Source organism: Pseudomonas sp. JBR1, assembly GCF_028198185.1.
GTDB lineage: Bacteria > Pseudomonadota > Gammaproteobacteria > Pseudomonadales > Pseudomonadaceae > Chryseomonas > Chryseomonas oryzihabitans_E.
Map to the genome: position 1 here is coordinate 4689966 of NZ_CP116340.1, position 56387 is coordinate 4746352.

47 protein-coding genes and 1 pseudogene (2 of these 48 cut by a window edge) are annotated in these 56387 nt (G+C 66.4%); 19 read left to right on the forward strand and 29 right to left on the reverse strand.

Translation table 11 applies throughout. The features are described 5' to 3' along the window. Window positions 1–382, forward strand: partial view of a BCCT family transporter gene (locus PJ259_RS21675; protein ID WP_271654136.1) — the final stretch only. 1592 nt of this gene lie to the left of the window's left edge; 382 of the gene's 1974 nt are visible here — the last part of the coding sequence; the start codon falls outside the window, past its left edge; the stop codon is at window positions 380–382. 70 nt (window positions 383–452) lie between these two features. On the opposite strand, the gene PJ259_RS23045 is transcribed toward PJ259_RS21675, so the two are convergent. From PJ259_RS23045 to PJ259_RS21685, 3 genes and pseudogenes are all read right to left on the reverse strand, one after another. Then, entirely contained in the window at window positions 453–1160 is a 708-nt protein-coding gene (locus PJ259_RS23045) for a methyl-accepting chemotaxis protein (protein WP_420480506.1), read from the reverse strand. A 153-nt stretch (window positions 1161–1313) separates the two neighbouring features. Next, a pseudogene (locus tag PJ259_RS23050) lies at window positions 1314–2453 on the reverse strand (cache domain-containing protein); the annotation flags it as partial. Between the two features lie 184 nt (window positions 2454–2637). Then, entirely contained in the window at window positions 2638–3390 is a 753-nt protein-coding gene (locus PJ259_RS21685; RefSeq protein WP_271654137.1) for a carbon-nitrogen hydrolase family protein, read from the reverse strand. Between the two features lie 201 nt (window positions 3391–3591). On the opposite strand from PJ259_RS21685, the gene PJ259_RS21690 reads away from it, so the two are divergent. The 3 genes from PJ259_RS21690 (at window position 3592) to dld (ending at window position 8086) form a co-directional block, all read left to right on the forward strand. Next, on the forward strand, window positions 3592–4728 hold the full coding sequence (locus tag PJ259_RS21690; protein WP_271654138.1) for an iron-containing alcohol dehydrogenase: 1137 nt from the start codon (window positions 3592–3594) through the stop codon (window positions 4726–4728). Window positions 4729–4891: 163 nt separating this feature from the next. Then, window positions 4892–6235, forward strand: coding sequence for an MFS transporter (locus PJ259_RS21695; protein WP_271654139.1), 1344 nt, complete (start codon window positions 4892–4894; stop codon window positions 6233–6235). An 81-nt stretch (window positions 6236–6316) separates the two neighbouring features. After that, window positions 6317–8086, forward strand: coding sequence for a D-lactate dehydrogenase (gene dld, locus PJ259_RS21700; protein WP_271654140.1), 1770 nt, complete (start codon window positions 6317–6319; stop codon window positions 8084–8086). Window positions 8087–8105: 19 nt separating this feature from the next. Here the strand turns inward: dld and PJ259_RS21705 are convergent, their stop codons facing one another. The 3 genes from PJ259_RS21705 to PJ259_RS21715 all read right to left on the reverse strand — a co-directional run bounded on the left by PJ259_RS21705 (window position 8106) and on the right by PJ259_RS21715 (window position 13128). Further along, on the reverse strand, window positions 8106–9044 hold the full coding sequence (locus PJ259_RS21705; RefSeq protein ID WP_059313941.1) for a LysR family transcriptional regulator: 939 nt from the start codon (window positions 9042–9044) through the stop codon (window positions 8106–8108). Window positions 9045–9423: 379 nt separating this feature from the next. Then, the gene (gene bglX / locus PJ259_RS21710; protein ID WP_271654141.1) at window positions 9424–11703 is read right to left on the reverse strand and encodes a beta-glucosidase BglX; all 2280 of its coding nucleotides are present in this window, start codon (window positions 11701–11703) and stop codon (window positions 9424–9426) included. Between the two features lie 147 nt (window positions 11704–11850). After that, window positions 11851–13128, reverse strand: a complete 1278-nt coding sequence (locus PJ259_RS21715; protein ID WP_271654142.1) for a glucarate dehydratase family protein — start codon at window positions 13126–13128, stop codon at window positions 11851–11853. Window positions 13129–13313: 185 nt separating this feature from the next. On the opposite strand from PJ259_RS21715, the gene PJ259_RS21720 reads away from it, so the two are divergent. Continuing rightward, the gene (locus tag PJ259_RS21720) at window positions 13314–14975 is read left to right on the forward strand and encodes a VRR-NUC domain-containing protein (RefSeq protein ID WP_271654143.1); all 1662 of its coding nucleotides are present in this window, start codon (window positions 13314–13316) and stop codon (window positions 14973–14975) included. Next, window positions 14972–17245, forward strand: coding sequence for an ATP-dependent DNA helicase (locus PJ259_RS21725; protein WP_271654144.1), 2274 nt, complete (start codon window positions 14972–14974; stop codon window positions 17243–17245). The genes PJ259_RS21720 and PJ259_RS21725 overlap by 4 nt, the downstream gene beginning before the upstream one ends. A gap of 293 nt (window positions 17246–17538) precedes the next feature. On the opposite strand, the gene PJ259_RS21730 is transcribed toward PJ259_RS21725, so the two are convergent. Continuing rightward, the gene (locus tag PJ259_RS21730) at window positions 17539–17922 is read right to left on the reverse strand and encodes a glyoxalase superfamily protein (protein WP_271654145.1); all 384 of its coding nucleotides are present in this window, start codon (window positions 17920–17922) and stop codon (window positions 17539–17541) included. A 241-nt stretch (window positions 17923–18163) separates the two neighbouring features. Between PJ259_RS21730 and PJ259_RS21735 the strand changes: the two genes are divergently transcribed. After that, entirely contained in the window at window positions 18164–19798 is a 1635-nt protein-coding gene (locus PJ259_RS21735) for a glucan biosynthesis protein D (RefSeq protein WP_271654146.1), read from the forward strand. 101 nt (window positions 19799–19899) lie between these two features. On the opposite strand, the gene PJ259_RS21740 is transcribed toward PJ259_RS21735, so the two are convergent. The 5 genes from PJ259_RS21740 to PJ259_RS21760 form a co-directional block, all read right to left on the reverse strand. Continuing rightward, window positions 19900–20634, reverse strand: a complete 735-nt coding sequence (locus PJ259_RS21740; RefSeq protein ID WP_271654147.1) for a GGDEF domain-containing protein — start codon at window positions 20632–20634, stop codon at window positions 19900–19902. Next, the gene (locus PJ259_RS21745; RefSeq protein WP_059313949.1) at window positions 20631–21020 is read right to left on the reverse strand and encodes a DUF1987 domain-containing protein; all 390 of its coding nucleotides are present in this window, start codon (window positions 21018–21020) and stop codon (window positions 20631–20633) included. The genes PJ259_RS21740 and PJ259_RS21745 overlap by 4 nt, the downstream gene beginning before the upstream one ends. Window positions 21021–21037: 17 nt before the next feature. Next, window positions 21038–21601, reverse strand: a complete 564-nt coding sequence (locus PJ259_RS21750) for a SiaB family protein kinase (RefSeq protein WP_059313950.1) — start codon at window positions 21599–21601, stop codon at window positions 21038–21040. Window positions 21602–21605: 4 nt separating this feature from the next. Further along, complete coding sequence (locus tag PJ259_RS21755; RefSeq protein WP_271654148.1) at window positions 21606–22832, reverse strand: SpoIIE family protein phosphatase; 1227 nt, start codon at window positions 22830–22832, stop codon at window positions 21606–21608. Between the two features lie 117 nt (window positions 22833–22949). Next, window positions 22950–25094, reverse strand: coding sequence for a polysaccharide biosynthesis tyrosine autokinase (locus tag PJ259_RS21760; RefSeq protein WP_271654149.1), 2145 nt, complete (start codon window positions 25092–25094; stop codon window positions 22950–22952). Between the two features lie 557 nt (window positions 25095–25651). Between PJ259_RS21760 and PJ259_RS21765 the strand changes: the two genes are divergently transcribed. Both PJ259_RS21765 and PJ259_RS21770 read left to right on the forward strand, forming a co-directional pair. Then, on the forward strand, window positions 25652–27229 hold the full coding sequence (locus tag PJ259_RS21765; RefSeq protein WP_271654150.1) for a hypothetical protein: 1578 nt from the start codon (window positions 25652–25654) through the stop codon (window positions 27227–27229). Between the two features lie 37 nt (window positions 27230–27266). After that, on the forward strand, window positions 27267–28538 hold the full coding sequence (locus tag PJ259_RS21770) for a hypothetical protein (RefSeq protein ID WP_271654151.1): 1272 nt from the start codon (window positions 27267–27269) through the stop codon (window positions 28536–28538). Window positions 28539–28547: 9 nt separating this feature from the next. Here the strand turns inward: PJ259_RS21770 and PJ259_RS21775 are convergent, their stop codons facing one another. Further along, window positions 28548–29759: a YeeE/YedE family protein gene (locus tag PJ259_RS21775; RefSeq protein ID WP_442964905.1), complete on the reverse strand. Its 1212-nt coding sequence runs from the start codon at window positions 29757–29759 to the stop codon at window positions 28548–28550. Between the two features lie 188 nt (window positions 29760–29947). On the opposite strand from PJ259_RS21775, the gene PJ259_RS21780 reads away from it, so the two are divergent. Continuing rightward, window positions 29948–31084, forward strand: a complete 1137-nt coding sequence (locus PJ259_RS21780) for a DUF1615 domain-containing protein (protein WP_442964864.1) — start codon at window positions 29948–29950, stop codon at window positions 31082–31084. Between the two features lie 139 nt (window positions 31085–31223). After that, window positions 31224–31577: a hypothetical protein gene (locus PJ259_RS21785; RefSeq protein WP_059313956.1), complete on the forward strand. Its 354-nt coding sequence runs from the start codon at window positions 31224–31226 to the stop codon at window positions 31575–31577. Window positions 31578–31580: 3 nt separating this feature from the next. Here PJ259_RS21785 and PJ259_RS21790 read toward each other — a convergent pair whose 3' ends face one another. The 4 genes from PJ259_RS21790 to PJ259_RS21805 all read right to left on the reverse strand — a co-directional run bounded on the left by PJ259_RS21790 (window position 31581) and on the right by PJ259_RS21805 (window position 37238). Continuing rightward, window positions 31581–32660 (reverse strand): SMP-30/gluconolactonase/LRE family protein, encoded by a 1080-nt coding sequence (locus PJ259_RS21790; protein ID WP_271654152.1) that lies wholly within the window; start codon window positions 32658–32660, stop codon window positions 31581–31583. Between the two features lie 116 nt (window positions 32661–32776). Continuing rightward, a complete protein-coding gene (locus PJ259_RS21795) occupies window positions 32777–34024 on the reverse strand; it encodes a GGDEF domain-containing response regulator (RefSeq protein ID WP_271654153.1) in 1248 nt (415 codons plus the stop codon). A gap of 119 nt (window positions 34025–34143) precedes the next feature. After that, entirely contained in the window at window positions 34144–35397 is a 1254-nt protein-coding gene (locus tag PJ259_RS21800) for a sensor domain-containing phosphodiesterase (RefSeq protein ID WP_271654154.1), read from the reverse strand. 83 nt (window positions 35398–35480) lie between these two features. Beyond that, window positions 35481–37238: a putative bifunctional diguanylate cyclase/phosphodiesterase gene (locus PJ259_RS21805; RefSeq protein ID WP_271654155.1), complete on the reverse strand. Its 1758-nt coding sequence runs from the start codon at window positions 37236–37238 to the stop codon at window positions 35481–35483. A 234-nt stretch (window positions 37239–37472) separates the two neighbouring features. On the opposite strand from PJ259_RS21805, the gene PJ259_RS21810 reads away from it, so the two are divergent. Further along, window positions 37473–38150 carry a haloacid dehalogenase type II gene (locus tag PJ259_RS21810; protein WP_271654156.1) on the forward strand — a complete coding sequence of 226 codons (678 nt, stop codon included), beginning with the start codon at window positions 37473–37475 and terminating at the stop codon, window positions 38148–38150. 73 nt (window positions 38151–38223) lie between these two features. Beyond that, window positions 38224–39540 carry a leucine-rich repeat-containing protein kinase family protein gene (locus PJ259_RS21815; RefSeq protein WP_271654157.1) on the forward strand — a complete coding sequence of 439 codons (1317 nt, stop codon included), beginning with the start codon at window positions 38224–38226 and terminating at the stop codon, window positions 39538–39540. On the opposite strand, the gene PJ259_RS21820 is transcribed toward PJ259_RS21815, so the two are convergent. After that, window positions 39537–40229, reverse strand: a complete 693-nt coding sequence (locus tag PJ259_RS21820; protein WP_271654158.1) for an aspartate/glutamate racemase family protein — start codon at window positions 40227–40229, stop codon at window positions 39537–39539. The two genes, PJ259_RS21815 and PJ259_RS21820, sit on opposite strands and share 4 nt — an antisense overlap. Before the next feature lie 193 nt (window positions 40230–40422). Between PJ259_RS21820 and PJ259_RS21825 the strand changes: the two genes are divergently transcribed. Continuing rightward, window positions 40423–40614, forward strand: coding sequence for a hypothetical protein (locus tag PJ259_RS21825; RefSeq protein ID WP_271654159.1), 192 nt, complete (start codon window positions 40423–40425; stop codon window positions 40612–40614). A gap of 41 nt (window positions 40615–40655) precedes the next feature. Here the strand turns inward: PJ259_RS21825 and PJ259_RS21830 are convergent, their stop codons facing one another. Together PJ259_RS21830 and PJ259_RS21835 are read right to left on the reverse strand one after the other, a co-directional pair. Beyond that, entirely contained in the window at window positions 40656–42284 is a 1629-nt protein-coding gene (locus PJ259_RS21830) for a methyl-accepting chemotaxis protein (protein WP_082696291.1), read from the reverse strand. 537 nt (window positions 42285–42821) lie between these two features. After that, on the reverse strand, window positions 42822–43631 hold the full coding sequence (locus tag PJ259_RS21835; protein ID WP_059313965.1) for an SDR family NAD(P)-dependent oxidoreductase: 810 nt from the start codon (window positions 43629–43631) through the stop codon (window positions 42822–42824). Window positions 43632–43753: 122 nt separating this feature from the next. Between PJ259_RS21835 and PJ259_RS21840 the strand changes: the two genes are divergently transcribed. After that, window positions 43754–43966 (forward strand): DUF3820 family protein, encoded by a 213-nt coding sequence (locus PJ259_RS21840; RefSeq protein WP_042136137.1) that lies wholly within the window; start codon window positions 43754–43756, stop codon window positions 43964–43966. Here the strand turns inward: PJ259_RS21840 and PJ259_RS21845 are convergent. Both PJ259_RS21845 and PJ259_RS21850 read right to left on the reverse strand, forming a co-directional pair. Continuing rightward, window positions 43963–44415 carry a GNAT family N-acetyltransferase gene (locus tag PJ259_RS21845; protein ID WP_271654160.1) on the reverse strand — a complete coding sequence of 151 codons (453 nt, stop codon included), beginning with the start codon at window positions 44413–44415 and terminating at the stop codon, window positions 43963–43965. The two genes, PJ259_RS21840 and PJ259_RS21845, sit on opposite strands and share 4 nt — an antisense overlap. A gap of 2 nt (window positions 44416–44417) precedes the next feature. Next, window positions 44418–44642: a hypothetical protein gene (locus tag PJ259_RS21850; RefSeq protein WP_059316831.1), complete on the reverse strand. Its 225-nt coding sequence runs from the start codon at window positions 44640–44642 to the stop codon at window positions 44418–44420. A gap of 125 nt (window positions 44643–44767) precedes the next feature. On the opposite strand from PJ259_RS21850, the gene PJ259_RS21855 reads away from it, so the two are divergent. Further along, entirely contained in the window at window positions 44768–45181 is a 414-nt protein-coding gene (locus tag PJ259_RS21855) for a VOC family protein (protein WP_271654161.1), read from the forward strand. A gap of 29 nt (window positions 45182–45210) precedes the next feature. Here PJ259_RS21855 and PJ259_RS21860 read toward each other — a convergent pair whose 3' ends face one another. Then, complete coding sequence (locus PJ259_RS21860) at window positions 45211–45561, reverse strand: 4a-hydroxytetrahydrobiopterin dehydratase (RefSeq protein WP_271654162.1); 351 nt, start codon at window positions 45559–45561, stop codon at window positions 45211–45213. A 163-nt stretch (window positions 45562–45724) separates the two neighbouring features. On the opposite strand from PJ259_RS21860, the gene acs reads away from it, so the two are divergent. Both acs and PJ259_RS21870 read left to right on the forward strand, forming a co-directional pair. Beyond that, complete coding sequence (gene acs / locus PJ259_RS21865; RefSeq protein ID WP_059313969.1) at window positions 45725–47683, forward strand: acetate--CoA ligase; 1959 nt, start codon at window positions 45725–45727, stop codon at window positions 47681–47683. A gap of 284 nt (window positions 47684–47967) precedes the next feature. Further along, entirely contained in the window at window positions 47968–48930 is a 963-nt protein-coding gene (locus tag PJ259_RS21870; protein ID WP_271654163.1) for a GlxA family transcriptional regulator, read from the forward strand. A 28-nt stretch (window positions 48931–48958) separates the two neighbouring features. Here PJ259_RS21870 and PJ259_RS21875 read toward each other — a convergent pair whose 3' ends face one another. The 3 genes from PJ259_RS21875 to PJ259_RS21885 form a co-directional block, all read right to left on the reverse strand. Then, a complete protein-coding gene (locus PJ259_RS21875) occupies window positions 48959–51523 on the reverse strand; it encodes a bifunctional diguanylate cyclase/phosphodiesterase (protein ID WP_271654164.1) in 2565 nt (854 codons plus the stop codon). Between the two features lie 175 nt (window positions 51524–51698). After that, the gene (locus PJ259_RS21880) at window positions 51699–52379 is read right to left on the reverse strand and encodes a COG3650 family protein (RefSeq protein WP_271654165.1); all 681 of its coding nucleotides are present in this window, start codon (window positions 52377–52379) and stop codon (window positions 51699–51701) included. Window positions 52380–52439: 60 nt separating this feature from the next. Continuing rightward, window positions 52440–53039: a short chain dehydrogenase gene (locus PJ259_RS21885; RefSeq protein ID WP_271654166.1), complete on the reverse strand. Its 600-nt coding sequence runs from the start codon at window positions 53037–53039 to the stop codon at window positions 52440–52442. A 96-nt stretch (window positions 53040–53135) separates the two neighbouring features. Here PJ259_RS21885 and PJ259_RS21890 point away from each other — a divergent pair, with 96 nt between their 5' ends. Beyond that, the gene (locus PJ259_RS21890; protein ID WP_271654167.1) at window positions 53136–54047 is read left to right on the forward strand and encodes a LysR family transcriptional regulator; all 912 of its coding nucleotides are present in this window, start codon (window positions 53136–53138) and stop codon (window positions 54045–54047) included. Window positions 54048–54355: 308 nt separating this feature from the next. On the opposite strand, the gene PJ259_RS21895 is transcribed toward PJ259_RS21890, so the two are convergent. The 3 genes in view from PJ259_RS21895 to PJ259_RS21905 are tightly spaced (at most 11 nt apart) and all read right to left on the reverse strand, a layout consistent with a single transcriptional unit that may run on beyond the window. Next, a complete protein-coding gene (locus PJ259_RS21895; protein ID WP_059313975.1) occupies window positions 54356–55057 on the reverse strand; it encodes an ABC transporter ATP-binding protein in 702 nt (233 codons plus the stop codon). A gap of 11 nt (window positions 55058–55068) precedes the next feature. Next, window positions 55069–55836, reverse strand: a complete 768-nt coding sequence (livG, locus tag PJ259_RS21900; protein WP_007159573.1) for a high-affinity branched-chain amino acid ABC transporter ATP-binding protein LivG — start codon at window positions 55834–55836, stop codon at window positions 55069–55071. After that, window positions 55833–56387, reverse strand: the 3' portion of a protein-coding gene (locus PJ259_RS21905; protein ID WP_059313977.1) for a high-affinity branched-chain amino acid ABC transporter permease LivM. 702 nt of this gene lie beyond the right edge of the window; 555 of the gene's 1257 nt are visible here — the last part of the coding sequence; its start codon lies beyond the right edge, outside the window; it ends in the stop codon at window positions 55833–55835. The genes livG and PJ259_RS21905 overlap by 4 nt, the downstream gene beginning before the upstream one ends.

Here is a 56387-nt window from a genome sequence, read left to right on the forward strand (position 1 = left end):
GGCGATGTTCCCGCGGCGCAGCCACGTGGTGCGCTTCATCAGTGAGGTCGCCAAACCGGCGTGCCTGGCCGTGGCCGAGGAATGGCGCAAGCAGGGTTATATCTGCAACGTCGAGGACCGTGACGATGGCGGTGTACGCCTGAGAGTCGGCCCGGCCGATCAGCCGGAGTTCGTCTACCAGGTAAGGCCCCATGCCTATGCCATGCCCAGTTTCGTCATGGGCAGCGAGCCGAACGACGAGCGCAAGTACTTCCGCGCCCAGGTCTATCTGCGCGAGGGCGGCCAGGACCATGACGTCATGGGCTGGTCGCGCGAGGACGTCATCGGCGACATCCTCGACCAGTACGAACGCCACATGCACTTCCTGCATCTGGTGGGCTGAAACGAGGACCGGGCCTTGCGCCCGGTCCGCTGATACCAAGGACCGCTGCCGAACTGGCAGCGGTCTTTTTTTATTTCACCCGGAACCGCCGGACCACGGCGATCAACTGCTCGTTGGACGATTGCACCGCCGCGGTGCTCTCGGCGGTGCGCTGACCGCTGGTGACCAGGTCGTCGACCATGTGGCGCACGGCGACCATGTTCTGGTTGATCTCGCCGGCCACCACGCTCTGCTCTTCGGCCGCCGCGGCGATCTGGGTCGACAGGTCGCTGATGCGCACCACCGAACCGTTCATCTCGTCCAGGCCAGAGGTGACCTCGCGGGTCTTCTCGGCGGTACTCTGGCAGCTGGTCTTGGTCACTTCCATGGCCGCTACCGCGGAGCTCACCCCCTGCTGCAGTCGGCCGAGCATCTCGTTGATCTCGGCGGTGCTCTGCTGGGTACGACCGGCCAGGGCACGGACCTCATCGGCCACCACCGCGAAGCCACGACCCTGCTCGCCGGCACGGGCCGCCTCGATGGCCGCGTTGAGCGCCAGCAGGTTGGTCTGGCCGGCGATCTCGCCGATCACCCCGAGCACGTCATTGATGCGCTGGGCATCGCCCTGCATGGCCTGCACCTTGAGGGTGGCGTCTTCCACCTGATCCACCAGGGCCAGGACGCTGGCCGAGGCCTGCTGGACCACCGCACGGGAACGCTCGGCCTGGCCATTGGCGGCCTGGGTGAGGGTGGCGGTGTCGCTGGCGCTGCGCGCCACGGAGTCGGAGGTGGCGCTCATCTCGGTGATGGCGGTCACCGCCTGGTCGGTTTCGCTGGCATGCCGGGCGAGGATGGCGCCGTTCTGCTGGGCCTGGCCATGGAGCTGCTTGAGTCCGGTGTCGATGCGGTCGGTGGCGTCGCCCACCTCGCCGATCAGCCGCTGCAGATAACCGATGAAGCCATTGACCGCGCCCGCCACCGCATCCACTTCATCCTTGCCGTGCACCGGGATGCGCCGGGTCAGGTCGGCATCGCCAGCGGAGAGCGATTCGATGTTGCGTTGCAGCAGGCCGAGGCGACCCATCAGCTTGCCGAGCGCCAGCACCATGACCGCCACCAGCAGCAGGACCAGCGGCAACTGGATCGCCGCCAGGGTCTTGAGGATGCCGGTGTTGGTCGCGGCGATGAGCGAGGTGGGCAGCGCCGTGGCGAGCAGCCACGGCGTGCCGGCCAGGGGACGCAGGAAGAAGGTGTGGGGCGTGCCGTGTTCGTCGACGTAGTTGTCACGCACCACGGCCTCGCCCTTGAGCTTGCCGAGATTCTGCTGGATCGCCGCGACGAAGGGCGAGCGCGCGGCATAGGCCGAGACGTTGTTCAGGATCTGCGAATCCCCGAGTTCGCTGAGGTTGCTGAGGATCTTGCCATCGGCCTCGACGATCATCATGTCGGTGTCGTCGAGATCCTTGCGCAGCTGCTCCACCAGCGGGTTGAAAAAGCCCAGGGTCAGGTCGACGGTCGACACGCCAAAGGCCTTGCCGTCGCGCTGGATGGCCATGGCGCAGTTGGTGCGCGGCTCGGCGCTGGCGGCGTCCTTGTAGGCGGCGGCCCAGACGCACTGGCCCGCGGGACCCTTGAGGCCGGCCTGGAACCAGGACTGCTCCCAGTAGTTGAGCGCCTCGGGCGAGTTCCAGTGGGTATTGACGATCAGTTTGCCGCTGGCATCGCGGTGATAGAAGGTGCTGAACTTGTCGCGGCCCTGCTCGCGCTGGTTGGGCAGCGGCCAGATCCCACCGCCGAACACCTTGGTGTCACCGTACTGGTCCACCAGGCCGGGCAGCACGCGGTCGATGGCGGCGCTGTCCAGCAGCGGCACGGCCTGGGTGATGGAGCGCTGTTGCGCCTGGATCTGGTTGAGTTCGCGATAGATGCGGGTGCCGACCTCGTTGACCCGGGTAAGCACGGTGGACTCACCGGCGGCGACCAGGTCCGGGGTCACCCAGAGACGGATGCCGATGACGGTGGCAGCGAGGGTGGCGCCGATGAAGCCTAGAAAGATCAGGGTGTAGCGGGTCCGAACGGTATTCAAGGCCATGATGTCGCTCCTGCGGTTACAGCGTCGTTCACGCTGCGAAAGGCATCCTTGGCGCCGTTCTGAAAAAAGGATGTCAGAGCCTTATCGGCGTCTGATGTGTGACCTTTAGTCGCAGGGTGAATGGGATACCGAGCGCTGTGACAGGTCGTGAAGTGACCCTATGGCCGGTTTTTGGTCGATGGTTCTACCAGATCGACAGCGGCAGGCTTTCACCTTGCCAGTCGTCTCCTTGCTGGCGGACCACCACGAGGCAGGGGCCATCCCCGGGGGCCGCTACCAGGCAGTACCCGTCGGCCTGCCAGAAGGCGCTGCGGCCCACGCAGGCATAGCCACCGGTGGGAGCGCCATGATTGGCCATGAGCACGGCCATGCCCAGGCGCCGGGCATGGTCCGCCAACTGGGCACTGTCGGCGGGATAGCCGGTCGCCCCGATCACCGCCGAGACCAGGTAGAGGTCGGCGCCTCGGGCGCGGGCGGCAGCGGCGTGGGCGGGTTGGTTGCTGTCGGCGCAGATGGCCAGGGCGCCCTTCAACCCTGGCAGCTCCAGCAGCTCGCCACCGCTGCCCGGCACGAAGGGCGGCGCTTCGCCCGGATGCAGGTATTGCTTGGTATGGACGCGGCAGCTGCCGTCCGCCCCCAGGATCAAGGCGCCGATCTGCAGCCCCGTCGGACCCTGGACCGGCGCTCCGACCACGGCCGTGAGCCCAGCTGCGCGACAAGCTTCGCGCAGCGGCAGCAGACGGATATCGGCGGGCTCCAGTGCCAGCGCCGCCGCCAGGGTCGGCTCGTAGCCAGTCAGGGACAACTCGGGAAACAGCAGCAACGTCACCCCGGCCTCGGCCGCCGCAGTGACGACGTCCAGATGGCTACGCAGGTTGGCAGTGAGATCACCGGGGATCGAGATTGACTGGGCAGCGGCGAGGGTAGGGCTGGGCATCGGAACTCCAGGGGAAGTCGAGGCGACCGGGAAGGGCTGGCAGAAGCTAGCGCTGGGCGCCCAAGCGGGATTTCCCCATTGCCCTGGCCAAGGCCGGGTTGCCTCCAGGTTATACCGCTATCGCTACCTCTCAGTATTTAGGCCAAGAGCGCGCCGCTATAGTCGGGCCGTCTATCAATTTCAAGAATAACAGGACGGGTCATGGCGATAATCAACTATGTAACGGAGATCCGCTTCGGCGCCGGCTGTGCCGCGGAGCTGGCCGAAGTCAGCGCGCGCCTGGGCTTCCAGCGACCGCTGATCGTCACCGATCGTGGCGTGGTGGCGGCCGGTCTCATCGAGCAGCTGCTGGACATGAATTCCCTGGCCGCCTACCGGGTCTTCGACGCTACCCCAGCCAACCCCACCGAAGCCGCTACTCGCGAGGGGGTGGCCTGTTTTCTGGAAGCGGAGTGCGACGGCATCATCGCCGTTGGCGGCGGTTCGCCCATCGATCTGGCCAAGGCCATCGCCGTGTCCGCGCGCCATCCGGGGCCGTTGAAAAACTTCGCGGTCATCGAAGGCGGGCTGGCGCGGATCACCGCGGCGACGGTGCCCATCGTGGCGATTCCGACCACCGCCGGCACCGGCAGCGAAGTAGGGCGAGGCGCCATCATCATTCTCGATGATGGCCGCAAGGTCGGCATCCTTTCACCCCATGTCATCCCCCGCGTGGCGATCTGCGATCCGCTGCTGACGCTCAGCCTGCCGCCGCACCTGACGGCAGCCACGGGCATGGACGCGGTGGCCCATTGCATCGAGACCTTTCTCGCTCCCGGCTTCAATCCGCCGGCCGAGGGCATCGCGCTGGATGGCCTGCGCCGTGCGTGGCGCCATCTGGAGCTGGCCTTCAATGAGCCGAGCAACCTGGAAGCCCGCACCCAGATGCTCAGCGCCTCGCTGCAGGGCGCCCTGGCCTTTCAGAAGGGGCTGGGCTGCGTGCACAGCCTGAGCCATTCGCTGGGGGGCATCGATCCGCGCCTGCACCATGGCACCCTCAACGCGGTGCTGCTGCCGGCGGTGGTCGCCTTCAACCGGGGAGCGGAGTCGGTGGTCCGCGAGGAAAAACTCGAACGGCTCGCCCAGGCCATGCAGCTGCCCGCGCAGTTGTCGGTGGAACAGGCGCTGGCGCACAAGGCCGAGGCCCTGCGCCTGCCGACGGGCCTGGCGCAGATGGGCGTCGATAAGGCGCTCATCCCGCGCATCGTCACTGGCGCCCTGGCCGATCACAGCCACAAGACCAATCCCCGGGAAGCCACGGCGGATGATTACGCCCAGCTGATCCAGGCCTCGTTCTGAGGCCTGGACATCCGTAGCGGAAAGCCTTTCCGCTGCCGTGTCGTCCGCAGGCCTGCCGCCCGTCCTCGAATCCGTTCGGGGCGGCAACAGGATGCGGATGACAGACGACCGTTATGCAAGACCCTCGCGCGGCAATCACAACAACTAAAGGACGCGAAACCTCATGGCCAATCCTGATACCGCCGTACCCACGGTGCAGTTCGATCCGCTCTATTGCAAGGTCGCCTGGCGGGTGCTGCCCCTTCTGCTGCTCGGCTACATCATCGCCTATCTCGACCGGGTCAACGTCGGCTTCGCCAAGCTCGCCATGCTCGGCGATCTCGGCATGTCCGATGCGGCCTATGGCCTGGGCGCCGGCATCTTCTTCATCGGTTACTTCATCTTCGAGGTTCCCAGCAACCTGATGCTGCATCGGGTCGGCGCCAAGCTGTGGATCGCGCGCATCATGATCACCTGGGGCCTGGTCTCGTCGCTGATGGCCTTCACCGGCCCCATCGCCCAGCTGCTGGGCATCAGCAACGAGATGACCTTCTATGGCCTGCGTTTTCTGCTCGGCGTCTGCGAGGCCGGCTTCTTTCCCGGGGTCATCCTCTACCTGACCTACTGGTTTCCCTCGGCGCTGCACAGCCGCATGATGGCCATCGTCATCCTCGGCAATCCGGTGTCCTTCATCTTTGGCGGTCCGCTCAGCGGCGCCATCATGCACTACATGGGCGGCAGCGGCTTGCTGGCGGGCTGGCAGTGGATGTTCGTCATCGAGGCCATACCGGCCGTGGTGATCGGGGTGGTGGTGCTCTGCCTGCTGGACAACGGCATCCAGGATGCCAAGTGGCTGAACGTGCAGGAAAAGGCTGAACTGACCCGGCGCCTCGCCGTGGATGCCTCGGACAAGGTCAGCGTGCCCTTCAAGCGGCTCTTTGCCCTGCCTATCATCTGGCTGCTAACCGCCATCTACGTGCTATTGATGCTCGGCAACTACGGCATCAACTTTTGGGTGCCGACCATCATCAAGAACGCCGGGGTGGCCTCGGTCCTGGATATCGGCCTCATCACCGCCATCCCCTATGTGTTCGGGGCGGTGACCATGGTCTGGGTGACCCGCCAGGCCCAGCGCACGGGTAACCAGCGCGTCTATGGTGCCTTGATGTCGATACTGGCCGGCATCGGCCTGATCCTCTGCGCGGCCTTCCCCCAGCAGCTGCTGCTGATGATCCTGGGCGTCGCCTTCGCGGTAGGTGGCAGCCTGAGCGCCATCGCACTGTTCTGGGGACTGCCCGGGGCCTTCCTGCAGGGCGCTGCCGCCGCAGCCGGCATTGCCCTCATCAACTCCTTCGGCAATCTCGGCGGCTTCGCCGGGCCCTATCTGCTGGGCCTGCTGACGACCCTGTTCGGCTCGGCGCAGGTCGGCCTGATGCTGCTTGGGGGTTGCCTGCTGGTGTGTGCGGCGCTGATGCTGTGGGTGACCCGGCGGCCCGTGCCATCGAATGCCGGGATGCTGGCCGAGTAATCGCGCCGGCGCTACCCGCGCGTTTCCGAACGGGAGCGGCCTTTGCTCGCTCCCGGTTCCTTTGCCAGCGAAGAGGGCGTCATGGATCTGGTCAGTGAGTTGCAAGCCATCGTCGGGCGTCGCCACGTCTTGCAGGGGGACGCCGCGACCCGCCGCTTCCGCCTGGGGATCCGCTATGGCGGCGGGGCGGTACTCGCCGTAGTGCAGCCCGGCAGCCTGCTGGAGATGTGGCGGGTGCTGCAGCGTTGTCACCAAGCCGGGACCATCATCATCTGCCAGGCGGCCAACACGGGCCTGACCGGGGGCTCCACCCCGGTGGCCGAGGGCTACGACCGCCCGGTGGTGCTGATCAACACCCTGCGCCTGACCCGCCTGGCCCTGCTGCGCCAGGGCGAGCAGGTGGTGTCCCAGCCGGGCGTGACCCTGAGCCAGTTGGAAACGACCCTGAAACCCCTGGGGCGCGAGCCGCATTCGGTGATCGGCTCGACTTGCATTGGCGCCTCCATCACCGGTGGCGTCTGCAACAACTCCGGCGGCTCGCTGATCCGCCGCGGCCCGGCCTTCACCCAGCTGTCGCTGTTCGCCCGCATCGACGAAGCCGGGCAGCTGCAACTGGTCAATCATCTGGGCCTGAAATTGGGCGACACCCCTGAGGAGATCCTGAGCCGGCTCGACGAGGGGCGTTTCGACGACAGCGCCGTGCAGGACCCGGCCGGGGCCATGGCCTCCGATCGCGAGTACGCCCGCCACGTTCGCGACGTGACATCCGCCACGCCGGCCCGCTACAACGCCGACCCGCGGCGGCTGTACGAGGCGTCGGGCTCGGCGGGCAAGCTCGCCGTGTTCGCCCTGCGCCTGGATACCTTTCCAGCCGATCGCAACACCCGGGTGTTCTACATAGGCTCCAACCGAGCCGCCGATCTCGAAGCCATTCGCCGGCACATCCTGGTCAATTTCACCTCTCTGCCAATCGCCGGCGAGTACATGCACCGCACGGCCTATGAGCTGAGTCGCACCTACGGCAAGGATCTGTTTCTCTTCATCCAGCGTTGCGGTGCGCAGCGGGTGCCCCAGGCCTTTGCCTGGAAGACCCGCTTCGATGCCCTGAGCGAACGCCTGGGCCTGAGCGCCCAGCTCGGCGACCGACTCCTGCAACGCCTCGCCGCGCCGCTACCCGAGCATCTGCCGGCGCGGCTTAATGCGTTCGCCGAGCGCTTCGAGCATCATCTGCTGCTGAAGATGGGCGAAGAGGGCATCGACGAGGCGCGTGCCTATCTGCAGGCCTGGCTGCCCAGCGCGGACGCGGATTTCATCGAGTGCAGCGTGGAGGAGGGCAACGCCGCCTTCCTCAATCGCTTCGCGGTCGGCAACGCCATGAATCGCTACCGGGCGGTGCACCGGGATACCGTGGAAGACATCCTCGCCCTGGACATCGCCTTGCCGCGCAACACCCAGGACTGGTTCGAGACCCTGCCGCCAGAGCTGGCGGAACAGATCGAGGTGACCATGTACTGCGGGCACTTCTTCTGCCACGTGCTGCACCAGGAGTACCTGGTGAAGAAGGGGCACGACTGCGCGGCGCTCAAGCGGCGCCTGCTGGACCTGCTGGATGCCCGCGGCGCCCGCTATCCGGCCGAGCACAATGTCGGCCACCTCTACGAGGCGGCGCCCGAACTGGAGCGGCACTATCGCCAGCTCGATCCGACCAATGCCTTCAATCCCGGCATCGGTCGCCTGACGCGCCGCTATCGTTGGCAGGACGACTGTTGCGCCGAGCATGCCGGTGAGGCCATCGCCGCGGCGGCTGCCGTTGCCAGAGCGGAGCCTGCGGAGACCAGCGACACGCCCTGACCGCTGTCCTTGAGCGTGCTCAGGTCTCCTGCTGGATCGCGTAGAGCGACTCCACGAGCAGCTCGAACGCCGGATTCTGCTGGGCGCTGCGCCGCGAGACCAGCTCATAGGGCTCGCTGTGGGACCTCAGCTGCAGCGGCAGGCGACTGACCAGGCCATGCTGGCAGACATAGTCCGCCACCTCGACCGAGACCAGGGCCACCAGCCGAGGATTGCGGCTCAGCAGCGACAGGGTGGTCAGCGCCGAGGTGGTCTCGATCAGGTGCAGCGGAAACGGCAGCTGGGCTTCGAAGAACTCGTGCTCCAAGGTGCGGCGCATGGGCATGTTGGCCCGATAGACCACCCAGCGACTGTCCGACAGATCCTGCAGCTCGACTCGCTCGCGCTGAGCCGCCGGATGGGAGGCATGGGCGATGACCGCGAGGGACTCGTCCTTGATGACCAGGGCGTCGTAGGCAGCGGGCTTGTCGCTCACCGATAGCCGGCAGATGGCGGCATCCAGCCGCCCCTGATCGACCAGGCCGAGCAGACTCTCGCTGGTGTCCTCCACCACCTCGATCGACAGCCGCGGCTGCAGCTCCAGCAGCCGGGAAATGGCATGGGTGAGCAGGGGGACGGCGCCCATGATGGTGCCGATGGCCAACTTGCCGCCCGAGCCACTGGCGATGGCGTGCAGCTCATGGCGCAGGTTGTCCAGGTCGGCCTGGATCAGCCGGGCGAAGCGGATCGCACAGGTGCCGGCCGGCGTCGGCAGCAGACCGCGGTTGGTGCGCAGGAACAACTCCACCCCCAGCGTGGATTCCAGCTCCTTGAGCGCCTTGCTGGCGCCCGGCTGCGTGAGCCCCAGGCCGTCCGCCGCATTGAGCAGCGAGCCCTTTTCCGCCAGGGCGATGAGCAGGCGCAGCTGCTTGGCGTGCAGGCGGGACATGATGGAGTTGAGACTGGCGAGATTCTTCATTGATCGAAGGTTATACCGCAGTGGCTGCGATCAGATCCTTAACAATAAGCAGCAGGTACGCGGCTTGGCTCGGTTTGCTGGGCTGTGGCGATAGAACGCCCGCAACTCAATCTACGGAACCTGTGTAGGTTGGGTTGAGCGCAGCAAAGCCCGGCGGGCCGGATTCAAGGTGCGTACCCTTTCCCTCACCCCAACCCTCTCCCAGAGGGAGAGGGGGCGGCAAAGGCGCGAAGGGAGGCGGCGGCATCGAGAGGTACGCTTTTATCCCCTCTCACCCTGGGAGAGGGGGCGGTAAAAGCGTGAAGGGAGGTGGGGCGGTATCAAGATGCACGCTTTACCCCCTCTCCCTTTGGGAGAGGGTTGGGGTGAGGGCAGCCCCCTAGAGCAACGTGAAACTCCCTTCCCGCACCCGCTCCGAATCCAGGCCGACCATCACCTTGAATTCGCCCGGTTCCGAGACCAGCTTGAGGTCGTTGTTGTAGAAGCGCAGGTCCGCCTCGGTGATGGGAAAGTCCAGCTCGCGACTCTCGCCCGGTTGCAGCATCACCTTCTGGAAGCCCTTGAGCTCCTTGACCGGTCGCGCCAGGGAGGCGGTCACGTCGTGCAGGTAGAGCTGCACGACGGTGGCGCCGGCGCGGGTGCCGGTGTTCTTGACCGTGACCTTGGCAGTCAGGGTGCCGCCCTTCTTCAGGGTGGCGCTGGATAGTTGCGGCGCCGAGACGTCGAAAGTGGTGTAGCTCAGGCCATAGCCGAAGGGGTAGAGCGGGCCGTTGACGATGTCGAAGTAGCGCGAGGTGTACTTGTTCGGCTTGGCCGCGTCGAAGGGCCGGCCGCTGCTCAGGTGGTTGTAGTACAGCGGCACCTGGCCCACTTCGCGGGGAAAGGTCATGGTCAGCTTGCCGGACGGGTTGTGGTCGCCGAACAGCACATCGGCCACGGCGTTGCCGCCCTCGGTGCCGGGGAACCAGGCTTCCAGCAGCGCGTTGGCCTGCTCCTGTTCCCATTCCAGGGCCAGCGGGCGGCCATTCATCAGCACCAGCACCAGCGGCTTGCCGGTGGCCTTGAGCGCCTTGATCAGCTCACGCTGGGTGTCGGGCACGCTGATGCGGGCGCGGCTGGAGGCCTCGTGGGCCATGCCCTGCGACTCGCCGACCACGGCCACCACCACGTCGGCCTGGCGCGCGGTGGCCACGGCTTCGGCGATCAATTCGCTGGCGCTGCGCGGGTCCACCGCGACCGCGGGTTCATAGGAGTTGAGGTAGGCCAGCACATCGCGGTCGTCCAGCAGGTTGGCGCCCTTGGCATAGAGCACCTTGCCCTGGCCGGCCACGGCGTTTTCCAGCCCATGGCGGATGGAGACCGCCTGGGCGGCCACGCCAGCGGCGGACCAGTTGCCCATGACGTCGCGCGGGCTGTCGGCCAGCGGACCGACCACGGCCAGGGTGGCGCCCTTGCGCAGCGGCAGGACGGCCTTCTCGTTCTTCAGCAGCACCAGGCTCTCGCGGGCCACCTGGCGCGCCTCGGCGCGGTGCAGGCGCGATTCGGCGTTGGTGTCGACCGGGTCCTGGCCCTGCAGGCGACGGTAGGGGTCGTCGAACAGGCCCAGGCGGTACTTGGTCAGCAGCATGTCGCGCACGGCCTGGTCGATCTCGGCCTGGGTCACCTTGCCGGCCGCCAGCAGGGCGGGCAGCTGCTTGCCATAGACGTCGTCGTGCATGTTCAGCTCGACACCGGCCTTGAGCGCCTGCTCGGCGGCGTCGCGGGTGTCCTTGGCCACGCCGTGCAAGACCAGTTCGTTGATGGCGCCGTGATCGCTGATCAACAGGCCCTGGTAGTTCCAGTCCTTGCGCAAGAGGTCCTGCAGCAGCCAGCGATTGGCCGTGGCCGGAACGCCGTTGATGCTGTTCAGGGCCACCATCACCGCGCCGGCTCCGGCCTCGGCGGCGGCGCGATAGGGTGGCAGGTAGTCCTGCATCAGCCGCTGCGGACTCATGTCGACGTTGCTGTAGTCACGCCCAGCTTCCACCGCGCCGTAACCGCCGAAGTGCTTGATGCTGGCCATGAGGCTGTCGGGCGCGCGCAGGTCGTTGCCCTGGTAGGCGCGTACCAGGGTGGCGCCGATGCGCGAGGTCAGCCAGGTGTCCTCGCCGAAGGTCTCGGAGGCACGGCCCCAGCGCGGTTCGCGGGTGACGTCAACGGTGGGGGAGAAGGTCAGGTCGAGGCCGTCGGCGGCCGCCTCGATGGCGGAGATGTGCGCGCTGGTGGCGATGGCGTCGAGATTCCAGGTGCTGGCCAGGCCCAGGTTGATGGGGAAGATGGTGCGCATGCCGTGGATGACGTCATAGGCATAGAACAGCGGGATCTTCAGCCGGCTGTGCACGACCTGGTCCTGCATCTGGCGGATGTCGGGGCGGGTCACGGTGTTGAACATGGCGCCCACCTTGCCGGCGCGGATGTCCGCCATGATGGCTTCTTTGGGATAGTCCGGCCCGACGCTCACCAGATTGAGCTGGCCGATCTTTTCCTCCAGGGTCATCTTCGCCAGCAGGGCGTCGACGTAGGCGCGCGCCGGATCGGCGTCTTGCGCCGAGGCGAGGGTGGCACCGATGGCCAGTCCCAGGCCGAGCATGAGTGCGGTGAGGCGTGGTGCGTTCAACATCTTCCCCCGATTCCCTGTGCGTATTTTTTCGTTGTTCTTGGGCACTGTCGTGCGCCGCCGATTGTACACAGCGAAGGGGCGGGAGGCGGAGCCGTCGACGGCCGGCGCGGGGCCGGTCGTCCGGGCTCGGGTGGGCTGCTGGAGGCGTCAGAAGCGCGGCTTGCGCGTCTCCCAGTCCGGCTGGTACTTGCGCATCTGGCGCACGTCGTCGCGGCTGCGGATGTCGATGGCGAGGAACTGCTCATGCAGCTTGGCCAGTTGCTCCTGATCCAGCTCCACACCCAGGCCGGGGGCGTCGGTGATCGCCACGCAGCCGTTGCGGATCGGCAGCTTGCCGCCCTGGATGACTTCCTCGTCCTCTTCCTGCCACGGGTAGTGGGTGTCGCAGGCATAGGCGAGATTGGGCACGGCGGCGGCCACATGGGTCATGGCCATGAGGCTGATGCCCAGGTGCGAGTTGGAGTGCATGGAGACGCCCAGGCCAAAGGTGTCGCACATCCGCGCGAGGATCTGGGTATCCCGCAGGCCGCCCCAGTAGTGGTGGTCGGCGAGCACGATCTGCACGCTGTTCTGCGCCACGCTGCGGCGGAATTCGTCGAAGTCGGTGACCACCATGTTGGTGGCCAGGGGAATGCCGGTGCGCCGATGCAGTTCGGCCATGCCGTCGAGGCCGGGGGTCGGGTCCTCGTAGTACTGGAGGTCGCCCGCCAGGACCTCGGCGATGCGCAGGGACGTTTCCAGCGACCAGTTGCCGTTGGGGTCGATCCGCAGCGGTGCCTGGGGAAAGGCCTGGCGCAGTGCCTTGATGCAGGCCGCTTCGTGATCCGGGCCAAGCAGGGTGCCGGCCTTGAGCTTGATGCTCTGGAAGCCGTTCTCCTCGATCATCCGCGCGGCCTGGGCCACCACCTGCTCGGGGCTGATGGCCTCGCCCCAGCGATCGGGCGGGTAGGGAGCGTCGATGTGCTCGGCGTACTTGAGGAACAGGTAGGCGCTGAAGGGGACTTCGCGGCGCACCGCGCCACCGAGCAGCTCCACCAGCGGAATGCCCAGGGAGCGTGCCTGCAGATCGAGGAAGGCCACCTCGAAGGCGGAATAGGCATTGGCCACCTGCTTGCTCGGATGGGAGCCGGGCGCCAGCTCCGCACCGGCCACCACGCCGCCGGCGAGACTGGCGACGGTCTCCACCACCCGCGCGCGCAGGCCATTGAGATCCCAGGCGGAGAGGCCGACCAGGCTGCTTTCCATGGCCTTGAGCACTGCCAGCACCGGGGCGTCGCCGTAGCTTTCGCCGAGGCCGATGTAGCCGTTGTCGCCTTCCACCTCGATGATGGATCTCAGCGCATAGGGTTCGTGGATGCCGCTGGCATTGAGCAGCGGCGCATCGCGAAAGGCGATGGGGGTGACTTTGATGCGTTTGATCTTCACGCTCAGACTCCTGGACTTGTAATTATGACGGCGGTCTTTGTCAGTCATCGTATGACTACTGGTCGGCTTCTTCAACCTGGAAATCGCACGACCGCCTGGGCGAACGACCGCGCATCGCTTCAGGGTTGCCCGCTCCGGTCGGGGCTGGATAAATAGCCAGCCGCTCGCCTATTGCCCGTGTCGTCATGAACGCTCCGCTCGAAGATCCCCTCTATTATCTGCACAACTTCCAGCGGGTACTGGACTGGGTTGCCCTGCGCTATCCCGATCTGCTCGATGACCACGAGCAGGGTTTCATCGCGGCCTTCGCCGACTTGCCACAGCCCTCGCGGGCATTGCTGGTGCGCTTGGTAATGCGCAAGGGCGAGGTGTTCCGCGCCAGCAAGCTGGTCTACAGCGAGATCGGCTGCCCGCGTGCCGCCGCCTTGCCGCTGGTGGACCTTGGCTGGCTGCTTTCCGATCCCGAATTGCACCTGATCGAACTCTTCGCCCTGCTGCGCAAGGAAGAACTGCTCGGCTGTTTCGGCGCCCGCCTGCCCAAGGCCGGCCGCAAGGAAGACTGGCTGGCCCGCCTGGAAGCCGAACAGGCCACGCCCCTGGCCTTCAGCGGCTGGGCCGGCACGGTGCCGGAGCTGGTGGAAGAGGGCGTCTGGCGCCTGACGCTGATGGATCTCTGCGACCGCCTGCGCCTGCTGTTCTTTGGCAATCTGCACCAGGACTGGACCGACTTCGTGCTGGCCGATCTGGGCATCTTCCAGTACGAGACGGTGGCCTTCAGTGCTGAATCCCGCGCCTTCGGGCAGCGGCACGAGGTGGATGCCTATCTGCATATCCAGCGCTGTCGCCAGGCGCTGCGCGATGGCCTGCCAGCCGCCGAACTGCTGCCACTGCTGCCCGCCGAGCGCTTTGCCAACACCTGGCTGGAATTGCGTCGGGGCAAGCTGCTCCACGAACTGGCCCAGCACCACGAGCGCCTCGGCGAACTGGCCCAGGCGCAGGCGCTCTATGCCGCCTCGGCGCATCCCGAGTCGCGTATTCGCGCTTTGCGCATGCTCGAACGGCTGGAGGACTGGCCCGCCGCCCAGGCGCTGGCGGAAGCCATCGCCGCCGCACCGGCCCATGACGCCGAGCGCCAGCAGGTGGCGCGTATCCTGCCGCGGCTGGTGCGCAAGCAAGGTGGCCCGCCCAACAAACGCCGCCCCGCCAGCCCGGTGGAGCGCCTCGATTTCGAACTGGTCAACGACGGCCTGCGCCGGGTCGAGTGGCTGGTGCGCGAGCACCTGGGCCGCGACGAGGCGCCGGTGCACTATGTGGAAAACACCCTGCTCACCAGCCTCTTCGGCCTGCTGTGCTGGGACGCCATCTTCCTGGCTATCCCCGGCGCCTTCTTCCACCCCTATCAGCGCGAGCCGGCCGACCTGCGTCTGCCGGGCTTCCGCGAACGCCGCGCCGAGGCCTTCGCCGCCTGCCTGGCGCGGCTGGACGATGGCTCCTACGCGGCGGTGATCCGCGAGCGTTTCGCCGCCAAGCGCGGCCTGGCCTCGCCCTTCGTCGCCTGGGGCATCCTCGGCAGCGACTTGCTCGACCAGGCCCTGGCCTGCCTGCCGGCGCGTCACCTGCGCCTGTGCTTCGAGCGGCTGCTGGAGGATCCGGAAAACAACCGCACCGGCTTGCCCGACCTGATCCAATTCTGGCCAGCGGAAGGCCGCTACCGGATGATCGAGGTCAAGGGCCCGGGCGACCGCCTGCAGGACAACCAGCGCCGCTGGCTGGACTTCTTCGCCGCCCATGACATCCCGGTCAGCGTCTGCCACGTGCAGTGGCAGGTGGCCGCGACCTCCGCATGAGCTATCGCATCGCCGTTCGCGCCCTCTGCGAATTCACCGCCAAGGCCGGCGACCTGGATCTCAGGTTCACCCCGTCGCCCACCGCCCTGGAAGGTATCGAAGGCCACCAGCGGGTGGCGGCGCGGCGCGGTCCCGGCTATGAGCGCGAGGTCAGCCTGCAGGGCGACTTCGAGGACCTGCAGGTGCGTGGTCGCGCCGATGGCTTCGACGCCGCTGCCAATCGCCTGGAAGAGATCAAGACCCACAGGGGCAGCCTGGACCGCCAGCCCGGCAACCATCGTCACCTGCATTGGGCCCAGGCCAAGGTTTATGGGCATCTGCTTTGCCAGAGTCGTGAGTTATCCGGGCTGACCCTGGCGCTGGTCTATTTCGACATCGGCAGTGGCGCCGAGACCGTCTTCACCGAAGCCTGGACGGCGGCCGATCTGGCTGAGCACTTCGCCTTGCAGTGCTCGCGCTTTCTCGCCTGGGCGCGCCAGGAGCTGGCCCATCGCGCCGCGCGCAATGAGGCGCTGGCGACCCTGGCCTTTCCCCATGCCGACTTCCGCCACGGCCAGCGGCCGCTGGCGGAAGCCGTCTACAAGGCCGCCAGCGTCGGCTGTTGCCTGCTGGCCCAGGCGCCCACCGGCATCGGCAAGACGGTGGGCACCCTGTTCCCGCTGCTCAAGGCCATGCCGCGGCAGAACCTGGATCGGCTGTTCTTCCTCGCCGCCAAGACCCCCGGCCGCGCCCTGGCCCTGCATGGGCTGGAGTCCCTGGCCGCACCGGTGCGGGTGCTGGAACTGGTGGCGCGGGACAAGGCTTGCGAGCACCCGGAACTGGCCTGCCATGGCGAGTCCTGTCCGTTGGCACGAGGCTTCTACGACCGACTGCCGGCCGCCCGCGCCGCCGCCCTGGCCGAACCCACGCAGCTGACCCGGGCGCGGGTGCGGGAGACCGCCCTGGCCCATGAGGTCTGCCCCTACTACCTGGCCCAGGAACTGGCGCGCTGGAGCGACGTGGTGGTGGGCGACTACAACTACTATTTCGACGGCAGTGCCATGCTCCATGCCCTGGCCCAGACCCAGGAGTGGCGGGTCGGGGTGCTGGTGGACGAAGCCCACAACCTGCTCGACCGCGCCCGTGGCATGTACAGCGCCAGTCTTGACCAGCGTCGTCTGGCCGCCGGCAAGAGCGTGGCACCACCGGCAATCGCCAAGAGCCTGCAGGCGCTCAATCGCGAATGGAACCGCCTGCACAAGGAGCAGCAGGTCGACTACCAGGTGCAGGCGGAATTGCCCGCCGCCTTCCTCACCGCCCTGCAACGGGTGGTGGGTCTGCTCACCGAGCATTTCGGCGAACCCGGCCAGCCCCCGGCGCCGGAGTTGCAGACGCTGTTCTTCGACCTGCTGCAGTTCATGCGCTTGGGCGAGACCTTTGGCGATCACTCGCTGTTCGATGTCACCCTGCTCAAGGGCCGTGGCAAGGCGCAGTCGCAACTCAACCTGCGTAACCTGGTGCCGGCACCCTTCGTCGGCCCGCGGCTGGCGGCGGCCCACAGCTGCACCCTGTTCTCCGCCACCCTGATTCCCCAGCATTTTCACCGCGACCTGCTCGGGATCCCGGTTGGCAGTGCCTGGGTCGATGTCGCCTCGCCCTTCGCCGCCGAGCAGCTGGAGGTGCGCCTGGTGCGGCTCTCCACCCGCTACGCCGACCGCGCCGCCTCCCGCGTACCCATCGCCGCCCTGATCGCCAGCCGCTATCGCCAGCGACCGGGCAACTACCTGGCCTTCTTCAGCAGCTTCGACTACCTCGACCAGGTGGCCGAAGCCCTGGCCGAATTGGCACCTGACGTCCCCCAGTGGCGCCAATCGCGCGGTATGGACGAAGCCGCGCGCCAGGCCTTTCTCGACCGTTTCCAGGCTGATGGCCGTGGTATCGGTTTCGCCGTTCTGGGCGGCAGTTTCGGCGAGGGCATCGACCTGCCCGGCGACCGCCTGATTGGCGCTTTCGTCGCCACCCTGGGCCTGCCCCAGCTCAATCCGGTCAACGAACAGCTGCGCCAGCGCCTGCAGCGGCGCTTCGGTGATGGCTATCGCTACGCCTATCTCTATCCAGGACTACAGAAGGTCATCCAGGCCGCCGGCCGGGTGATCCGTACCGTGCAGGACCGCGGCTGCCTCTACCTCATCGACGACCGATTCACCCAGCCCGAGGTCAGGGCGCTGCTGCCGACCTGGTGGCAGGTGGAGGAGGGCACGGTGCCCCTGTTGGAGCCGTTGCCGGCCTGAGGCCGTTGGGCTTCGCTGCGCTCAGCCCAACCTACGAATGAGACGGTGACCGTGGGTGGTGCCTTTCCCTCACCCCAACCCTCTCCCCGAGGGAGAGGGAGAGGGAGAGGGAGAGGGAGAGGGAGAGGGAGCGGAGCGGCAGGGGGGCGTGACGCCGGCGTAGGGTGGAAAACCGCGTAGCGTTTTCCACGAAGTGTGCCTGCCCTGATAGCCAAGTCCATCCAGGGTCTCCCGTAGGTTGGGTTGAGACAGCTCCACCGTCGAAGCCCAACGAAGCGGGCCCGCGCCGGGGGCTAACCCGCCACCTCGTCCTCGCAAAACCTCAACCTGTTGTCAAAGGGATCGGCGATCTCCATCACCAGGCCCCAGGGCAGTTCCTCGATGCTCGGGCGGGCGAAGCCGTAATCCTTGGCCAGCAGCTCGGTCTGCAGGGCGCGGATGCCGGTCAGCCGTACGAAGACCGTCGAGCCGGGACAGGCGTCGCCATGATGGCCGGAAAGATGCAGGCGCAGACCGGCCCGCTCGACCTCGGCGTAGAGCGGCAATCCCGGCTCGAAGCGATGCTCCCAGACCAGGCGGAAGCCCAGGAAGCTGCAATAGAATTCACGCGCCTTTTCGTCATCGAAGATGCGCAGGATGGGGCTGGGTTGCCCGAAGGCGACGGTATCGATGGGCATGGCGGTACTCGACAGGCGCAGAAAGCGCGGTGGGGTGAGCGCCAGGGCGCACCTTTGAGGCTGCCCGGCAACCCGAACTGTGATCCGGAAAGCTTTGGTAACCCCTCTGGCAGGCCAGAGCGTGCGCTAGGCTGCAGTTCACCGGTGCGATGGCGAACCTATCCGGGTATCGTGCATTCTTTTTCTCTCTGGCGGTTCGGCTGGGCCGAATCTTTTCATCCTTAGTGACCAAGGTTGATCCATGCAGCGTCGACACCTGCTCAAAGCGTCCCTGGCCCTGGCGGCCTACACCGGCATTCCTTCCACCGGGCTGTTCGCCCTCCAGGCCTTTGCCAATCCGGCCAATGGCGACGGCCAGGCCTTCGATTTCGACTGGCTCAAGCAGCATGCCAAGGAGCTGGCCGGCAAGGCCTACCAGCCTACCGCCCAGAAGCTGCCCGATACCCTGGCGAACATGACGCCCCAGCAGTTCAACGCCATTGGCTACGATGCCCAGCATTCGCTCTGGCACGACCTCAAGGGCCAGCTGGACGTGCAGTTCTTCCATGTCGGCATGGGCTTCAAGACACCCGTGCACATGTATTCGGTGGACCCCAAGACCAACGAGGCCAAGGAAGTCCACTTCCGCCCCGAGTTGTTCAACTACAACGACAGCGGTGTCGACAAGAGCCAGCTCAAGGGCGACCTGGGCTTTGCTGGCTTCAAGCTGTTCAAGGCGCCGCACCTGGCCCAGTACGACATCGTCTCCTTCCTGGGCGCCAGCTACTTCCGCGCCGTCGACAAGACCCGCCAGTACGGCCTTTCGGCCCGTGGCCTGGCCATCGATACCTACGCCGATCGGCCCGAGGAATTCCCGGATTTCACCAAGTTCTGGTTCGTCACCCCGAACAAGAACAGCACCCGCTTCGTGGTCTATGCGCTGCTGGATTCGCCCAGCGCCACCGGTGCCTATCGCTTCGACATCGACTGCCTGAACGACCGGGTGGTGATGGACGTGGACGCCAACGTCAACGCCCGTCGCGACATCAAGCAACTGGGCATCGCGCCCATGACCAGCATGTTCAGCTGTGGCACCCACGAGCGCCAGAGCTGCAACACCTACCATCCGCAAATCCACGACTCCGACCGCCTGGCCATGTGGAAGGGCAACGGCGAGTGGATCTGCCGCCCGCTGAACAACCCGCCCAAGCTGCAATTCAACGCCTTCAAGGACGACAGTCCCAAGGGCTTCGGCCTGGTGCAGACCGATCACGAGTTCGAAAGCTACCAGGACGTCATGGTCCGCTACGACCGCCGGCCGAGCCTGTGGGTCGAGCCCACCTCCGCGTGGGGCGAGGGTGCCATCCAGTTGCTGGAGATCCCCACCACCGGCGAGACCCTGGACAACATCGTGGCCTTCTGGGCTCCGGCCGAGACCATCACCGCCGGCAAGTCGCTGCACTATGGCTACAAGCTGCACTGGAGCGCGTTGCCACCGGTGAGCACCCCGCTGGCGCGGGTCTACGCGACCCGTTCCGGGATCGGCGGCTTCCCCGAAGGCTGGGCGCCCGGTGAGCATTGGCCGAAGGTCTGGGCACGGCGCTTCGCCATCGACTTCAATGGTGGCGGCCTGTCCTTCCTGCCCGAGGGCACCGGCATCGAGCCGGTGGTGACCGCCACCGACGGCAAGGTGCAGGATTTCCATGTGCTCAAGATCGACGAGATCGGCGGCTACCGGGTGATCTTCGACTGGTACCCCACCAGCGACAAGACCGACCCGGTGCAGCTCCGCGCCTTCATCCGGACCCAGGACCGCGCCCTGAGCGAAACCTGGCTGTACCAGTACTTCCCGCCAGCGCCCGACCAGCGCCGCTATCCGGACTGGAAGCAGTCCTAAGCGGCTGACCTGAAAAAGCCGCTGTGCCTCGCCAGGCGCAGCGGCTTTTTTTCGTCTCGCGAAAAGCCAGGCGGGTCGTGATCGCCCACGGATGGATGCCGCTAGTCGGCCAGCATCACCTGGTTGCGCCCGCCGCGCTTGGCCTGATAGAGCGCCGCATCGGCCAGGCTGTAGGCGATCTCGAACTCGGTGCCCGGCGCATTCAGGCTGAGGCCGAAGCTGGCGGTCACCGGCGCCGGCCCTGTCGTGTCCTGGGCGATGCGCAGGCGCAGGCGCTCGGTCATGGCCAGGGCTTCGTCCCGCGCCGTGGTTGGCAGCAAGACGGTGAATTCCTCGCCGCCTACCCGGCCGACGATGGCCGGCGCCTGGACGATCTCCTGCAGACAGCGGGCGATGGCCTGGATAACCCGGTCTCCGACCGGATGGCCGAATTCGTCGTTGATGCGTTTGAAGTGATCGATGTCCAGCACGATCATGGCGCCGCCACCCTGGCGCAGGGCCTGGCCCGCCTGGTCGATGACCGCGCCGCGATTGAGCACCCCGGTCAGGGCATCGTGGGTGGCTCGGTACTCCAGCTGTTGGGTGAGGGTCTGCAACTGCTGGTTGAGGGCATTCATCTCGCGCTCGGCGCGGTCGCTGCGCGCGATCAGCCGGCGTGTCTCGCGCATCAGCCGCTCGAAGTGCAGGGTCAGGTCGCCCAGCGCGGCTCGGTAGCGTTCGGCGTCGGCGTCATCGGCCGTATAGAGTGCGCGTGCCGCCTGCAGGACCCCGGCCTCCTGCTCGAACAGGTCGGGGCCTGGATCGGCCGGGCTATAGCGCCGGACGCTGGCGGTCATGCCGGCAGCTCGGGATGCTCGACGAACGCCAGGGCCTGGAAGTCCAGCCGCAACTCTTCGCCGAACTCCTGGATGGTCTCGTCTTCGGCATCGTAGTACCAGTGTAGCTCCACCCGGTTGCCGGCCTGGGCCGCCTGGTCCAGGGCGTCGAACAGGGTGAACAGCATCTTGGTGCTGGAACTGTTGAAGTAGGCGAGGGCGACATGTACCAGCAGCGTGGCCTCCTGCCGCTGGTCGAGATAGGCGCGTAGCTGCTCGATCACGGGCAGATAGAAGGCGGCGGCGTTTTCCGGAAAGGATTCACCCTTGAGCCAAAGCACGTCTTCGGCGAAGCGGAAATCCACCTCGGGCGACGTGGGCGTGGGGGCGATGAACAGATTGTCCATACGAGAGTAGGCCCTGGTCAGATGATGGCTTTCAGGCAGAACAGGGCGGTGCCCGGATTCCGCGTGGACGGATGGAAGGCGAACTCCAGCGGCGCGCTGGCATCGCGCGCCATGGTCAGGAAGCCCAGGCCGGCGCCCTTGCTGTCGGTGGGGGTCTCGGCGCGCAGGGACTCGCGGTAGGCCTGCTTGATCTGCTCGATCGACATGCTGCACAGGGGTTCGAGGCGTGCGCGCAGGGCCTGGACCTTGTCGCTGACGATGGGATTGGCGCAGAGCATCTGGTAGTTGCCGTCCTGGCGGGTGATACAGACCGAACCCTGGCCCAGCTTGGCGTCCGCGAGCGTGTCCGGGGGCAGGGCATCGGCGGAATAGTGCAGGACGTTCTGTGACAGTTCGATGAAGGAGGAAAACAGCTTGCGCCGGGTGGCGCCGCTGATGCCCTCGAATTCCAGTTGCAGTTTCACCACCTCGGCCATGGCGGCGACGATGCCATGGGAGAAGTAACCGTGGTGATAGAAGATCACCTGTTGCTGCTGGGCGATCTCCAGGAAGGCCCCGTTCTCGGCTAGGGAGGTCAGCATGACGTCAGTCCACGCGGATGCAGAAGAGGGTAAGGTCGTCGCGGCGCTGCTCGTCGCCTTGCCAGGCGGCGAGATCGTCGGCGAGTTGCTGGCAGAACACCGCGGTCGGCGCCGTGCGCAAGTCGGTCAGCCGATTCAGGGCGCGTTTCTTGCCGAAGGAGGTGCGTCGCGGGCCGCCGATCTGGTCGAGCAGGCCATCGGTGGTGGCGAACAGCAGGCTTCCCGGTGGCAGCGGCAGGGTGGTGGCTGGCCAGCACTGCTCCAGCGGGCTGTCGGCATACCCCAGGCCCAGGCGCAGGGGAGCCAGGGTCAGGACCTCCGCGGCGTCGGGCGCCAGGAGATGGAGCGGCAGGCGGGCGCCCGCATAGGTCAGGCCGTGGCCGTGGCGATCCACCCAGAAGCAGGCCAGGTCCAGGCCGTCGTTGGATTCGGAGATGCCCCCGGATTGCCCGAGCATCGCCTTGACACTCACGTTGATCGCCGCCAGCAGGGCGGAAGGATCACGCGGCCCCAGTTGTTGCAGGGCCTGGGTCAGGGAGGACGAGGCGATCATGGTCATGAAGGCGCCGGGCACCCCATGGCCGGTGCAGTCGGCGATGGCGCCGAACCAGCCGTCTTCGTATTGGGCGAAGTGATAGAAGTCGCCGCCGACCACGTCGCGCGGCTGCCAGACCAGGGTGGCGTCCTGGGCCATCACCGCCAGGGTCTCGCGAGAACTGCGCAGCATGGCCCGCTGGATGACGCTGGCGTATTCGATGCTGTGCATGATCTGGCGATTCTTCTCGGCCTGCAGATCCGCGACGATGCGCATCAGCTGCACGCCCAGGCCGAGGCCGACGAAGCGGCCTTCACGGGTGACGATGAAGCCATCGGCCAGCGCCTTCTCGCCCACCTCGACGGTGCGGCGGGTCAGCTCCTCGATGGACAGGCCGGCGTCCACCACCAGGGGTTCCTTGTCCATGAAGGCGATGCAGCTCTTGCGATCGTAGACTTCCCGGTGATACGGCTTGCTCATCTGCGAGAGGAAGATGTCGCGGTTGATGAGCCCGATCGGCCGGTCGTTCTCGATCACCGCGAGGCTGGTGATCTCGCGCCGCTCGTTGAACAGGTCCATGACCCTGGCATTGGTGTGCTCGGCCTCGACCGCCGGCCATTGCGTACAGAGATCCAGGGCGCTGCGCTGACAGGGGCGGAAGGCCGCGCGGGAGGAAGGCAGGGGAGCGGACGACATCGATAAGAATCCGTTCTCGGGAGGTCGATGCAGCCTAGGGGCTCCGTATTGAGCTTTGATGACAGGGGATGGCCAGGCGCCATCATCGCGCTGCACCTGGCCTTGGGCGCTGGCGCTTCAACTCACCAGCAACCCCAGGGAGCCGCGGGCGAACGGTTGGGGCGGGACGGCATTGAGCACCGCGCCTTGCAGGACCAGGCCGCTGTGGGCGAACTGGCGCTGGGTCGCCTCGATTTCCTTGGCCGTGTTGCAGCCATGGCGCGACACCAGCAGGCAGGTGCCGGCCTGGGCGGCGAGCAGTACCGCATCGGTCACCGCCAGCACCGGTGGGGTATCGAGGATCACCAGTTCGTAGTCCTGCTGCAGCCCACGCAGTAGCTCGGTACAGCGTGAGCTCATCAGCAGTTCGGCTGGATTGGGCGGCCGGATGCCCCCCACCAGGCAATCCAGGCCGGCGATTACCGTGGGCTGAATCGCCTGCTCGGGTGTCGCCAGGCCGGCCAGCACCTCGGCAAGGCCCGGGCGGCGCGTCAGTTGCAGGCGACGGTGCAGGCGCCCGCGACGGAGGTCGGCGTCCACCAGCAGCACCCGCATTCCGCCTTCCGCCAAGACCCGGGCCAGCTGCACGGCCACCGAGGACTTGCCGGCGCCCGGGCTGGCGCTGGTGATCAGCAGCAGGTCATTGCGCGCCTCGGTACGGGCGAAGGCCAGGCTGGTGCGCAGGATCCGCAGGGCCTCCTGATAGCCGGCATCGAGCGGCGTCTGCAGCGGTCCTCCGGCCTGGCGACTCGGCGCCAGGGGCAGTTGCGCCAGCACTGGCAGGCCGAGTTCTTCCAGGCTTCCAGCGTCCTCGATGCCACGCTCCAGGCTGGCGCGCAGATAGACCCAGGCGCCGCCGGCCAGGCAGCCGAAGAGCAGGGCGCTGAGGATCAGCAAGGGTTTCTTCGGGTAGACCGGCGCAATCTGGGTATAGGCGTAGTCGATGATGCGCACATCGCTCACCGTGCCGGCTCGCACCACCGACAACTCCTGGATGCGCCTGCTGATCAGCGCATAGACCTTGTCTGCCGCCTCCACCTCGCGTTGCAGGCGCAGCACCTCCTGCTGGGTCTGCGGCAATTGGCCCAGGCGCCGTTGCAGGACCTGGCGCTGGCGATTCAACACCTGGCGCCGCGCCAGCAGGGTCTGGTACAGCGGGTGGGTGGGGGTGAAGCGCAGGGCCAGGCCCAGGCGCTCCATTTCCAGGGCCGATAGCTGGCCGTCGAGCTCCACCGCCTGGCTCAGCAGGCTGCGTCCCTCCGCGCCGATGGCGATGGAACCTCTTTGCCGCTGGTAGCTGTCCAGGGCCTGGCGGCCGGCACTCAGGCGCTGGTTCACCCGTGGCAGCTCCTGGCGCAGGAAGGCCAGCTGCTGGGTGGACTCGTCCGCATTGCGGGTCACGTCCTGGCGCACATAGGCCTCGGTGAGGCCCTGCAGGATGCGCTGGGCCCGCAGGGCATCGGTATCCTGCAACTGGATCGAGAGGATGCCCGAGCGTTTGCCGCGCTCGCTGACCCTGAGTCGCTCCTGCAGCGCCTGGATGGCCACGCCGCGGCGCTGCTTGACCAGGATGAATTCGGTGCCTGGATAGGCGTGCAACTGGGCGATGTCCAGCCGCAACTCGCCCGCACTGGCCGGCTGCCCCAGGCGGCCCTCCAGCAGGCGGTTCCCCTTGGCATCGGCCAGCACGAAGCGATCGGGTGCCTCGGCGGTGAGGGTGAGCGGCTGGCCATAGAGGGCAGCGGGTACCGTCAGGCTGGCGATCGTGAGCTGCTCTCCGCCCCAGCCGAACCGATGGAGGCCGAACGGCGCGGTGGCTATCGCCGCGCTGGCTCTTTCGTGGCGGCGCGCCAGCCAGTCGCCGAGCAGCGGCACCCGCCGCGGGGTGACGCTGAGGTCGAGGCCCAGGGCATCCACCACCTCGCCAACCACGCGCCGCGAGGTGAGCAACTGCATCTCGGTGATGGCTTCTGGCGGTGGCATGGGCCGGCCGTTGTCCGCGTCATCCAGGCGCACGATGCCACGCTGGTATTCGATCTGCAGGGTCGCCACCGCCTGGTAGCGCGGGGCGGCGAACTGGGCGTAGGCCACGCCCAGCAGGGTGCAGAGGACCACGCAGGCGAGCAGGCCGCGGCGATGGCGCCAGAGCGCGGCGCAATAGCGCGCGAAACCGATGTCCGCGGCGTGAGGAGCAGGGGGTAGAGCCTGATGCGACTTGTCCATGCAGGAGCGGGCCTTGGGCAGGTACGGTGAGGACAGCCGTCGCGGCCGATGCCTGTCCGGAGAGAAGGCGATCGGCGAACCGGGGTCGAGATCTTCACGCCAGGCTGGGCACAGCTGGGAACGCCAGGCGCTGGATCAGGGATCCGCGCCTTGTCGGCTGGAGTGCTGCGTCGACTCTAAGCGAAAGCAAAAGCCAAAAATGTGACACCCCGTGCAGAACGCGCCGGATGCCGGCTTGGCAGCGTCAAGGTGCTAAGGCAGTCTTCTTTGCGACCTGTCATGCCTGCCGACGACGCACTGTGGCAGGCCCTGTTCCTCGACCCTCCAGTGGGGCCGTCGAGCCAGTCTTTGCGTTAAGCGACGTCGCCCCTGGGTGACGCCGTGTTCCTGACGGCTTCTTGAATGTAGTCAGCGGTTGAAGCCCGGTTACCCGCCTGTGTGGCCTCATGCCCACGCGCGGTCCTGTACCGGTTGTACCAGGCCTGCGGAGGGTAGCGCCTGGTTCTTCACTGCCCTGGACGGCGTTCTCGACTGCATGGCTGTCAGGAGACAGGACAATGAGTGTGGCATCTGGCGTTACCCATTCCGGGGTCCGGGTCGGACGATGGCCGTTCTGGTTGGGCGGTCTGGCGGTTGGCCTGTTGTTGCTGGCTGCACTGCTCTGGCGCCTGCCGGATTTCCGCGACGGTACCGGGGCGCAGAATCTCGAAGCCAGCTACCACGTGCTGCTCAGTCTCAATGCCCTGGATGAATCCGGCGTGGCCCGCCATTGGTGGCTGCCCACCATCACCCTGGGTGGCAGCCATGACCAGCAGGTGTCCTGGGGCGCCACCATCCCGACCCACAGTGGCGACTACGTCTACACCAGCTTCAGCAGCTACGGTTTTCTCGCCCCCTATCTGGGGCTCAAGGTCGCCGGCCTGCCGCCTTCACTGCACAACCTCGCGCTGTTCAACGCCGCCCTTGGCGCCCTGACGGCGCTGCTGCTGTTCCGCTTGCTGTACCTGGTCTTGCGCAGCCACGGCGCCAGTCGCGCCCTGGCTGCCGGCACCGCGGTGCTGGGTTGCCTGATCGCGGTGTTCAGTCGCGAGGCACTGCTCTCCCAGGGCCTGCTGTATTGGGTGCAGAGCTTCTACCAGGTGCTGCTGCTGGCCAGCCTGCTGACCTTCTTCCACTACCTCCAGGCACCGGTGGGCCAGCGTACCCGTCTTGGCTGGGTACTGGCCGGCCTGGTCTGTTTCGGCGCCCTGACCGAATGGACCGGCTACGTCTTCGGCGGCGGCCTGGTCGCGCTGTTCTGGCTGCAACGTCGGCAATGGCCGGAAGCGCGGCGGATGGCCTGGCGGCTGGCCTTCGCCACGGCGCTGGCCGGCCTGCTGGTGCTGCTGCACTACAGCCTGGCGGCGGGCCTCCTGCCGACGCTCAAGGCCTTTGCCCGCCGCTTTCTCGCCCGCAGCCCGAACAATGCCCACCTGACCGACTTCTTCGTCGGCTATGGGCTGTCATTCGGGCTGTTCCTGGCGGCAGTGGCCATCGCCCTGGGCGTGCTGGTATGGAAACGGCGGGCGCTGAACTGGCCGCGCAGCACGGCCCTGCTGCTGTCCGCCGCCAGTCTGCCGCTGCTGGAAAACCTGCTGCTGCTGCAGCACGCCACCCAGTTTTCCTTCGACCGTCTCAAGTTCATCTTTCCCGCCGCGCTGGTGCTCGGCCTGGCCTTCATCGCCCTGAAAACCCCCGGGCGCGCTCTGCTTGCCGTCTTGCTGGTGGCAGCCGCGCTGCAGAACGGCCAGACCTATCGCCAGGATCTCTCCGGCTATGCCGGCTGGGCCGCCATCGATCGGCAGAACCAGGCGCTGGTGGGGCTGGTGAAAGGTCAGGTCGCGCTGGACTGCACCCTCATCTCCACCGACATGACGGTGCGCGGCTACGCCAACCTGCTGTTCCACCGCAGCATCCACGAATTGCAGCGCCAGCCACTGGACTACCGCCGCGAGTCGGGGGCCTGTGGCGGGCTCTATCTGGAAGGCCGGGATTTCCGCGTCGACCTGCCTGAATACACCCGTGCCCGCCTGAGTTTGGCGGACGGCCGCCAGCTGACCTACGCCAAGGTCGAGGGTGACTGGCGCCTGCAATGAACGCCTTATCCATGAACACGCTGCGAGGAAACCGGGCATGCCGGGTACGCTGATCAATCGACTGAGTTTTCTGGCCCTGGGTGGCCTGATGGTCCTGCAGTTCGGCGTCTTCGAACAGAGCCCGACCAATCCGGTGGGCATCCGCTACGTGGGCGAGTTGTACCTGGCGATCTGCCTGGGTTTCTTCGTGCTCTTCACCCTGAGCACCTGGCAGCGACCGCAGCGTGACTATCAGCTGCTGATGGGCTTCTGCCTGTTTTCCTCGGCGGTGTTCGTTGGCCTGCCGGCGCTGTTCGCCCAGCTGTTCTGGGGCCAGCCGCTGGTCTATGGCCTCATCGAGGAGCGACGGGTGCTCTACTGCTTCAGCGCCTTTCTGGTGCTCTATCTGGCCAAGCGCCTGAATGCCCCCCAGTTCGAAAACCTGATCATCCTGGTCGGGCTGCTCTCGGCACTGCTGTGCTGGCTGTCCTACTTCAAGATGCTGCCCGACCTGCGCGACGAGGTGAAGGACCTCAGCCGCCCCGGGCGCGCGTCCACGGGCGCGGGGGCCATCTTCTTCGGCTATTTCATCTGCATCTACTTCGCCGGTCGCGGGCGCTCCTTCATCGACGGCCAGCTGCGCCCCAAGCTGCGTCACGGCATGCTGGCGCTGTTCTTTCTGGCGACCATCGTGGTGGTGCTGCAGACCCGCCAGCTGATCGTGGTCTGCCTGGTGTTCACCATCCTCGCCCTGCGCGCGCGGCTGGTCGGTCCGGCGCTGTTCGGCGCCATCATCGTGGCGCCGCTGATCCTCTATCCGCACCTCCTGGAAACCCTCGGCTTCAACCTGGATTTCTATGCGCGCTCGGTGCAGGAAGGGCCAACCGACAACGTTCGGGAAAACACCATTTCCCAGATCATCAACCACCTGCAGCTGTACAACGGCTTGCCCAGTGGCAGCCTGAGCCTGATGTGGAACGACGGCTTCAAGCCGATCTTCGGCGACTACTTCTTCCTCTCCGACGTCGGCATCTTCGGCACCGTGTTCCGCTTCGGCTTCCTGTCCGTCCTGGTCATTCCCATTGGCCTGGCGGTCCATTACCTGGTCGCGCGCAAGCTGAGCCGGGACCTGGAATTCACCCTGGCGGTGTTTCTCGCCTTCATGACCATCTGGCCGCTGCAGGGCCTGTTCGAATACCAGGGCACCGCCGCCTTGCTCTTCGTCATGCAGGCGCTCAAGACCTATCACGGCGCGCCCCAGGTCGGGAGGGTGACCCTGCAGGAGCGACCGGCGGCCCTGCCGTCCGGTCACCAGCCCTTGCCGGTCTAGCGGTCCGTTCTAGCAGCCGGTCAGCCGCTCGACGCGACGCTCGCCGGGAAAGAAGAAGGGACGCAGGCGCACGCCCAGGCTATTGCCGGCGAAGGCCGCCACCAGCCACAGCCAGCCGTGCAGGCTGCCCGAGGCGATGCCGCTGAAGTAAGCGCCGATGTTGCAGCCGTAGGCCAGGCGTGCGCCGTAGCCCAGCAGCAAGCCGCCGAGCACCGCCGCGATCAGCGACCGCGCGGGAATGCGCAGGCTGGGGGCGAAGCGACCGGCCAGGCCGGCGGCGGCCAAGGCACCCAGCATGATGCCGAGGTTCATCACGCTGGTGATGTCGAACCAGAACGGCTCGGCCAGCGCCCGGGCATTCGCCGGTTGCTGCCAGAAGGCCCAGCCGGACACGTCCAGGCCGAGCAGCCCGGCGCCCTTGGCTCCCCAGAGGGCGAAAGCCGAGGTGACGCCCCAGGGGCGACCAGCCAGGGCCAGGGTGATGAAGTTGAGCACGGCCAGGGCGATGGCGCCCCAGACCAGCGGCCAGCTGCCGCGCAGCAGGCGCGCCGCGCCCTGATGTTCGCCGGGGACCGTGACTTCCAGGCTGCCGTGACGACGGCGCTCCAGCACCACCGTGGTCCAGGCGATCAGCGCGAACAGCGCCAGGCTGACCAGGATACCGGGCAGCACGCCCAGGCTGGTCACCAGGGAGGTCGGCGGCAGGCTGGGCAGGGCGAACCACCAGCCCAGGTGGTGGGTGGCGACGAGCGAACCGATGACGAAGAACAGCAGGGTCACCAGCATCCGCGCATTGCCGCCGCCGGCGGTGAACAGGGTGCCGGAGGCGCAGCCACCGCCCAGTTGCATGCCGATGCCGAACAGGAAGGCGCCAACCACCACCGAGGTGGACAGCGGCGAGACGTTGCCACGGACCGCCTCGCCGAAAAGGCTGCCAGCGCCCAGGGCGGGAAAGAACAGCAGCACGGCCAGGGCCAGCATCACCATCTGGGCGCGCAGGCCGGCGCCGCGGCGGTCACGGATGAAAACCCGCCAGGCCGAGGTGAAGCCAAAGGCGGCGTGATAGAGGGTCAGGCCCAGCGCGCCGCCCAACAGCAGCAAGAGGGCCTGGCGGCTACCTGCGGCCTGGCCGACGAAGACCATGCCCAGGGCGAGCAGGAGCGCGGCCCAGAGAGCGGCCCAGGGCAGGCGCGGGGAGGAAGGCGTGGAGGTCTGCTGCATCATGGTTCCAGTAGGTTCGAACTAAAGTCCGACAATTTTAGTAGGACTTGTCGGGGAATCCCAGCGGACAGACGCGGCTGCTTGAATGAAAGCGTTACATGTATATAACCAGTGGTTATAAAGCTTCTGGCTCAGCTTTTTGGCGTGGAGCGTGGTCAAAGCGGCCAAAGAAATCTCTTGGAGCTGCCGTGTCATCCGCCCTCGTCTTGCCTGCCATCGTTCTGCCCACCTGGTCGCGGCTGCGCGGCTGGACCGCCCTCGCTGGTGCACTGGTACTGGCCGGTTGCAGCCTGACGCCCACTTCCCAGGGTCCCACCCGCTCGCCAGCCGAGGTGCGGGCCGAGCTCCTGCGCCTGCTGCCCGCCAGGGTGGCGGATCGGCAGGGCTGGGCGAGCGACATCCAGACCGCCTTCAGCGCCCAGGAGCTCGATCCCTCGACGGACAACCTTTGCGCCGTGCTGGCCGTGGCGGAGCAGGAGTCCACCTACCAGGTCGATCCTCCGGTGCCGGGGCTGGGGCGGATCGCCCGCGAGGAGATCGATCGGCGCGCGGCGCGGGCCTATGTGCCCCAGTTGCTGGTGCGCACGGCACTCAATCTCCAGTCGCCCAGTGGTAAGACCTATGCCCAGCGCCTGGACGGCGCCCGTACCGAGCGCGAACTGAGTCTGATCTTCGAGGACTTCATCGCCATGGTGCCTCTGGGTAGCCAGCTGTTCGGACGCTTCAATCCGGTGCGCACCGGCGGCCCCATGCAGGTCAGCATCGACTTCGCCGAGGCCCATGCCCGCGACTATCCCTATGACCGCGAGGGCTCCATTCGCCACGAGGTGTTCAGCCGACGTGGTGGCCTCTATTTTGGCACCGCGCACCTGCTGGGCTATCCGGCAGACTATCCCACCCCGCTGTATCGCTTCGCCGATTTCAACGCCGGCTGGTATGCCAGTCGCAACGCCGCCTTCCAGAGTGCGGTGAGCCGAGCTTCAGGCGTGAAGCTGGCGCTGGATGGTGATCTGGTGGTGCCCGGGTCGCGGACCCAGGGCGAGACCGAGCGCGCGGTGAATCGCCTGGCCCCGGCACTGGGCATGAGCGACATCGCCATCCGCCACGATCTGGAAGCGGGCAATTCGGAAGACTTCGCCAAGACCGATCTCTATGCCAAGGTCTATGCCCTGGCCGAGCGCAAGGCCGGTCGCAGCCTGCCGCGTGCCGTCCTGCCGGGCATCACCCTGGAGAGCCCCAAGATTACCCGCACCCTGACCACCGCCTGGTTCGCCCAGCGGGTGGAAGAGCGCTGGCAGCGCTGCCGGAGCCGCGCCGCGCGCTGAGTGGGGCAGGGGCCGAACGGCGCTGTCAGGGCGATGAGGGCCAGGGCAAGGTATGGCAATTGGCCAGACTATTGCCCTACCATGGGGAGATGAAGCGGCCTTACGCCGTACGGTTCTGGTGTAGTCCCTAGAGGTCCAGATGACCGATATCCCCGGCTCGCGGTTGACGCTTATCGTCGACCAGCCCACCCCCTCGGCCCGCCATCGGCTGCCGCCCCGCGAACAGGCCAAGGCCCTGCGCCTGCTGCGCACCCTGGGCCTCGAAGCCAATACCCCGCCCGAGCTGGTGCTGGCCTGGCTGGAACGCCGCGATGGCGGCTGCTCGCTACCGGAAGCGGCGCGCCAGATCGGCCTGGGCAACTGGCTGGGGATCACCACCAGCCTGGCCGACCTCACGCAGAACCTGGCGCGCTTCGAGGCGGCCTATGCCCTGGACAACGTGCTCGACTCCCTGACCACCCTGGTCGAGCAATCACCGCCCGAGTCCCGCTAAGGGCTAGAGTCCGGCGCCGCGGATGTTGACGTAGAGGCTATAGAGCGAGTGGGAGCCGGCCATGAACAGCCGGTTGCCTTCCGGGCCACCAAAGCAGAGGTTGGGGCAGCGTTCCGGCAGATGGATATGACCCAGTGCCTTGCCGCTGGGATCGAACACCCGCACGCCATCGAGCACCTCGGGCTTGGCCGCCGGGGCGCCGCTGCTACCCCAGCCGCACCAGAGATTGCCCGCCACGTCGCACTTGATGCCATCCAGGGCGCCGAACTCCAGCGCCTCGATGTGCTTGCGGCGCTCGCCCAGGCTGCCGTCGTCCTTGACGGTATAGGCCCATACCAGGCGATTGGGCTTGGCGCGGCCCTCGACCACATAGAGCAGCTTTTCGTCCGGCGAGAAGGCCAGGCCATTGGGGCCGTTGAGGTCGCCGATCACCCGGGTGACCGCCAGACTCTCGCCGTCGATGCGATAGACCCCGTCGGGTTGCTCGGTCTTGACGCGATGGCCCTCGTAATCGCTGTTCGCCTGGAACGGCGGATCGCTGAACCAGATGGAGCCATCCCGCTTGACCACCACGTCGTTGGGGGAGTTGAACGGCTTGCCCTCGAAGCCATCGGCCAGCACCGTGATGCGGCCATCATGCTCGGTGCGGGTGACCCGCCGGCCTTGGCCGTGGGTGGTGGAACCTTCGCAAGCGATCAGCCGGCCCTGGCGGTCGCGGGTCAGGCCATTGGAGAAATTCGACTGGGCGCGATAGGTGTCCAGCCGGCCGCTGACCTCATCCCAGCGGATGATGCGGTTGTTGGGGATGTCGCTCATCAGCAGGTAGTTGCCGTCGCCGATCCAGACCGGCCCCTCGGCCCAGCGCAGACCGGTGGCCAGACGCTCGACGCTGGCATTGAAGAGGCGCAGTTCCAGGAAGCGGTCATCGAGGATCTCGATGAGCGGATCGGGATAGCGTTGGCTCAGGGGTTCGGCGGCACGGGCGAGGCTGGGCAGCGTGAGGGCGGCGCCGCAGACCAGGCCGCCCTGGAGCAGCCGGCGACGTGACAATGGCCGAGCGAGACCCGGATGGGAGTCGTGCATGAGGCAGGTCCTTGCTTGTTATTGTTGGACGAGAGGATACGCATCAGCCCGGCGAGCCAGGGCGATCGTACGACATCATATGTCTTGTGGTGGATCGCGCCAACCCGGGTGCTGACCTAGTCGGCGTCCAGCACCAGGCAGGTACGCCCACGGCCCTGGCGCTTGGCCTGATAGAGACGGCGATCGGCTTCGTGCAGGAAACCTTCGAGGTCGTTGGCGAGGCCACTGAAGACGCCCGCGCTGAACGACAGCGGTGGCGCGCCGGGGGCATAGGTCTGGGCGTGGCAGTAACGCCGCAACAGATCCAGTGCCTGCAGCAACTGCTCCGGCGGCATCCGGCTGACCAGGGCGAATTCCTCGCCACCCAGGCGACCGGTCAGGTCCTGGGGCAGGGTGCGCGCCAGGGCCTGGGCGAACACCACCAGGGCGCTGTCGCCACTGGCATGACCGTATTCGTCGTTGATGCGCTTGAAGTGATCCAGGTCGAGCATGGCGACGCTGAGCGACCGCCCCTCGCGCTCGGCCTGGCGAAACCAGTCCCGGGCCTGATCCTGGAAGGCGCGGCGATTGCGCAGGCCGGTGAGGGAATCGTACTGGGCGGCATGGGTCAGGGCGCGCATGAGATCCCGACGCTCCAGGGTCGAGACCACCCGGCAGTTGAGCTCCTCGGGGCAGAAGGGTTTGCGCAGGAAGTCGTCGGCGCCCTGCTTGATGAACTTGGCGCTGAGCGACCCCTTCTCGTCCGCTGACAGCCCGATGATGCTGAGATCGTGACGCCGCAGCTTCTGGCGCAGCAGCTGCACCAGTTCGAAACCGCTGATGCCGGGCATGCTGTGGTCCACCACCAGCAGGTCGATGTCCGGCTGTTCCTGCAACAGGCGCAGGGCCTCGTTGCCATCGCAGGCATCCAGCAACTGGTAGCGGTGGGGCGTCAGCACGTGGCGGATGTAGTTGCGGGTGGCGTCGGAATCCTCGGCGATCAGGATCTTCACCGCGGTATTGCTATCCAGCCGGCGCAGCAGGCGGAAGGCAAATTCGTAGGAGTACTGGCTCTCCTTGAGCACATAGTCGACCACGCCCTTGGTCAAGAGGTCGTCGCGCCGACGTTCGTCGTAGGAACCGCTCAGGACGATGCAGGGCAGCCGATAGCGCAGCACCAGGTCGACGCTTTCGCCATTGGCGGCGTCGGGCAGGTTGAGATCCACCAGGGCGGCGAAGAAGAGGTTGGCCGAGGTCTCCAGCATCAGCTCGGCTTCGGCCAGGGTGGCGCAGAACACCGGCTCGAATTCGCGCTGTTGCCGAAAGAGGTGCGCCAGGATCTTGAGGACCATGGGGCTGTCTTCGATGACCAGGATGGAACGCACCGGTAACTCCTGCAGGGCAAAGGTCGGCCGAGAGCGGGTCTGGCGTCAGGTGAAGCGATGATTCGCCTAGGCGTATCGGCCAAAGGATCGGCGACTTGAATGGTCGCCGATCCTTCGATTCAGCTGTCCTGCTGGCCTTCGAGTTGGCGCTGCCGGGGCAGGCGCAAGGCGTCGTCGCGCGGTAGCGGGCGACTCAGCAGGTTGCCCTGCACCTTGTCCACCTGCAAGGCCTTGAGGGTCGCCAGTTCGGCGAGGGTTTCCACGCCCTCGGCGATCACTTCCTTACGCGTCTCGCGGGCGAAGGCGATGATCGCCGAGGCCAGTGCCCGGCGTTCGGCGTCGCTGTCGATGTCACGGACCAGGCTCATGTCCAGCTTGATCATGTCCGGGCGCAGCTTGAGGATGTGCCTCAGGCTTGAATAACCGGCGCCGGCATCGTCGATGGCCAGGCGCACGCCCTGCGCCCGCAAGGGTCGCAACTGGGCGTGGAGGGCGTCGTAGTCGTTCACCTCGGCGTGCTCGGTGATCTCCAGCACCAGCCGTCCCGGCGGATTGCCAGCCAGCAGCACGGGCAGGCGGCCGGCCAGGATGGTCTGCGGTGAACAGTTCATGGTCAGGTAGGTATCGTCCGGCAGGCTCTGCAGACCTTGTAGCGCATAGCGCATGGCGCTTTCTTCGAGTTCGTCGCCCAGGCCGATGGCGCTGGCCTCGGAAAACCACAGGTCGGGGCTGCGTTGCGGTGGACAATGGAAGCGCGACAGGGATTCCCAGCCAGCAATGCGCAGATCGGCCAGGTAATAGATCGGCTGGTAGACGATGCTGGGTTGGTGGGCGTCCACCGCGCCCTGGATACGCTGGCGCATCTCCACCTGGCTGCGGCGGCTGGAGGCATCCAGGCTGAGACGATCCGCCACCAGTTCGGCGAAGGTTCGTACCAGTTCCAGATCGCGCGGACTCAAGGTCGGATCAGGCTGGTACTTGAAGCAACAGAAGGTGCCATAGAGTTCGCCATCGTTGAGACGGACAGGCACGCTCAGGTGCGCGCCGATGGGTACGGCGCGGGTTTCCGGGATCAAGCGGGTGGCGCCGATGGCGCGGGTATCGGGGATGAGTTCAGGCAGATGGCCGGTGACCACCTGCTGGCAATAGCCCTGGCTGAGCGGCAGCGCATCACCGGCCTTGATCGGCGCGTCGGGCTCGGCATCGACATTGCGGAAGACGCGATCCTGCTGACGAAATTCGGCCAGAAAGGCCACGTCCATGTTCAGATGGGTACGCAGCGCGTGCAGCACCTTGTCGATGCAGCCCTGGCTGCTCAGATTGCCGGTATCCAGGCCAACCACGTCCAACAACTCGGTACCTGATTCCCTCATGTCCTCACTCCCGGGAAACTACGACCTGAACCAGTGTAGAGCCTGGAATGAATTTGTCAGTCAAATGACCTCGTCCTTTCGACTTAACCCTGTTCGGCGTACCAGGCCTCGAAGGCGGGCAGGGCCATGGGCCGCGCCAGCAGATAGCCCTGGACCTCGTCACAGCCGGCGTCTTGCAGAAAGGTCAGCACGTCTTCCGTCTCTATCCCTTCGGCGACGCTGCGATAGCCCAGCTTGCCGATCAGCGCCAGCAGTGCCCTGACCACCTCCTGCTTGCGCGGGTCGCTGGGCAGGTCATGGATCAGCGAGCGGTCGAGCTTGACGCTGGTGACCGGTAATTCGTAGAGGTAGGCGAAATTGCTGTAGCCACTGCCGAAGTCGTCGATGGCGATGTTCAGTCCCAGGGCACGCAGGTCGTGCAACTGGGCGATGGCCTCCGGATTACGCCTGAGCCATTCACCTTCGGTGATCTCGACTTCCAGCCGCCGCGGGTCCACACCTTGGCGCTGGCAGGTCTCGCGCAGCAGCGCCACCAGGTCGCCCTCGTCGAAATCCCGGGGCGACAGGTTGAGCGACAGCCGCCCCTGGTAGTCACTGTCCCAGCGCGCCAGCTGGGCGATGGCGGTGCGGATCACCCAGCGCGTGACGCTGTGGATCAGCGCGGTCTTCTCGATCGCCGGGATGAAGTCGCCGGGCGCGATGGGGCCGAGTTGCGGATGAGTCCAGCGCAGCAAGGCCTCGGCACTGCACAGGGTACGGTCGGGCAAGGCCAGGCGTGGCTGGAAGGCCAGACTGAAGTCGCCGCGTTCGAGGGCTTCGGGAAGTTGCCGCACCAGCTGGAAGATCCGCTGGAAGGCCTGGTCCTGCGGTCGCTCGTACAGTCCCCAGTGGCGCGGGCTCAGGGCCGCCTGGTCGACGGCCACCAGGCCCTTGCGCAGCAGGTCGCGCACCTCGCCTGCCGTCAGCACGAAGGGCACCACGCCGGCCTTAACCGGTGGGTCGATGGGAATCCGGTCGGCTTGGACCGGCGTCCTCAGCTGGGCGATCAGGGCGTCCAGCAGGGGTGGATAGTCGCAGTCCGCGGGCAGCAGGAAGGCGAATCGCCTGGTATCCACGTGATAGACCTTGGCCCGCTCGCTCAGGGCGTCGCACAGCCGGAGGGCCAGGCAGCGCAGGAAGGTTTCGAAGGGCCACATGCCCTGGGCCAGGACCAGTTGGTCCTTCCACTGGGTTTCCAGGGGGTCTATCAGCACCAGCAGACGCAACTCGCCGGGACGGAGTTCGGCCAGTTGGGCGACATCCGCCTGGAACTGTTGACGGTTGGGCAAGCCACTGACCGGGTCGCGTCGGCGCAGGTGCTGGCGCAAGGCGATGAGCCTCATCACCTGGGCGGCGAAGTCGTCCAGCCGCTTGCGTTCCGTCGCGTTCAGTTCCCGTGGCTGGCTGTCGAGAATGCACAGGCTACCGATGGCATAGCCGCCCTCGGTGACCAGGGTCGAACCCGCATAGAAGCGCACATGGGGGGCGCGCACCACCAGCGGGTTATGGCTGAAGCGCGCATCGCAACGAGCATCGTTGATCTCCATCCGGCCGTCCGCCGCCTGGATGGTATGGGCGCAGAAGGCGTCCTCTCTTGGCATCTGCGGCAGGTCGAAGCCGACCCGTGCCTTGAACCACTGACGGTCGCGATCCACCAGGCTGATCAGCGCGGTCGGTACGTTGAAGCTGCTGGCGACCAGCTCGCAAAGGCGATCGAATTCCTCCGCTGGCGCCGAGTCGAGCAACTCCAGGGCGTGCAGGGCGTTGAGGCGATCATCTTCATACTGCAGGGAATCGGCCATCGGGCTATCTCGGGCGGGTCGATGAGCCTTGTACGGGCAGCAAGCGCATCTTGGGAAAACTGTTGCCACTCGAGCCGGACGGGGACGGCAAGCGAGAGGCAGGTCGACTGAGGTATCGGCGAGAAATCGTAAGACTTTAGGCTTTTAATCTTTCCTGCCAGTGTAAAACCTTAGCGCGGCTGCACCTCAATCGCGAGCCCTGGTCGAAGAGACATTCGCCGCCGAGTATCCCTCATGACCCTCACCTGCCTGTTCGACATCAACGAGACCGTGCTCGACCTGTCCGCGCTGGATGGCCTGTTCAGCGAGCTGTTCGGCGATCCCCATAGCCGTGAACTGTGGTTCGCCCAGACCCTGCAGAATGCCATGACAGCCGAACTCTGTGGCCGCCATGCGCCCTTCGAGACCCAGGGCCAGGCGGCGCTGGACATGGTCGGCGAGCGGCTCGGGCGTTCGCTGACCGCGTCCGACAAGCAGCGGGTGGCCGCGGCGCTGAAAGCCTTGCCCGCCCATCTCGACGTCAGACCTGGACTTGACTTCGCCCGGGAGCAGGGCGTGCACTGTATCGCCTTTTCCAACAACGCCCGCGCCGCCACCCAGGCACAGCTTGAGCACGCCGGCCTGAGCGACGCCTTCGCCACCATTCTTTCCGCCGAGGAGGCCGGCGCCAGCAAGCCGGCCACTGCCACCTATCGCCAGGCCGCCGCCAGCCTGGGGCAGCCGGCCGAGCGTCTGTGGCTGGTCGCCGTCCACGCCTGGGACATCGCCGGGGCCCAGGCCGCCGGCTTCAAGGGCGCCCTCGTGCAGCGGCGCCCCGACCAGGTGGCCAATCCCCTGGCACCCCCCGTGGTGACCGGAAGCGATCTGAGAGAGGCAGTGGCGCGCATTCTGGCGCATGAGGGCCGCAGCTAGCGGCCTGGCGTGCTAACGTCCGCGCCATCACCGGCAGGTGCCGGTTTTTCAAGACAGTGAGAGTCGCTTTGCCATGACGGATACCCTAGCCCGGCTGCGTGCCGGCGAACTGGCGGGGGCCACGCGGCTGACCCTGCGCGCCGACCTGACCGAGTTTCCCGAAGAGATCTATGCCCTGGCCGACAGCCTGGAAATCCTTGACCTGTCCGGCAACCGGCTGACCCGCCTGCCGGCCGACCTGGGCCGGCTGCACCGGTTGCGCATTCTCTTCTGCTCGGGCAATCCCTTCACCGAATTGCCCGAGGTGCTGGGCACGCTGCCCAACCTGGAGATGATCGGCTTCAAGGCCTGTGAGCTGGAGCAGGTGAGCGCGGCCGCACTGCCGCCGCGGTTGCGCTGGTTGATCCTGACCGACAACCGTATCGCTACCCTGCCGACCACCCTGGGCGAGCGGCCGGCGCTGCAAAAACTGATGTTGGCGGGCAATCAGCTGGAGGCATTGCCGGCGAGCATGGCCGAGCTGCACCAGCTGGAACTCCTGCGCCTGTCGGCGAATCGCTTCGCGGCGCTGCCGCCGGCCATTCTCGACCTGCCGCGGCTGACCTGGCTGGCCTATGGTGACAACCCCCTCGGCGCCGCCCGCGAACAGGCGGTGCGGGCCCAGGCGGCCCAGCAGCAACGCATCGCCTGGCGCGATCTGCAGCTTGGCGAGCGGCTGGGGGAGGGCGCCTCCGGCATCATTCACCAGGCGTGCTGGCAGTCGCCCGAGGGCCCGCGCGAGGTGGCGGTCAAGCTGTTCAAGGGCAGCATGACCAGTGACGGCACCCCGGAGAGCGAAAGCGCCGCCAGTCTCAGTGCCGGTACCCATCCCTGGCTGATCGGCGCCCTGGGCGATCTGGCCGATCATCCCGAGCAGCGCAGCGGCTTGGTGCTGGAACTGGTGGAACCGGCCTTCGGCAATCTGGCCGGTCCGCCCAGCTTCACCACCTGCAGCCGTGACGTCTATCCGGAAGACACCCGCTTTACCGCCGCCGCCGTACGCGAGATGGCGGGCGGCATGGCCAGCGCCCTGGCGCACCTGCATGGCCACGGCTTGGTCCATGGTGACTTCTATGCCCACAACATCCTCTGGGATGGCGGCGCGCGCTGCCTGCTGGGTGACTTCGGCGGTGCCTCCCTGCTGCCCGACGACACCGCGCAGGCCGCCCGGCTGCAGCGCTTCGAGAGTCGCGCCTTTGGCATCCTGCTGGACGAATGGCTGGCGCGGTGCAGCGAACCGGTCGATCCGGCCCTGGCGGCCCTGGCCGAGGAGTGCCAGCAGAGTACGCTGGATGCGCGCCCGCTGCTGGCGGACGTGGCGCGTCGCCTACAGGGTCGGGCTGACACCTAACTCAGCGCCCAGTCCACGGCAGCCAGGGCGTGCAGTCGGGTGGTGTCGAACAGCGGCACCGCACTGTCGCCCTGGTCCACCAGCAGCATGATCTCCGTGCAGCCGAGCACGATGCCCTCGGCGCCCTGGGCGACCAGCTCGCCGATGACCGCGCGGTAGGCTTCCCGTGATTCCGCGCGTACCTCACCCCGCACCAGCTCCTCGTAGATGATGCGGTGTACGGTCTGGCGTCCTGCCAGCTCGGGTACCCGTACCTCCAGGCCAAAACGCTCCGTCAGGCGCTCGCGATAGAAGGCCTGTTCCATGGTGAAGGCGGTACCCAGCAGGCCGATGGTCTCGAGGCCCTGGGCACGGATCGCCGCACCCGTGGGGTCGGCGATGTGCAACAGCGGCAGCGCGGTGGCTGTCTCGAGTTCCGTCGCCAGGCAGTGCATGGTGTTGGTGCAGAGCACCAGGGCCTCGGCCCCGCCGGCGGCCAGTTGCCGCGCATGGTCTTGCAGGCGCTGACCCAGCTTCGTCCAGTCACCCGCATGCTGCAGGGCGGCGATCTCGGCGAAATCCACCGACAGCAAGAGGCAGGCGGCCGAATGGCTACCGCCCAGCCGTCGCCGGACCTCTTCGTTGAGGATGCGATAGTAGTGAGCCGAACTCTCCCAGCTCATGCCGCCTAGCAGACCCAGGGTACGCATGGATTTTTCTCGCGGTGGCTAAAGAAGCCATCTTGCCTGGCGAGCGGGACAGATGAAGAGAGGCAGTGGCGCTTGGATGGAGCGGTACAGTGCGGCGTGCGACCGCCAGGCGGCAAGCGAGTCGGCGACTGGCGACGGCGCCACCCTTCGCTATGCTTGCCAAAGGCCACTGTCGGCCCTGGAGGTGATCGTCATGCTCAAGGCACTCTTCACCGCGGTAGCCCTGACGCTCTTCGCGTCTGCCAGTGTCCAGGCGGCGCCCTGTCGGGGTGCCCAGGGCACGTTCGTCAAGTGCGACACGACCAAGGCCAAGGCCGCGCGATGCAAGGACGCCCAGGGTAAGTTCGCCAAATGCGGCATGCCTGGAGCCAAGCCGATCGACTAGGGCAAGCCGTCCGCCAGCCTGGAGGCCGGCGGACGCTTCGCTTAGGCCACCTTGAAACGACCCACCAGCTGATTCATCTGCACCGCCAGTTGCGAGAGTTCGCTGCTGGCCGTGGCGGTCTGGCTGGCACCGGCGGCGCTCTGTACCGAGAGGTCGCGGATGGTCACCAGCGCCCGGTCCACTTCCCGGGCCACATGGGCCTGTTCTTCGGCAGCGGTGGCGATCAGGGTGGTGCGTTCGGTGATACCGGTCACCGCGCTGGTGATGACCGCCAGCGACTGTTCCGAATCCCGCGCCAGGTTCAGGGTGCGCTGGGCGAGACCGGCGGTGGCATTCATGGTGCTGACCGCCTCGCTGCTGCCGCGCTGCACCTGGCTGATGACGGCTTCGATCTCCTGGGTCGATTGTTGAGTCCGTTGCGCCAGCGCCCGTACCTCGTCGGCCACCACGGCGAAGCCCCGACCCGCATCACCGGCACGCGCGGCTTCGATGGCGGCGTTGAGGGCCAGCAGGTTGGTCTGTTCGGCCACCCCGCGGATCACCTCCAATACGGTGGTGATGTTGCCGACATCGTTTGCCAGTTGCTGGATTTGCTGGCTGCTGTCGGTGACGTTGCCATTGAGCGCCTCGATGGCATGCACGGTCTGCTCGACGCTGGCGCGACCCTGGCGCGAGGCGGTATCGGAATCACGCGCCTCGGTCGAGGTGCTCTCGGCGTTGCGGGCGACTTCTTCCACCGCCGCGGTCATCTGGTTGACGGCGGTGGCGGCCTGTTCGATTTCCTGATTCTGCTGATTCAGGCCCCGATTGGCGTCTTCGGTCACTGCGTGCATCTCGGTGGCGGCCGACGCCAGCTGGATGGCGGAATCGCTGATCTGCTGCAGGGTCTGCACCAGATTGCTGCGCATCCGCTCGAAGCTCAGGCTCAGTTGGTGGATCTCGTCGCGGCCCTGGTCCTGCCAGGATTGCATGAGGTCGCCATTGGCGATGCTTTCGGCCACCGCCATGCTGCGGCGGACCGGCACCACCAGGCTCTGGGTGAAGCGCCAGGCGATCAGCAGGGTCATGACCAGTGCCAGGACCATGGTAGCGGTCACATAGGTGAGGCTCTGCTCATAGAGGCTGGTCGCTTCCTTGCCGATCTCGGTGGCCTGCTCACGATTGACCTTGATGAGGCCCTGAACCTTGGCCAGCACCGGCTCGTTGAGCGGACGGAAGGTCTGGTTCAGATAGCTTCGGGCAGCGTCGGTGCCTTCGCTGGCCGAGCGCCGCAGCACCTCGTCCAGGGCTGTACGCCAGGGGGCGATGAGTTGGCGCAATTCCTGGTAGATACTGGCTTCCTTATCGCTACCGATCACCTTCTGGTAGGCCTCAAGCGCCTTGGCGAAGCGGTCTTGCTCCTCCTTGAGCTGTGCCTGACTGGCCTGGCTCAAATTGCTGTCGGTGGTCGTGATGAATCTCAGGGTTTCCAGGCGAATCTGCAGGATGGCGGACTCCAGCTCGGCCGCGATTCTGGTGCCGCCCAAACTGCCATGCTCGATCTGCTGCTCGCTCTCCCGGAGCTTGCCGATCTGGTTCAGGCTGAATAGCCCGAGGCCAATCAGCAAGACCGCGAAACTGGTAAAGCACAGCAGCGCTCTGCTACCTATTTTCAGATTCCTTAATGACATTAACTGCTCCTCATTGTTGGAAATGACTGGCGGCAATGTTTCAAAAAACAATGGAATTTGAATCAGGTGGCCGATGAATAAGCTAAATCTGCGCTTGATCGGTAGCGCGATAGCTTTGCATCTTCTCTTTTTGTTTAGTCAATCTTATGGCGCTATTTTTCTGCTCTATCAGCCTGAGAGGCATTTTGGGATGTAATAAGGCATTCCTATACGACATGGGATCTTTGGTTGGCGTCCGAGCGGAGGGTAGCTGTTGCACCTCAAGACGGTGCTAATAAGGAAAATAGCTGGAGAACGTGGTTCTTCATTTCGGACTTAATGGTCCGAAATAATTTAAATAGTCCGGTATGGATGTTTTGCTTCAATCCAAAACGCCATGAAGTTAGAGAGCTAAGTTAGCTATCGGCGTCCAAAGAAATAATAATGATGAAATAACCAGAGGTAGGCGACGTGAGCGCGGGGTGGTGATGCAGGTTTCGAAGGCCCTTGTTCTGGCATCAGGCCGCTTGGGCCTGATGCCAGTTGAAAAACCGGTTCTCAGTCGTCCTTCTGCGCCGACCCGGGTTCCGACCAGGCGCGGTGGCGTTCGGCCTTCTGGGCTTCGCTCTCGACGCGATTGAGCACCTCGCCCTCATGTTGGACCTCGGGCCCACCGCCGTAGACATGATCCAGGCCCTGCATCAGGGCGGCATAGCCCTGGGCCGCGACCTGTACCGGATCGTTCTTGGGACCGGCGCCGACGCTGGTGTCGTCCTCGCCGGCGCGGTGGAAGAAGTTGGTATCGGTCTGGCCGGGCATGAGCACCGTGAGGGTCACGCCGCTGTCCTTGAGTTCGTTGCGCACGGCGAAGGCGAAGGAATTGATGAACGCCTTGGAGGCGCCGTAGACCGCCTCGAAAGGAATCGGCGCCGTGGCCGAGATGGACGAGGTAAAGAGCACCCGGCCGCGACCGGCGGCGACCATGTCCGGCAAGACCAGCTTGGCCAGGTGCACGGTGGACATCACATTGAGCTGGATCAGTGCCATCTCGTCTTCCAGGCGCGTCTGGCCGACGAAGGCGCCGCCGAGGCCGACCCCGGCGTTGAGCACCACGACGTCCAGCGGCCGCCCTTGGCGGCGCAGGAATCTATAGGTCTCTTCCACGCCCACGGCGGTGCGCAGGTCGGCCGCATGGCTCCAGACCTTGACTCCCAGGGCGCGCAGCTCCCGCTCGGCGGCATCGAGGCCATCGCCACGGGAAACCAGCAGCAGATCATGGCCATGGCGGGCCAGCTGCTTGGCCAATTCGAAGCCGATGCCGCTGGAGGCACCGGTAACGGCGGCCAGTGGCCGGGTAACATTGCTCATGCTGAAATCCTCTGCAGACCTGTTGTAGCTGGGATCGTCGCGGAGGCGTGGCGCTCCCCGCAACCGACGGGTAACCCGAACCGGCATGGCATAATCGCCACGCCGTGTAGAGGAGACAAGCGATGCAGCCCGCGGATCTGGAAGCCTTGGTGACCTGGACCATGCCCTATGGCAAGTACGCCGGCCGTCTGCTGGCCGATCTGCCGGGCCACTACCTCAACTGGTTCGCCCGCAGCGGCTTTCCGCCCGGCGAACTGGGGCGGCTGTTGGCGCTGATGCAGGAGATCGACCACAACGGCCTCAAGCCGCTGCTCGATCCGCTGCGGCGACGCTAATCCGCCACACGGCGCATATCGATATGCGGAATCCCATCCTCGTCATACACCCCTGAGCAGGGCGTGAAGCCGTAGCGGCCATAGTAGGCCTGCAGGTGGGCCTGGGCGGAGAGGAACAGTGGACGCCCGGGCCAGCGCCCGGCGCAGACCCGGAGGGCCTCTTCCAGCAACTGATGACCGAGACCGCTGCCCCGGCCTTCCGGCGCCACGATCACCCGGCCGATCACCGCCTCGTCACGCACCGCGCCGAGCAGCCGGAGATAGGCGAGCAGTTCGCCATCTTGCCAACCGAACAGGTGCCAGACGTCTTCCGTAAGATCCAGGCCGTCGGGATCGGGATAGACGCACTGCTGCTCCACCACGAAGACCCGGGCGCGCAGCACCAGGGCGGCATAGAGCTCGGCGGTGGTCAGTGTAGGGGCAGCACGGCAGGTCCACTGGATGGCCATGGTCAGTCCTTGCGCCGGCCGGACAGCATGCGGAAGCGATTGCGGTTGAGCAGCACGTAGCCGGTCAGTTGCAGGCCGGCGGCAAACAGCAGGCTGCGCATGGCGCCGGGCTCGGCGGGCCGTGGGCCCTGATAGAGACCATAGAGGGCGAAGGCCACGCCCAGCAGGCCGAGGATAAAGAAGACCAGGCCGATCTTGGTCAGGCGGGGAAGGTTGCGCAGATTCATGGGCATGTCGTCAAAGGCAAAGGCCGCCACGCTAACCGCCCGGACCGGGCTTGTCGAGCCGATAGGCAGCAGCGGCGGACTGGTCTAACGTGACCTGATGATCCTTGTCGCAGGAGCAAAGCCGCATGTTCAGTCATGTACAGGTAGGCGCGCGTGATCTGGAGCGCCTGATCGATTTTTACGACGGCGTGTTGCACGAACTCGGCCTGGTACGGATGCCGGCCGAAGACGACGGTGGCCCGCCCGGGTGTGGCTGGCAGCGGCCAGGTCGAGAGTGGCCGCAATTCTATGTGCAGTTGCCGTTCAATGGCCTGCCGGCCTCCTGGGGCAACGGCGTGCAGGTGAGCTTTGCCGCACCGTCACCAGCGGCAGTGGAAGCGGCCTGGCACCGGGCGCTGCAGCTGGGCGGCAGCGACGAGGGCGCGCCCGGGGTACGGCCAGGGTATGGCCCGGACTTCTACGCCGCCTATTGCCGCGATCCGGAAGGCAACAAGCTGTGCTTCGTCCATGCCGAGGGGCTGACCGCCGCCTGCGACTAGGGCCGTGCCTTGAGTCGTCGATCCAGCGGCTAGACGCTGGCCGACAGGGCGACCGCGTCGGTGCGGGCCGCCATGATGAAGTCGTTGCGGTGCAGGCCGCCGATGTTGTGCGTCCACCAGCTCACCGTCACCGCGCCCCATTCGGTGAGCAGGGCCGGGTGATGATCCTCGTCCTGGGCCTCCCGACCGACCCGATTGGTGAAGTCCAGGGCTTCGAGAAAGTTACCGAAGGCATAGCGGCGCTCCAGGCGCGGAACCCCCTCGCGTTCCACCAGCGTCCACCCCGGGACGGCCTTGAGCAATTCGGTGCTGGCGGCCTCGCTCAAGGCCGGCTCACTGGAGCGGCAGGGGACGCAATGGGACTGGGCGAGATCGGCCATGGGGCGCTCCTTGAGGGAAGAAAGTCATGAAAGCGGAAGGGTACCAGACCCGCCGGTCAGCCTATGGCGTCCCGTCCGACCATGGTCGAATGGCCCGAAACCGGTGCGCGCCGTACAACGGAAGGTAACAAGAACAACAGTTTCCCGCCGAGGAGATCGTCCCATGAGTGCCGCTTTCTACCCGGTCCGCGCGGAAGTCGCTTCCCGGACCCTGACCGATGAAGTCACCTATCGTCGCCTGTACCAGCAGTCCATCCTCAACCCCGATGGCTTCTGGCGCGAGCAGGCCCAGCGCCTGGACTGGATCAAGCCCTTCAGCCGGGTCAAGCAGACCTCCTTCGACGATCATCGGGTCGACATCCAGTGGTTCGCCGACGGCACCCTGAACGCCTCCTACAACTGCCTGGACCGCCACCTGGAAACCCGTGGCGACCAGACCGCCATCATCTGGGAAGGCGACGATCCGGCCGACAGCCGTCACATCACCTACCGCGAACTGCATCGCGAGGTCTGCCAGCTGGCCAACGCCCTGCGCGGCCAGGACATCCATCGCGGCGACGTGGTGACCATCTACATGCCGATGATTCCCGAGGCCGTGGTCGCCATGCTGGCCTGCGCCCGCATTGGCGCGGTGCACTCGGTGGTGTTCGGCGGTTTCTCCCCTGAATCCCTGGCCGGCCGCATCAGCGACTGCCAGTCCAAGCTGGTCATCACCGCCGACGAAGGCGTGCGCGGCGGTCGCAAGATCCCGCTCAAGGCCAATGTCGACGAGGCCCTGACCAACCCGGCCACCTATTCGGTGCGCAAGGTGATCGTCTGCAAGCGCACCGGCGCCGACATCGCCTGGCACCGCCACCGTGACGTCTGGTATGAAGACATCACCTCGGTGGCCCCGGAACACTGCGAGCCCAAGGAGATGTCCGCCGAGGCGCCGCTGTTCATCCTCTATACCTCTGGCTCCACCGGCAAGCCCAAGGGCATCCTGCACACCACCGGTGGCTACCTGACCTATGCAGCCCTGACCCACGAGCGGGTCTTCGACTATCGCCCCGGCGAGGTCTACTGGTGCACCGCCGACGTCGGCTGGATCACCGGCCACAGCTACATCGTCTACGGCCCCCTGGCCAATGGCGCCACCACCCTGCTGTTCGAGGGCGTGCCCAACTACCCGGACGTCACCCGCATGGGCCAGGTGGTGGACAAGCATCAGGTCAACATCCTCTACACCGCGCCCACCGCCATCCGCGCCATGATGGCCCAGGGCGATGCGGCCATGCAGGGCGTCGATGGCAGCAGCCTGCGCCTGCTCGGGTCGGTGGGCGAGCCCATCAACCCCGAGGCCTGGCACTGGTACTACAAGACCGTGGGCCAGGAGCGCTGCCCCATCGTCGACACCTGGTGGCAGACCGAGACCGGCGGCATCCTCATCAGCCCGCTGCCCGGCGCCATCGGCCAGAAGCCCGGTTCGGCGACCCGCCCGTTCTTCGGCATCCAGCCGGCACTGGTGGATAACGAGGGCAACCTGCTCGACGGCGCCGTGGAAGGCAACCTGGTGATCCTCGACTCCTGGCCGGGCCAGTCGCGCTCCATCTATGGCGACCACGACCGCTTCGTCGACACCTACTTCAAGACCTTCAAGGGCATGTACTTCACCGGTGACGGCGCCCGCCGCGACGAAGATGGCTACTACTGGATCACCGGTCGCGTCGATGACGTGCTCAACGTCTCCGGCCATCGCATGGGCACCGCCGAGATCGAGAGCGCCCTGGTCGCCCATGCCAAGGTCGCCGAGGCCGCGGTGGTGGGCATGCCCCATGACCTCAAGGGCCAGGGCATCTACGTCTACGTCACCCTCAACCAGGGCGAGGAGGGCAGCGAGGCGCTGCGCCAGGAGCTCAAGCAGTGGGTGCGCAAGGAGATCGGGCCCATCGCCACGCCCGACGTCATCCAGTGGGCGCCCGGTCTGCCCAAGACCCGTTCCGGCAAGATCATGAGACGCATCCTGCGCAAGATCGCCGTGGGTGAGTATGACTCCCTCGGTGACATCTCCACCCTGGCCGACCCGGGCGTGGTCCAGCACCTGGTCGGTACCCATCAGCAGATGAGCCAGGCCGTGGCCTGATCCATCCGCCTCGCCAACCGCCCGCGCCCGTCACCGGTCGCGGGCGGTTTCTTTTGGGCGTCCCTATAAGGACTTGTCGCCAGGGTAAAAGCCCTGGCCGGTCAGCCGGGGCTAGAATCGCGCCAGCCGGCGGACCGGAGCGCACATCGGTCCGCTACCGGTGGCAAAGGCCGGGACAGGGGCACCACTCCGGCGTACCATGCGTGCACCCCACAAGGGTTTCATGGCGCGCGGTCCCCGGATCGGTCCGCACCCGCCGCTCTCGACAGGAAGCCAGACGTTAGATGACCATCCGCATCGCCTTTCTGCTGTGGCCCGACGTTCGTCCGCTGACCGTGGGCCTGGTCGAGGAAGCGCTGGAACTCGCTGCTCGCCATTCGAGCGATACGCCCTACGAGGTGCGCTTCCTGCAGGCTGGCAGCGACTTGCAGCCGCGGCTGCCGGGTGGCCACTGGGAGGGGCAGCTGGAACGCCTGGATCGGCTCTTCGTGCTGGCCGACGAACCTTCGCCCGCGCTGCCGCCGCCCCTGGTCGCGGCGCTGCGCCAGACCGCCCGGGCCGGTGTGGTCATGGGAGGCTTTTCCGCGGGCGTGCATATCCTGGCCCAGCTCGGCCTGCTCGACGGTCATCGCGCCGCCGTGCACTGGCGCTGGCTGGAGGAATTCAGCGAGCAGTTTCCCAAGGTCATCGCCACCCATCATCTCTACGAATGGGATCGCGACCGCCTGACCGCCTGCGGTGGCCTGGCCATCCTCGATCTCCTGCTGGCCATGATCGGTCGCGATCGCGACGCCGAACAGGCCGGCACCATCGCCGAAGAGCTGATCGTCGAACGCCTGCGCGAGGGCAGCGAGCGGCAGCGCATTCCGCTGAAGAATCGGCTGGGGTCGAGTCATCCCAAGCTGACCCAGGCGGTGATGCTGATGGAAGCCAACATCGAAGAGCCGCTCACCACCGACGAGATCGCCCAGCACGTCTGTGTGTCCCGCCGGCAGCTGGAGCGGATCTTCAAGCAGTACCTGGCGCGGGTGCCCAGCCAGTACTACCTGGAATTGCGGCTGAACCGGGCGCGCAAGATGCTCACCCAGACCAGCAAGTCCATCATCCAGATCGGCCTGTCCTGCGGCTTCTCGTCGGGACCGCACTTTTCCAGTGCCTATCGCAACTTCTTCGGGGTCACCCCCCGCGATGACCGCAACCAGCGCCGCGGCGCGGCAGGCGAGGGCAGCATGGTGGCCGAGCGCTAGGCGAAGGGCCTGGCCCGCGCCCGTCACTTCAGCTCAGCGGCTGCGCCGCCACTTCGCCCAGCCAGGTGCCCAGGCGGTTGGCTGGCAAGGGCGCGCCGCAGTGGAAGCCCTGGATCTCGTCCGCCGGCAGGTGCTGCACCTGGCGCAGGTGGTCGGCGTCTTCCACGCCCTTGAGCGTCACCGTCAGCCCCAGTGACCGACCGAGGTCGATCATGGCCCGAACCAGGGCGCTGTCTTCCGGCGCATGGTCGGGCCGCGGGATCAGACTGCGGTCGAGGCGGATGCCGTCCAGCGGATAGCGGCGCAGATAGGCCAGGGAGCACAGGCCGGAGCCGAAGTCGTCCAGGTACAGACGCACGCCCAGGCCCTTGAGCGCACCCAGGGTGTTGGCCACGTCCGCCGCCGGATCCAGCAGGGTACGTTCGGTGATTTCCAGTTCCAGACGGGGCGCCGCCAGGCCGCTCTGATAGAGCACCTCGGCTACGATCTGCACCGGATCCTCGTTGGCATGGAATTGCTGCGGCGACAGATTCACCGATACCGAGAGCTGTTCCGGCCAGCCCTGGGCATCGTGGCAGGCCGTCTCCAGCACCCAGCGCCCCAGGCGTTGCCCAAGCCCGGCGTCTTCCGCCAGGGCCAGGAAGTCCAGGGGTTCCAGCAGGCCCTGGGTGGGATGGTCCCACCGTACCAGGGCCTCGAAGCCGCGCAGACTGCCATCGGCCAGGCAGCGCCGTGGTTGGTAGTAGAGACTGAGGCGGTTGTCGCGCAAGGCCTGGCGCAGGTCCTGTTCCAGCTGCCGGCGCAGCAGCACCTGTTCGTTCATGGCCGGCTCGTGGAAGCGCCAGGTGCCGCGACCGGCCGCCTTGGCCTGGTAGAGCGCGATGTCCGCCAGCCGCAGCAGTTCCGCCGGGATGCCGGTATCCCGTGGCGCCAGGGCCACGCCCAGGCTGCTGCCGATGAACACCCGCTGCTCGCCGAGGCGGAAGGGCTGGCGCAACTGCTCCACCAGGCGCCGGCAGAGGTCGGCGATGGCGCGTGGGTCGCGTTCGCCGCTGAGCACCACGCAGAATTCGTCGCCGCCCAGCCGCGCCACCAGATCGGTGGCGGTCACGTTCTGCCGCAGGCGCTGCGCCACTTCCTGCAGGACCTGGTCACCGGCCGCATGACCGAGGGCGTCGTTGACCGTCTTGAAGCGATCCAGATCCAGGCTGATCAGGGCCAGGGGACACGGTTCCGGACCCTCCAGGCGGGTGGCGAGAAACTGGTGCAGGCGGTGGCGATTGGGCAGACCGGTCAGGGGGTCGTGCCAGGACAGGTGCTGCACCTGGGCCAGGGCTTCGATCTCGTCGGTGAGATCCGTAACGGTGCCGCGATAGCCACCCTCGGGAATGGCGCGGGCCGCCACCCGGCAGGTGCGCTCGCGACCACTGCCGTCCAGGTAGTGGCAGACCAGGGGCGGCCGCGGCTTGCGATCGTGCTCATGGCTGGCGAGCCAGTGCGCCAGGGTATCGGCATGGGGTGTCAGCAGCTCGTTGAGCGGGCGCCCCAGCCAACGTTCGGCGGCCTCGCCGGTGACCTCGGCGAAGCGCTCCGAGACGTAGACCAGACGCAGATTGGCGTCGACCTCCCATAGCCAGTCCGAGGTCGCCTCGGCGATATCGCGGAAGCGGCGTTCGCCGATGGCCAATTCGCTGCGGCTGGCCAGGAGGTCGTCGTACTGGGCATCCAGCTGGCGCATCGAGATCAGCGCCTGACGAAACAGCCAGATCAGCCCCAGCAGCAGGATCAGGACGCCACCGCCGAATAGCGGCAGGGTCTGCTGCATGAGCCACAACCCCGGACGCGGCGGGCGCCAGGTCAGCTGATAGCGGGAGCCCGGCAGTTGCCAGCTGGCGCGGCTGCCGGTCGGGTCGGTGGTGATGCCCAGGGGCGGCAGGCCGTTGACTTCGCTTAGCATGGCCAGCTTGGCCGGACTCAGGACATTGACGAACACCAGCACCGAGGCTGGGGGATCCTGGGGGCGGACGCCGGCATGGTCGCTTGGCGTGATGGCGGCAGCGGCCACCAGCGCTGGCGTACCGCCTACGTTCAGGACCCCGGAGACGCTGCCAGCGCGGGCATCCGCGCTGCGTGCGGCCGCCAGTAGACCGGCGACGTCGCCGGCCAGCCAGGGCGTCGCGGGGTCGGCGAGCTGGCCATCGAGCAGGCGATAGCGGGGCTGGTTCTGGCCGTCGAACACCAGCACCCCTTCGTAGCCATAGACCCGGAACAGCGACTCGCCGAGGTTGCCCTGCGCGAAGGCCCAGTCACTGTCCAGCGCCTGGTGGAGGCGGAGATAGGCCTCGTCCCATTTGCTGTAGTCGATGAGGTTGCGGGCGACCTCTTCGTCGAGGCGTGTGAAGGTACGGCCAATGGCCCGCTCGGTCTGCTGGGCGACAGTGGCATCCTGGCGCACGGCGTTGTCGACCAGCAGGTAGCAGCCCAGGCCGATGAGCGCCAGCAGCAGTACGCACAGTGCCGGAAACAACCGCAGGATGATGGTGTGGCCGCGCCGGCGCGGCGGTGCGCTGCGGGACACTGGAGATGATGACATGCCTGAACCCTGGCTGATTGAGCGTTCCTGTGCCTTCGCCGGACGGTGCCCGAAGGCGACCGAGCGAAGCGGGTAGAACCTTGCCGCCGCTAGACTAGCCCGTGAAGAGGCGCGACGCTAAACGTAAAGCGGGAGATGCCAAGGAGATCGCGCTAAGCGACGTGCGAACCCCATCCTAGGTGGGATTTCCGGCGCCGCCATAGGAGGCGCAGCCCTGCCAGGTCTGGCCATTGATGCGCAGTTCGGCCTGCAGCGACTGGACGGTGCCGGTACGGCCGTCCACGCAGCGCCGGGGGTTGATCCACAGCTCGACCTTCTCCCCGTTGGCTTCGGTGGACAGGGCGCGCATCCCGCCGGGCAGTTCTTCCTGCAGGTAGGGAAGGGCGCGGCGCTGATGGCCAGCGGTGCTGATCAGCATGCCCTGGTTGCTCACCTGGACGTTCCAGTCCGGCCCGTGGCCGCTGGCGCTCATGGCGGTACGCTTGAAGTTGGGATCGCTGCAGCCAGGTCCGCTGTACTGCACGCGATAGACATCGGTGACGGCGAAGATGCCCTGGGCACCGTCGCGGCCGCCGGACTTCAGCTTGCCGCGCAGATCGGCGAACAGCGACGCGGCGCCACTGTCGGCGGCCAGTTCGTGGGCGTCGCGCAAGATGGCGGTGTTGTTGGCATCGGTGACGTCGAAGAAGCGCTGTTCCTGGCAGGGACGGAACAGCAGCTGCTCGCCGCTCCAGCGCAGATCGCCCTGCAGGCGCTCGCCGCCCGGTGCACGCGGGGTGTCGTCGCTCTGGAACAGACTGCAGCCGCCGAGGAGGCCGAGCAGGGCGAAGGGAAAGATGGAACGCGGCGCTGGCATCGCGGGACTCCCGACTGAGGTGGGCACACGTTACTCAGACAACGCCGGGAGCTCAAGGACTTACCAGACGCGATAAGTCTTGCCGGTTTCCCTGCCTTCCACGCTGCGTTCGTAGGCCAGGGCCACGTCGGCGCCGGGTACTGGCTTGAAGCCGCGGAAGAAATCGCCGTAGTGCCCCAGCGATTCTTCCAGCACCGTCGGACTCACCGCGTTGAGACGCTGACCCCGCGGCAGCTCAATGGCCGCGCCGCGTACGAAGCCCTCCAGGGCGGCATTGACCATGGCCGCCGAGCTGCCCTGGGCGATGGGCTGCTCGCTGAGGATGCCGGTGGTGAGGGTGAAGGAGGCGCCATCGGCGGCCTGCGCCTGGCCCAGCAGCACCAGGTTGACCTGGCCCATGAGCTTGTCCTGCAGGCCCTTCTGAAAGGCCTCCGGGGTCATCTCGGTGAAGGGCGCGAAGGTCACCGAACCCACCGCGCTGATCAGGGCATCGAAGCGGCCGACCTGGGCGAACAGGGTACGGATGGACTCCGGCTGGGTGATGTCGACCTGCAGATCGCCGGATTGGCGACCGACACGGATCAGTTCATGACGACTGCCGAGGCGTGCGGCGATGGCACTGCCCAGGGTGCCGCTGGCACCGACGAGGATGACTTTCATGGCTTGGACTCCTTGTAGAAGAGGAGTCCAGCCTAGGATGATCCATTGGCATGATAAATCGGCCTATAGGCAATCCAGTGTTTCCAGGAGGAAACGATGCAGGAACAGCTGGCGGATCTGGTGGCATTTGCCGTGCTCTGCGAAGTGGGCAGCTTCACCACGGCGGCGCAGCGGCTGGGCTGTAGCAAGGGACAGCTGTCCAAGCGCATCCGGGCGTTGGAGAGTCGGCTGGAAACCGACCTGCTGCACCGAACCACCCGCCGGCTGACCCTGACCGCCGCGGGTCGTGAACTGTTGCCGGAAGCCCAGGCGCTGCGTCGCCAGGGCGAGCGGGCGTTGCAGAGCGTGGCGCGGCTGCGCGAGGAGGCGACCGGCCAGGTGCGGCTCACGGTGCCGGTCTCGCTGGGCTACACCTTCTTCGAGGTGCTGCTGGCCTGTCGCACGGCGCATCCTGGTATTCAGCTGGAGCTGGTGCTGGACAACGGCTATCGCGAGCTGGTGGCGGACGGCTTCGACCTGGCCATCCGCGCCCGAGTGGAACCGGACGAGCGCCTGGTGGCGCGGCCGCTGTTCGCCATGCAGGAGCTGACCTGCGCCGCGCCCGGGTATTTGCAGCGGCACGAGATACCGGCAGCGCCGGCTGATCTCGCCGGGCACGCCTGCCTGGTGAACAGCCACTATGCCGAAGGTGAGCGCTGGCTCTATCACCGCGACCACGGGCTCGAACGGGTGCACGTGAACCCTGGCCTGGCCTGCAACCACTACAGCCTGCTCAAGCAGGCGGCGCTGGCGGGGCACGGCATCGCCCGGTTGCCGTCGTTCATGGTGCACGAGGAGTTGGCCAGTGGCGCCCTGGTCTGGCTGCTCAAGGAGTGGCGCACGCCCAGCCTGCCGCTGTTTCTGGTACATCCCTACCAGGGTGGGCTGCCCAAGCGGACGCGGGTCGTAGCGGAAGCCTTGAGCGACTGGTTCGAGCGCAGTCGGCAGCGGTTGGAGGCCTTGGGGTAGTGGGGCTGATGGAGCTGAAGGCCTGCAGGGATAGCCCTCTCCCTGTGGGAGAGGGCTGGGTGAGGGCACCCTTCGCCAGGAAGCCCCAGTGGAAAAGGCTGCGCCGTTTTCCACGCTACGGTGCTGTTGGGCTTCGACGGTGGAGCTGTCTCAACCCAACCTACGGTCGATCCGCCGTAGGTTGGGTTGAGCGTAGCGAAGCCCAACAAGCCATTGCCTCGATCAGGCACCGTTGGGCTTCGCCGGTGGAGCCGTCTCAACCCAACCTACGTGCTATCGCGGCCATGGCGGCGATTGGAACCAAAGACTCAACCGCCCAGGTAGGCCTTGCGCACGTCCGGGTTGGCCAGCAGTTCGGCGCCGCTGTCCTGCATGACGATGCGGCCGTTCTCCAGCACGTAGCCGCGGTCGGCCAGCTTGAGCGCCTGGTTGGCGTTCTGCTCGACCAGGAACACCGTCACCCCATCCTGACGCAGCTGTTCGATGATCTCGAAGATCTGCTGGATGATGATGGGCGCCAGACCCAGGGAGGGTTCGTCGAGCAGCAGCAGGCGCGGCTCGCTCATCATCGCCCGGCCGATGGCGAGCATCTGCTGCTCGCCGCCGGACATGGTGCCGGCGCGCTGGGCATAGCGTTCCTTGAGGCGGGGGAAGAGGCCGAGGACCTTGTCCAGCTGACGGTCGTAGCCGTCCTTCTCGGTAAAGAAGCCGCCCATGGCCAGGTTCTCTTCCACGGTCAGGCGGGCGAACACCCGGCGGCCTTCCGGCACCACGGCGATGCCCTTGCGCATGATCTGCGCGGTTTCCTGGCCGACCAGTTCCTCGCCTTCGTAGCGGATGCTGCCGCCATGGGCGCGCGGCGTGCCGCAGAGGGTCATCAGCAGGGTGGACTTGCCGGCGCCGTTAGCGCCGATCAGGGTGACGATCTCGCCCCGGTTCACCTGCACGCTGACGCCATGCAGCGCCTGGATCTTGCCGTAGAAGGTGGAGACGTTGTCGAACTGCAGCATGGAGGTCTCCATCAGGATTCGCCCAGGTAGGCCTTGATCACGTCGGGATTGTTGCGGATCTGCTCCGGCGTCCCGTCGGCCAGGGGCGTGCCCTGGTTGATCACCACGATGTGGTCGGAAATGCTCATCACCAGATGCATGTCGTGCTCGATCAGCAGCACGGTCACGCCGTGCTCGGCGCGCAGCAGGGCGATGAGCGCCTTGAGGTCCTCGGTCTCGCGCGGGTTGAGACCGGCGGCCGGCTCGTCGAGCATGAGGATCTGCGGGCGCGTCATCATGCAGCGGGCGATTTCCAGGCGCCGCTGCTGGCCATAGGCGAGGTTGCCGGCGTTGCGGTTGGCGAACTCGGTGAGGTTGACCTGCTCCAGCCAGAAGCGCGCATAGTCCATGGCCTCGGCTTCGCTCTTGCGAAAGGCCGGGGTCTTGAACAGTCCGGCCAGGAAGCCGGTGTTGAGGTGGCGGTGCTGGGCGACCAGCAGGTTCTCCACCGCGGTCATTTCCTTGAACAGGCGGACGTTCTGGAAGGTGCGCACCACACCCTTGCGGGCGATCTTGTGCCCGGGCAGGCCCTGGATGGCCTCGCCGCGCAGGAGAATCTCACCGCCGCTGGGCCGGTAGAAGCCGGTCAGGCAGTTGAACACCGTGGTCTTGCCGGCACCGTTGGGACCAATCAGGGAGACCACCTGGCCCTGCTCCACGCGGATGTTGACGCCGTTGACGGCCAGCAGGCCACCGAACCTCATGGACAGGCCGGAGACATCGAGAAGGGCTTGGCTCATTTGCGCAACTCCAGGTGCGGGCGTTGCATCGGGAGCAGGCCTTGCGGACGCCAGATCATCATCACGACCATCAGCAGGCCGAACATCAACATGCGGTATTCGCTGAATTCGCGCATCAGCTCCGGCAGCAGGATCATCACGATGGCCGCGAGGATCACGCCAAGCTGGGAACCCATGCCGCCCAGCACCACGATGGCCAGGATGATGGCCGACTCGATGAAGGTGAAGGATTCCGGCGACACCAGGCCCTGCCGGGCAGCGAAGAAGCTGCCGGCGAATCCGGCGAAGCAGGCGCCCAGGGTAAAGGCCGAGAGCTTGATCAGCGTAGGGTTCAGCCCCAGGGCGCGGCAGGCGATCTCGTCTTCGCGCAGGGCCTCCCAGGCGCGACCGATGGGCATGCGCAGGAGGCGGTTGATCACGAACAGTGTCAGCAGCACCAGCAGCAGGGCGATCAGGTAGAGGAAGATTACCTTGTATTCGGAGTTGTAGGGGATGCCGAAATACTCGTGGAAGGGCGTCATGCCCTCGGGTGCCCGGCGCTCGAAGGTCAG

What these genes read in the sequence shown, in the direction of transcription:
- PJ259_RS21815 (WP_271654157.1), top strand. Translation starts at nt 38,224, where the DNA reads ATGACGGATACCCTAGCCCGGCTGCGTGCCGGCGAACTGGCGGGGGCC.
- PJ259_RS21835 (WP_059313965.1), bottom strand. Translation starts at nt 43,631, where the DNA reads ATGAGCAATGTTACCCGGCCACTGGCCGCCGTTACCGGTGCCTCCAGC.
- PJ259_RS21790 (WP_271654152.1), bottom strand. Translation starts at nt 32,660, where the DNA reads ATGCACGACTCCCATCCGGGTCTCGCTCGGCCATTGTCACGTCGCCGG.
- PJ259_RS21685 (WP_271654137.1), bottom strand. Translation starts at nt 3,390, where the DNA reads ATGCCCAGCCCTACCCTCGCCGCTGCCCAGTCAATCTCGATCCCCGGT.
- PJ259_RS21730 (WP_271654145.1), bottom strand. Translation starts at nt 17,922, where the DNA reads ATGCCCATCGATACCGTCGCCTTCGGGCAACCCAGCCCCATCCTGCGC.
- PJ259_RS21720 (WP_271654143.1), top strand. Translation starts at nt 13,314, where the DNA reads ATGAACGCTCCGCTCGAAGATCCCCTCTATTATCTGCACAACTTCCAG.
- PJ259_RS21725 (WP_271654144.1), top strand. Translation starts at nt 14,972, where the DNA reads ATGAGCTATCGCATCGCCGTTCGCGCCCTCTGCGAATTCACCGCCAAG.
- acs (WP_059313969.1), top strand. Translation starts at nt 45,725, where the DNA reads ATGAGTGCCGCTTTCTACCCGGTCCGCGCGGAAGTCGCTTCCCGGACC.
- PJ259_RS21745 (WP_059313949.1), bottom strand. Translation starts at nt 21,020, where the DNA reads ATGGACAATCTGTTCATCGCCCCCACGCCCACGTCGCCCGAGGTGGAT.
- PJ259_RS21855 (WP_271654161.1), top strand. Translation starts at nt 44,768, where the DNA reads ATGTTCAGTCATGTACAGGTAGGCGCGCGTGATCTGGAGCGCCTGATC.
- PJ259_RS21810 (WP_271654156.1), top strand. Translation starts at nt 37,473, where the DNA reads ATGACCCTCACCTGCCTGTTCGACATCAACGAGACCGTGCTCGACCTG.
- PJ259_RS21695 (WP_271654139.1), top strand. Translation starts at nt 4,892, where the DNA reads ATGGCCAATCCTGATACCGCCGTACCCACGGTGCAGTTCGATCCGCTC.
- PJ259_RS21850 (WP_059316831.1), bottom strand. Translation starts at nt 44,642, where the DNA reads ATGAATCTGCGCAACCTTCCCCGCCTGACCAAGATCGGCCTGGTCTTC.
- PJ259_RS21705 (WP_059313941.1), bottom strand. Translation starts at nt 9,044, where the DNA reads ATGAAGAATCTCGCCAGTCTCAACTCCATCATGTCCCGCCTGCACGCC.
- PJ259_RS21770 (WP_271654151.1), top strand. Translation starts at nt 27,267, where the DNA reads ATGCCGGGTACGCTGATCAATCGACTGAGTTTTCTGGCCCTGGGTGGC.
- PJ259_RS23045 (WP_420480506.1), bottom strand. Translation starts at nt 1,160, where the DNA reads ATGAGCGCCACCTCCGACTCCGTGGCGCGCAGCGCCAGCGACACCGCC.
- PJ259_RS21800 (WP_271654154.1), bottom strand. Translation starts at nt 35,397, where the DNA reads ATGAGGGAATCAGGTACCGAGTTGTTGGACGTGGTTGGCCTGGATACC.
- dld (WP_271654140.1), top strand. Translation starts at nt 6,317, where the DNA reads ATGGATCTGGTCAGTGAGTTGCAAGCCATCGTCGGGCGTCGCCACGTC.
- PJ259_RS21895 (WP_059313975.1), bottom strand. Translation starts at nt 55,057, where the DNA reads ATGCTGCAGTTCGACAACGTCTCCACCTTCTACGGCAAGATCCAGGCG.
- PJ259_RS21755 (WP_271654148.1), bottom strand. Translation starts at nt 22,832, where the DNA reads ATGTCGTCCGCTCCCCTGCCTTCCTCCCGCGCGGCCTTCCGCCCCTGT.
- PJ259_RS21740 (WP_271654147.1), bottom strand. Translation starts at nt 20,634, where the DNA reads ATGACCGCCAGCGTCCGGCGCTATAGCCCGGCCGATCCAGGCCCCGAC.
- bglX (WP_271654141.1), bottom strand. Translation starts at nt 11,703, where the DNA reads ATGTTGAACGCACCACGCCTCACCGCACTCATGCTCGGCCTGGGACTG.
- PJ259_RS21840 (WP_042136137.1), top strand. Translation starts at nt 43,754, where the DNA reads ATGCAGCCCGCGGATCTGGAAGCCTTGGTGACCTGGACCATGCCCTAT.
- PJ259_RS21830 (WP_082696291.1), bottom strand. Translation starts at nt 42,284, where the DNA reads ATGTCATTAAGGAATCTGAAAATAGGTAGCAGAGCGCTGCTGTGCTTT.
- livG (WP_007159573.1), bottom strand. Translation starts at nt 55,836, where the DNA reads ATGAGCCAAGCCCTTCTCGATGTCTCCGGCCTGTCCATGAGGTTCGGT.
- PJ259_RS21860 (WP_271654162.1), bottom strand. Translation starts at nt 45,561, where the DNA reads ATGGCCGATCTCGCCCAGTCCCATTGCGTCCCCTGCCGCTCCAGTGAG.
- PJ259_RS21785 (WP_059313956.1), top strand. Translation starts at nt 31,224, where the DNA reads ATGACCGATATCCCCGGCTCGCGGTTGACGCTTATCGTCGACCAGCCC.
- PJ259_RS21890 (WP_271654167.1), top strand. Translation starts at nt 53,136, where the DNA reads ATGCAGGAACAGCTGGCGGATCTGGTGGCATTTGCCGTGCTCTGCGAA.
- PJ259_RS21775 (WP_442964905.1), bottom strand. Translation starts at nt 29,759, where the DNA reads ATGCAGCAGACCTCCACGCCTTCCTCCCCGCGCCTGCCCTGGGCCGCT.
- PJ259_RS21750 (WP_059313950.1), bottom strand. Translation starts at nt 21,601, where the DNA reads ATGCTGACCTCCCTAGCCGAGAACGGGGCCTTCCTGGAGATCGCCCAG.
- PJ259_RS21845 (WP_271654160.1), bottom strand. Translation starts at nt 44,415, where the DNA reads ATGGCCATCCAGTGGACCTGCCGTGCTGCCCCTACACTGACCACCGCC.
- PJ259_RS21760 (WP_271654149.1), bottom strand. Translation starts at nt 25,094, where the DNA reads ATGGACAAGTCGCATCAGGCTCTACCCCCTGCTCCTCACGCCGCGGAC.
- PJ259_RS21735 (WP_271654146.1), top strand. Translation starts at nt 18,164, where the DNA reads ATGCAGCGTCGACACCTGCTCAAAGCGTCCCTGGCCCTGGCGGCCTAC.
- PJ259_RS21820 (WP_271654158.1), bottom strand. Translation starts at nt 40,229, where the DNA reads ATGCGTACCCTGGGTCTGCTAGGCGGCATGAGCTGGGAGAGTTCGGCT.
- PJ259_RS21690 (WP_271654138.1), top strand. Translation starts at nt 3,592, where the DNA reads ATGGCGATAATCAACTATGTAACGGAGATCCGCTTCGGCGCCGGCTGT.
- PJ259_RS21825 (WP_271654159.1), top strand. Translation starts at nt 40,423, where the DNA reads ATGCTCAAGGCACTCTTCACCGCGGTAGCCCTGACGCTCTTCGCGTCT.
- PJ259_RS21880 (WP_271654165.1), bottom strand. Translation starts at nt 52,379, where the DNA reads ATGCCAGCGCCGCGTTCCATCTTTCCCTTCGCCCTGCTCGGCCTCCTC.
- PJ259_RS21805 (WP_271654155.1), bottom strand. Translation starts at nt 37,238, where the DNA reads ATGGCCGATTCCCTGCAGTATGAAGATGATCGCCTCAACGCCCTGCAC.
- PJ259_RS21875 (WP_271654164.1), bottom strand. Translation starts at nt 51,523, where the DNA reads ATGTCATCATCTCCAGTGTCCCGCAGCGCACCGCCGCGCCGGCGCGGC.
- PJ259_RS21765 (WP_271654150.1), top strand. Translation starts at nt 25,652, where the DNA reads ATGAGTGTGGCATCTGGCGTTACCCATTCCGGGGTCCGGGTCGGACGA.
- PJ259_RS21870 (WP_271654163.1), top strand. Translation starts at nt 47,968, where the DNA reads ATGACCATCCGCATCGCCTTTCTGCTGTGGCCCGACGTTCGTCCGCTG.
- PJ259_RS21885 (WP_271654166.1), bottom strand. Translation starts at nt 53,039, where the DNA reads ATGAAAGTCATCCTCGTCGGTGCCAGCGGCACCCTGGGCAGTGCCATC.